The organism is Phytohabitans kaempferiae (assembly GCF_042433955.1).
Taxonomy (GTDB): Bacteria; Actinomycetota; Actinomycetes; order Mycobacteriales; family Micromonosporaceae; genus Phytohabitans; species Phytohabitans kaempferiae.
This window is the reverse complement of record NZ_JBHLUH010000012.1, coordinates 339,956-395,985: the sequence shown is the minus strand read 5'-3', so window position 1 is coordinate 395,985 and position 56,030 is coordinate 339,956. Positions and strand designations below refer to the sequence as shown.

Annotated in this window: 53 protein-coding genes and 1 pseudogene (1 of these 54 cut by a window edge); 28 read left to right on the top strand and 26 right to left on the bottom strand. The window is 71.4% G+C overall.

The window, feature by feature from the left end:
- The 3 genes and pseudogenes from ACFFIA_RS11535 to ACFFIA_RS11525 all read right to left on the bottom strand — a co-directional run.
- Positions 1–445 carry the beginning of an HAD family hydrolase gene (locus ACFFIA_RS11535; protein WP_377249606.1) on the bottom strand. 452 nt of this gene lie to the left of the window's left edge, so the window shows 445 of its 897 coding nt (coding positions 1–445); its start codon is at positions 443–445; its stop codon lies beyond the left edge, outside the window.
- A gap of 378 nt (positions 446–823) precedes the next feature.
- Positions 824–1,678 (bottom strand): annotated as a pseudogene (locus tag ACFFIA_RS11530) (DUF5667 domain-containing protein); the annotation flags it as partial.
- Between the two features lie 181 nt (positions 1,679–1,859).
- Positions 1,860–2,723 carry an ECF subfamily RNA polymerase sigma factor, BldN family gene (locus ACFFIA_RS11525; protein WP_377249758.1) on the bottom strand — a complete coding sequence of 288 codons (864 nt, stop codon included), beginning with the start codon at positions 2,721–2,723 and terminating at the stop codon, positions 1,860–1,862.
- A gap of 526 nt (positions 2,724–3,249) precedes the next feature.
- On the opposite strand from ACFFIA_RS11525, the gene ACFFIA_RS11520 reads away from it, so the two are divergent.
- The 11 genes from ACFFIA_RS11520 (at position 3,250) to ACFFIA_RS11470 (ending at position 15,222) form a co-directional block, all read left to right on the top strand.
- Positions 3,250–4,899 (top strand): AMP-binding protein, encoded by a 1,650-nt coding sequence (locus tag ACFFIA_RS11520; RefSeq protein ID WP_377249603.1) that lies wholly within the window; start codon positions 3,250–3,252, stop codon positions 4,897–4,899.
- Entirely contained in the window at positions 4,892–5,140 is a 249-nt protein-coding gene (locus ACFFIA_RS11515; protein ID WP_377249600.1) for a glutaredoxin family protein, read from the top strand. The genes ACFFIA_RS11520 and ACFFIA_RS11515 overlap by 8 nt, the downstream gene beginning before the upstream one ends.
- A 31-nt stretch (positions 5,141–5,171) precedes the next feature.
- Complete coding sequence (locus ACFFIA_RS11510; RefSeq protein ID WP_377249598.1) at positions 5,172–5,813, top strand: HAD family hydrolase; 642 nt, start codon at positions 5,172–5,174, stop codon at positions 5,811–5,813.
- A 140-nt stretch (positions 5,814–5,953) separates the two neighbouring features.
- On the top strand, positions 5,954–7,249 hold the full coding sequence (locus ACFFIA_RS11505; RefSeq protein WP_377249596.1) for a sensor histidine kinase: 1,296 nt from the start codon (positions 5,954–5,956) through the stop codon (positions 7,247–7,249).
- A gap of 23 nt (positions 7,250–7,272) precedes the next feature.
- Positions 7,273–7,917, top strand: coding sequence for a response regulator (locus ACFFIA_RS11500; protein WP_377249593.1), 645 nt, complete (start codon positions 7,273–7,275; stop codon positions 7,915–7,917).
- Between the two features lie 126 nt (positions 7,918–8,043).
- Complete coding sequence (locus ACFFIA_RS11495; protein ID WP_377249591.1) at positions 8,044–8,817, top strand: redox-sensing transcriptional repressor Rex; 774 nt, start codon at positions 8,044–8,046, stop codon at positions 8,815–8,817.
- The gene (locus ACFFIA_RS11490; protein WP_377249588.1) at positions 8,814–10,166 is read left to right on the top strand and encodes a glutamyl-tRNA reductase; all 1,353 of its coding nucleotides are present in this window, start codon (positions 8,814–8,816) and stop codon (positions 10,164–10,166) included. The genes ACFFIA_RS11495 and ACFFIA_RS11490 overlap by 4 nt, the downstream gene beginning before the upstream one ends.
- Positions 10,163–11,095: a hydroxymethylbilane synthase gene (gene hemC / locus ACFFIA_RS11485; RefSeq protein ID WP_377249585.1), complete on the top strand. Its 933-nt coding sequence runs from the start codon at positions 10,163–10,165 to the stop codon at positions 11,093–11,095. Before ACFFIA_RS11490 ends, hemC begins: the two co-directional genes overlap by 4 nt.
- Positions 11,079–12,659, top strand: a complete 1,581-nt coding sequence (locus tag ACFFIA_RS11480; protein ID WP_377249583.1) for a bifunctional uroporphyrinogen-III C-methyltransferase/uroporphyrinogen-III synthase — start codon at positions 11,079–11,081, stop codon at positions 12,657–12,659. Before hemC ends, ACFFIA_RS11480 begins: the two co-directional genes overlap by 17 nt.
- Positions 12,659–13,648, top strand: coding sequence for a porphobilinogen synthase (hemB, locus tag ACFFIA_RS11475; RefSeq protein WP_377249580.1), 990 nt, complete (start codon positions 12,659–12,661; stop codon positions 13,646–13,648). Before ACFFIA_RS11480 ends, hemB begins: the two co-directional genes overlap by 1 nt.
- Positions 13,649–13,878: 230 nt before the next feature.
- Entirely contained in the window at positions 13,879–15,222 is a 1,344-nt protein-coding gene (locus tag ACFFIA_RS11470; RefSeq protein ID WP_377249578.1) for an IS701 family transposase, read from the top strand.
- A gap of 217 nt (positions 15,223–15,439) precedes the next feature.
- Here the strand turns inward: ACFFIA_RS11470 and ACFFIA_RS11465 are convergent, their stop codons facing one another.
- From ACFFIA_RS11465 to ACFFIA_RS11455, 3 genes are all read right to left on the bottom strand, one after another.
- Positions 15,440–18,625 (bottom strand): lamin tail domain-containing protein, encoded by a 3,186-nt coding sequence (locus ACFFIA_RS11465; RefSeq protein WP_377249576.1) that lies wholly within the window; start codon positions 18,623–18,625, stop codon positions 15,440–15,442.
- Between the two features lie 83 nt (positions 18,626–18,708).
- On the bottom strand, positions 18,709–19,713 hold the full coding sequence (locus ACFFIA_RS11460; protein ID WP_377249755.1) for a GNAT family N-acetyltransferase: 1,005 nt from the start codon (positions 19,711–19,713) through the stop codon (positions 18,709–18,711).
- 72 nt (positions 19,714–19,785) lie between these two features.
- Complete coding sequence (locus tag ACFFIA_RS11455; RefSeq protein ID WP_377249574.1) at positions 19,786–21,240, bottom strand: lytic transglycosylase domain-containing protein; 1,455 nt, start codon at positions 21,238–21,240, stop codon at positions 19,786–19,788.
- Between the two features lie 54 nt (positions 21,241–21,294).
- Here ACFFIA_RS11455 and ACFFIA_RS11450 point away from each other — a divergent pair, with 54 nt between their 5' ends.
- Both ACFFIA_RS11450 and ACFFIA_RS11445 read left to right on the top strand, forming a co-directional pair.
- Entirely contained in the window at positions 21,295–21,522 is a 228-nt protein-coding gene (locus tag ACFFIA_RS11450) for an FmdB family zinc ribbon protein (protein WP_377249572.1), read from the top strand.
- Between the two features lie 231 nt (positions 21,523–21,753).
- Entirely contained in the window at positions 21,754–24,504 is a 2,751-nt protein-coding gene (locus ACFFIA_RS11445; protein ID WP_377249570.1) for a winged helix-turn-helix domain-containing protein, read from the top strand.
- Between the two features lie 52 nt (positions 24,505–24,556).
- On the opposite strand, the gene ACFFIA_RS11440 is transcribed toward ACFFIA_RS11445, so the two are convergent.
- Together ACFFIA_RS11440 and ACFFIA_RS11435 are read right to left on the bottom strand one after the other, a co-directional pair.
- Positions 24,557–25,069, bottom strand: a complete 513-nt coding sequence (locus ACFFIA_RS11440; RefSeq protein WP_377249568.1) for a phospholipase — start codon at positions 25,067–25,069, stop codon at positions 24,557–24,559.
- Between the two features lie 120 nt (positions 25,070–25,189).
- On the bottom strand, positions 25,190–26,782 hold the full coding sequence (locus ACFFIA_RS11435) for a glycoside hydrolase family 10-like protein (protein ID WP_377249566.1): 1,593 nt from the start codon (positions 26,780–26,782) through the stop codon (positions 25,190–25,192).
- A 138-nt stretch (positions 26,783–26,920) separates the two neighbouring features.
- Here ACFFIA_RS11435 and ACFFIA_RS11430 point away from each other — a divergent pair, with 138 nt between their 5' ends.
- Positions 26,921–27,160 (top strand): hypothetical protein, encoded by a 240-nt coding sequence (locus ACFFIA_RS11430; RefSeq protein ID WP_377249564.1) that lies wholly within the window; start codon positions 26,921–26,923, stop codon positions 27,158–27,160.
- A gap of 357 nt (positions 27,161–27,517) precedes the next feature.
- On the opposite strand, the gene ACFFIA_RS11425 is transcribed toward ACFFIA_RS11430, so the two are convergent.
- Together ACFFIA_RS11425 and ACFFIA_RS11420 are read right to left on the bottom strand one after the other, a co-directional pair.
- The gene (locus ACFFIA_RS11425) at positions 27,518–28,552 is read right to left on the bottom strand and encodes a 2-oxoacid:ferredoxin oxidoreductase subunit beta (RefSeq protein ID WP_377249562.1); all 1,035 of its coding nucleotides are present in this window, start codon (positions 28,550–28,552) and stop codon (positions 27,518–27,520) included.
- Positions 28,545–30,392 carry a 2-oxoacid:acceptor oxidoreductase subunit alpha gene (locus ACFFIA_RS11420; RefSeq protein WP_377249559.1) on the bottom strand — a complete coding sequence of 616 codons (1,848 nt, stop codon included), beginning with the start codon at positions 30,390–30,392 and terminating at the stop codon, positions 28,545–28,547. The genes ACFFIA_RS11425 and ACFFIA_RS11420 overlap by 8 nt, the downstream gene beginning before the upstream one ends.
- Before the next feature lie 178 nt (positions 30,393–30,570).
- Between ACFFIA_RS11420 and ndhC the strand changes: the two genes are divergently transcribed.
- Positions 30,571–30,948: an NADH-quinone oxidoreductase subunit A gene (gene ndhC, locus ACFFIA_RS11415; protein WP_377249557.1), complete on the top strand. Its 378-nt coding sequence runs from the start codon at positions 30,571–30,573 to the stop codon at positions 30,946–30,948.
- Positions 30,949–30,952: 4 nt separating this feature from the next.
- Here the strand turns inward: ndhC and folP are convergent, their stop codons facing one another.
- A complete protein-coding gene (gene folP, locus ACFFIA_RS11410) occupies positions 30,953–31,765 on the bottom strand; it encodes a dihydropteroate synthase (RefSeq protein ID WP_377249753.1) in 813 nt (270 codons plus the stop codon).
- A gap of 118 nt (positions 31,766–31,883) precedes the next feature.
- Here folP and ACFFIA_RS11405 point away from each other — a divergent pair, with 118 nt between their 5' ends.
- Genes ACFFIA_RS11405 through ACFFIA_RS11390 form a run of 4 tightly spaced genes read left to right on the top strand, consistent with a single transcriptional unit; the run spans position 31,884 to position 34,252 of the window.
- Complete coding sequence (locus ACFFIA_RS11405) at positions 31,884–32,621, top strand: DivIVA domain-containing protein (RefSeq protein WP_377249555.1); 738 nt, start codon at positions 31,884–31,886, stop codon at positions 32,619–32,621.
- Positions 32,618–33,100 carry an SRPBCC family protein gene (locus ACFFIA_RS11400; RefSeq protein WP_377249552.1) on the top strand — a complete coding sequence of 161 codons (483 nt, stop codon included), beginning with the start codon at positions 32,618–32,620 and terminating at the stop codon, positions 33,098–33,100. Before ACFFIA_RS11405 ends, ACFFIA_RS11400 begins: the two co-directional genes overlap by 4 nt.
- Entirely contained in the window at positions 33,100–33,672 is a 573-nt protein-coding gene (locus tag ACFFIA_RS11395) for a DNA-3-methyladenine glycosylase I (protein ID WP_377249549.1), read from the top strand. The genes ACFFIA_RS11400 and ACFFIA_RS11395 overlap by 1 nt, the downstream gene beginning before the upstream one ends.
- A 4-nt stretch (positions 33,673–33,676) precedes the next feature.
- Positions 33,677–34,252 carry a hypothetical protein gene (locus tag ACFFIA_RS11390; protein ID WP_377249547.1) on the top strand — a complete coding sequence of 192 codons (576 nt, stop codon included), beginning with the start codon at positions 33,677–33,679 and terminating at the stop codon, positions 34,250–34,252.
- A 60-nt stretch (positions 34,253–34,312) separates the two neighbouring features.
- On the opposite strand, the gene ACFFIA_RS11385 is transcribed toward ACFFIA_RS11390, so the two are convergent.
- Positions 34,313–35,104, bottom strand: coding sequence for an enoyl-CoA hydratase-related protein (locus tag ACFFIA_RS11385; RefSeq protein ID WP_377249544.1), 792 nt, complete (start codon positions 35,102–35,104; stop codon positions 34,313–34,315).
- Positions 35,101–35,907 (bottom strand): PaaX family transcriptional regulator, encoded by an 807-nt coding sequence (locus tag ACFFIA_RS11380; RefSeq protein ID WP_377249541.1) that lies wholly within the window; start codon positions 35,905–35,907, stop codon positions 35,101–35,103. Before ACFFIA_RS11380 ends, ACFFIA_RS11385 begins: the two co-directional genes overlap by 4 nt.
- A gap of 192 nt (positions 35,908–36,099) precedes the next feature.
- Between ACFFIA_RS11380 and ACFFIA_RS11375 the strand changes: the two genes are divergently transcribed.
- Positions 36,100–36,267, top strand: coding sequence for a DUF3117 domain-containing protein (locus ACFFIA_RS11375; protein WP_377249539.1), 168 nt, complete (start codon positions 36,100–36,102; stop codon positions 36,265–36,267).
- A gap of 123 nt (positions 36,268–36,390) precedes the next feature.
- Positions 36,391–37,863 (top strand): leucyl aminopeptidase family protein, encoded by a 1,473-nt coding sequence (locus ACFFIA_RS11370; protein WP_377249537.1) that lies wholly within the window; start codon positions 36,391–36,393, stop codon positions 37,861–37,863.
- Here the strand turns inward: ACFFIA_RS11370 and ACFFIA_RS11365 are convergent.
- Positions 37,837–38,466 carry an O-methyltransferase gene (locus ACFFIA_RS11365; protein WP_377249751.1) on the bottom strand — a complete coding sequence of 210 codons (630 nt, stop codon included), beginning with the start codon at positions 38,464–38,466 and terminating at the stop codon, positions 37,837–37,839. The two genes, ACFFIA_RS11370 and ACFFIA_RS11365, sit on opposite strands and share 27 nt — an antisense overlap.
- Before the next feature lie 171 nt (positions 38,467–38,637).
- Here ACFFIA_RS11365 and ACFFIA_RS11360 point away from each other — a divergent pair, with 171 nt between their 5' ends.
- Positions 38,638–39,969, top strand: coding sequence for a S1C family serine protease (locus ACFFIA_RS11360; RefSeq protein WP_377249535.1), 1,332 nt, complete (start codon positions 38,638–38,640; stop codon positions 39,967–39,969).
- 134 nt (positions 39,970–40,103) lie between these two features.
- On the top strand, positions 40,104–40,526 hold the full coding sequence (locus tag ACFFIA_RS11355; protein ID WP_377249533.1) for a twin-arginine translocase TatA/TatE family subunit: 423 nt from the start codon (positions 40,104–40,106) through the stop codon (positions 40,524–40,526).
- A 102-nt stretch (positions 40,527–40,628) separates the two neighbouring features.
- Here ACFFIA_RS11355 and ACFFIA_RS11350 read toward each other — a convergent pair whose 3' ends face one another.
- From ACFFIA_RS11350 to ACFFIA_RS11340, 3 genes are all read right to left on the bottom strand, one after another.
- Positions 40,629–41,771: an Mrp/NBP35 family ATP-binding protein gene (locus tag ACFFIA_RS11350; RefSeq protein ID WP_377249530.1), complete on the bottom strand. Its 1,143-nt coding sequence runs from the start codon at positions 41,769–41,771 to the stop codon at positions 40,629–40,631.
- A 336-nt stretch (positions 41,772–42,107) separates the two neighbouring features.
- Positions 42,108–42,656, bottom strand: coding sequence for a DUF1003 domain-containing protein (locus ACFFIA_RS11345; RefSeq protein ID WP_377249527.1), 549 nt, complete (start codon positions 42,654–42,656; stop codon positions 42,108–42,110).
- On the bottom strand, positions 42,649–43,908 hold the full coding sequence (locus ACFFIA_RS11340) for a magnesium transporter MgtE N-terminal domain-containing protein (RefSeq protein WP_377249525.1): 1,260 nt from the start codon (positions 43,906–43,908) through the stop codon (positions 42,649–42,651). Before ACFFIA_RS11340 ends, ACFFIA_RS11345 begins: the two co-directional genes overlap by 8 nt.
- 32 nt (positions 43,909–43,940) lie before the next feature.
- Here ACFFIA_RS11340 and ACFFIA_RS11335 point away from each other — a divergent pair, with 32 nt between their 5' ends.
- The gene (locus ACFFIA_RS11335; RefSeq protein ID WP_377249522.1) at positions 43,941–44,798 is read left to right on the top strand and encodes a PhzF family protein; all 858 of its coding nucleotides are present in this window, start codon (positions 43,941–43,943) and stop codon (positions 44,796–44,798) included.
- A 58-nt stretch (positions 44,799–44,856) separates the two neighbouring features.
- On the opposite strand, the gene ACFFIA_RS11330 is transcribed toward ACFFIA_RS11335, so the two are convergent.
- Together ACFFIA_RS11330 and ACFFIA_RS11325 are read right to left on the bottom strand one after the other, a co-directional pair.
- Positions 44,857–45,351, bottom strand: a complete 495-nt coding sequence (locus ACFFIA_RS11330; protein WP_377249520.1) for a beta/alpha barrel domain-containing protein — start codon at positions 45,349–45,351, stop codon at positions 44,857–44,859.
- 78 nt (positions 45,352–45,429) lie between these two features.
- Positions 45,430–46,131, bottom strand: coding sequence for an HAD family hydrolase (locus ACFFIA_RS11325; protein WP_377249518.1), 702 nt, complete (start codon positions 46,129–46,131; stop codon positions 45,430–45,432).
- Between the two features lie 190 nt (positions 46,132–46,321).
- Between ACFFIA_RS11325 and ACFFIA_RS11320 the strand changes: the two genes are divergently transcribed.
- Both ACFFIA_RS11320 and ACFFIA_RS11315 read left to right on the top strand, forming a co-directional pair.
- A complete protein-coding gene (locus tag ACFFIA_RS11320; protein WP_377249749.1) occupies positions 46,322–47,185 on the top strand; it encodes a DMT family transporter in 864 nt (287 codons plus the stop codon).
- Between the two features lie 99 nt (positions 47,186–47,284).
- Entirely contained in the window at positions 47,285–48,241 is a 957-nt protein-coding gene (locus ACFFIA_RS11315) for an HpcH/HpaI aldolase/citrate lyase family protein (protein WP_377249516.1), read from the top strand.
- Between the two features lie 3 nt (positions 48,242–48,244).
- Here the strand turns inward: ACFFIA_RS11315 and ACFFIA_RS11310 are convergent, their stop codons facing one another.
- On the bottom strand, positions 48,245–48,652 hold the full coding sequence (locus ACFFIA_RS11310) for a DUF4190 domain-containing protein (RefSeq protein ID WP_377249514.1): 408 nt from the start codon (positions 48,650–48,652) through the stop codon (positions 48,245–48,247).
- Between the two features lie 106 nt (positions 48,653–48,758).
- Between ACFFIA_RS11310 and ACFFIA_RS11305 the strand changes: the two genes are divergently transcribed.
- Positions 48,759–49,556: an SDR family NAD(P)-dependent oxidoreductase gene (locus ACFFIA_RS11305; protein ID WP_377249512.1), complete on the top strand. Its 798-nt coding sequence runs from the start codon at positions 48,759–48,761 to the stop codon at positions 49,554–49,556.
- Between the two features lie 27 nt (positions 49,557–49,583).
- On the opposite strand, the gene ACFFIA_RS11300 is transcribed toward ACFFIA_RS11305, so the two are convergent.
- Entirely contained in the window at positions 49,584–50,111 is a 528-nt protein-coding gene (locus tag ACFFIA_RS11300) for a DUF4190 domain-containing protein (protein WP_377249510.1), read from the bottom strand.
- Positions 50,112–50,251: 140 nt separating this feature from the next.
- Between ACFFIA_RS11300 and ACFFIA_RS11295 the strand changes: the two genes are divergently transcribed.
- Positions 50,252–51,448, top strand: coding sequence for an acyl-CoA dehydrogenase family protein (locus ACFFIA_RS11295; protein WP_377249508.1), 1,197 nt, complete (start codon positions 50,252–50,254; stop codon positions 51,446–51,448).
- Positions 51,449–51,468: 20 nt separating this feature from the next.
- On the opposite strand, the gene ACFFIA_RS11290 is transcribed toward ACFFIA_RS11295, so the two are convergent.
- The 5 genes from ACFFIA_RS11290 to ACFFIA_RS11270 all read right to left on the bottom strand — a co-directional run bounded on the left by ACFFIA_RS11290 (position 51,469) and on the right by ACFFIA_RS11270 (position 55,924).
- Positions 51,469–52,092: an excalibur calcium-binding domain-containing protein gene (locus ACFFIA_RS11290; protein ID WP_377249506.1), complete on the bottom strand. Its 624-nt coding sequence runs from the start codon at positions 52,090–52,092 to the stop codon at positions 51,469–51,471.
- A 159-nt stretch (positions 52,093–52,251) separates the two neighbouring features.
- A complete protein-coding gene (locus ACFFIA_RS11285; protein WP_377249504.1) occupies positions 52,252–53,025 on the bottom strand; it encodes a hypothetical protein in 774 nt (257 codons plus the stop codon).
- Between the two features lie 98 nt (positions 53,026–53,123).
- Positions 53,124–53,534, bottom strand: a complete 411-nt coding sequence (locus ACFFIA_RS11280; protein WP_377249502.1) for a CoA-binding protein — start codon at positions 53,532–53,534, stop codon at positions 53,124–53,126.
- Positions 53,535–53,815: 281 nt separating this feature from the next.
- On the bottom strand, positions 53,816–54,865 hold the full coding sequence (locus tag ACFFIA_RS11275; protein WP_377249500.1) for an Rv2578c family radical SAM protein: 1,050 nt from the start codon (positions 54,863–54,865) through the stop codon (positions 53,816–53,818).
- Positions 54,866–54,904: 39 nt separating this feature from the next.
- A complete protein-coding gene (locus ACFFIA_RS11270; RefSeq protein WP_377249498.1) occupies positions 54,905–55,924 on the bottom strand; it encodes a LacI family DNA-binding transcriptional regulator in 1,020 nt (339 codons plus the stop codon).
- Positions 55,925–56,030: the final 106 nt, after the last annotated feature.

Sequence of the window (56,030 nt, the reverse complement as noted above, 5' to 3'; positions counted from 1 at the left end):
CGGCGTCGAGGTGGAGCTGGGCGAGCGCCCGCGTGCCGGCCCAGATCCGCTCGGACATCAGCTCGTCGAAGATCTCTTCGCTGAGTCGTTCCATGTCTTCGACGCGCCAGCCCTCGACGAACGCCAGCGCGGTCGCCTTGGCCCGGGACATGTCGCCCGCGTGCTCCCGGGCCAGCAGCCGGAACCGGGCCTGCTGCCAGGCGAACCGGGCGAGGTCGCCGGTGGTCAGGTATTTACGGGCGGCGAGCCCGCGGGCGAACCAGTAGATCGAGGCGCCCTGCATCATCGTGTTGTCGACGTCGAAGAACGCCGCGGCCTCGCTGTCAGGCGGCAATGCGAGGGCCGCCTCCAGGTCGGTGGCGGCCCAGCCCGCGGTGTGGCCGTAGGCGTCGGTGCTGACAGTCACCTTCTTGGACTTTCCGCCGACCCTGCGGGTGCGCGCCACGCGTGGACCTCCCTCTGGCTCCTTCCTAGGGAGGGTAGCCAACAAGGCCCTGAATCACCCCTCAACGACGAGCCCGCAGGCGAGCCTGCGGGCGTCGACGAAGCCTCCGGGAGGTCAGCCGAGCAGGTCACCGAGGATGCGCCCCAGGCCGTCGAGCAGGCCGCCGCCACCGGTGCTGGACGGGGTCGGCGCGGGCTGGTCAGCCGGCTCCGAGCCGTCCGGCGACGGAGTGACGCCGGGCGACGGGGTCGCACCGGTGCCACCGGCCGGCGTGGTCGGGCTGGTGCCCTCCGTACGCTCCGGCGCCGGCTTGCTGTCCTCGCGCTGCGGGGTCTCGGTGCCCGTGCCCGGACCAGAGCGTCCCTGCGGAGCCGACCAGCAGGCGCCCGGCTTGGGGCCGAGCACGTCGGCGCCGACGGTCGCCGCGTCGCCGCAGTCGAGCGTCGTGCGGAGCGCCTTGGCACGCTGGCTCACCTGGTCGAGCGCCGTCAGGGACTCCACGGCCCGTTCGCGGTCGGCGCCCGGGAGCCGGTCGAGCATCTTGGTGATCTGCTGGCGCTGCCCGGTCACGAACGTGTCGACCGCGTCCAGCGGGGTCGCGTCGCGTCGCTGGACAGCCGCGCTGTGCAGCAGCTTCGCGCCCTCGCGGGTATCGCGGTCCATGTCGTCGAGCACGCGGGCGAAGCCGGCGCTGTCGCTGCGCACCGCGCCCGCCTCGGCGAGCCGCGTGCGGGCGAAGTCGAGGAAGAGCTGGCCGCGGGTCACGTCAGAACTGGCGAGCGCGAGCTGGGCCCGCTCGGTGGAGCGCTTGACCCCGTACAGAGCGTCGCCGGGCATCGCGTTTTCGCTGGCCGCCGACATGCCGGAGACGGCGATCGCGCCGACCGCCACACCGACGATCACGGCACCGCGGGCGCGGATTCGGCGGCCGGCGAACCGCGGGCGGGTCTGGGCGGCGAAGTCGGGCTTCGGGTCGTCGACCGCGGTCGCGCCGATCCCGTCGCGCTCGGCCTTGGCGACGAGCATCGCCCGGAGCCCGGTGCGGAAGTCAGGGTCGATCTCGACCTGTGGCTTTACGGCGATCAGGTGGTCGCTGACCGCGATGAGCTCGGCGAGCTCCTCGTCGGCGCGGTCGCGTACGTGGTGCCGGCGACCGCCGCTGGCCTCGTCGAGGAGCTGCGCGAAGCGCTCGGCGCGCCGGCGGTAGAAGACGTTAGTTGTCACCGCGGGCACCTCCCTTCGCTGGTCACGGCTGGGCGGTCAGCGTCGTCGCCAACCGGTGCGACGGCAGCGGATATCGCAGGTCGGGCCAGGGGGGATCTCTGCGCCACCGCCGGTCGCACCCATACAAACGGTGGCTGGGCACGACCGGTTACGGGTGGGCGCGAAGCACAATTACGAAGAGTGAGGATCGTCACGGTTGGAACCCGTCCGGCAGGAGCCGGGCGAGTGCGCGTACCGCGCGGTACTGGAGGGCTTTGATCGCCCCTTCGTTCTTCCCCATCGCCTGGGCGGTCTCGGCGACCGAGAAGCCTTGCAGGAAGCGGAGCACGATGCACTCCTGCTGCTCGGGGTTGAGCTGCTTGACGGCGGTGAGCAGCGCGACGTTGGTGATGTGGTCGACGACGGCGGCCTCGGGGCTCCCCTCGGGCCCGCGGTCTTCGCGGTCGGCGTCGAGCACGTCGCCGGTGGTGACCTCAAGGCGGTAGCGGCCCGACTTGAAGTGGTCGGCGACCAGGTTGCGGGCGATGGTGACCAGCCAGGCGCCGAGGTCGCGACCCTGCCAGGTGAAGCTGCCGATGCGCTTGAGCGCCCGCAGGAAGGTGTCGGAGGTGAGGTCTTCGGCGAGCTGGCGGTTGCCGACCCGGAAGTAGACGAAGCGGAAGACGGTGTCGACGTAGCGGTCGTAGATCAGCCCGAACGCCTCGGCCTCGCCAGCCTGCGCCCGCTCGACCAGCGCCCACACCTCGGCGGCCGCGTCGGTCGGGTCGGGGCGGTTGGGGAACCTGGTCGGTGGCGCGCTGCCCCCGGACGGGCCGGTCTCGACGACGGGCAGGACGGCGGTGTCGGTGTCGCCGCCGGAGCGCGTGCCCGGGTCGGCGGGGTTGTGTCCCGGAGCGGGCTGGGCCGGCATCGAGGGGCGCCCCGGAGCCACCACACGACCGCCGACCGGCTTGGCGTTGGACCCCGGTACGTGACGGCCAGGCGTCTCGTTGATGTGCGGTGTCCGGTTGCGGGAGTGCCTGGTGCCCATGTCGTTCATGGCGAGGCGCAGCATCCGCAGGCCGTCCGCGAGTGCGATCTGCGCGTACAGCTCCTGGTACGTGTAGGCCGTCACTGCCACTCCTCCGTAACCCCGCGCAGCGTCATCATCGGGCATGTGTCGGGTCTGGCGCGGTCCCCTGCCAGCGGGACAGGTAGCGCCATCAGGCGACACACACCCTTGAGGTGCTGGTGCGGTGCGTTATCGGGCACAGCGGCCTCCTCGGGGTGAGGGGTGTCGACTCACGGCAAAAGGGGTGAGCCGACCCAGAGATAATAGGGCCAACATCACCCACGTGTGCGGAGTCCGTTACACAGAGCCGAATTATTTACCGATCGTGGGCGAATCTGTCGCACACCGTGTGCGGCGTCGGAGACCCGACAGGAGTAACGGCGACCCCATTCGGGTGACGCGGGGTGCGACACGCCGTAAGGGGGTCGACGATGTCTCCAGTGGCCAGATCTGCGGCAGTCGCCCCAGGTGGGCACAAACTCAACATCAAGCGACACCGAAGTAAGCGGCGTCACACTACCCTGTGGACGTGCAGCAACCAGGCGCCGTCGATGAAACTGCCCACAACCTGACCGACTACGTGCGGCGCGCTGCGCGGGCAGGAGCCGACCGTCCGGCGCTGGTCTGGCGGGACGAGATCGTGACCTGGGGGCAGCTGGACGCCCGCGTCGACGCGGTTGCCGGCGGCCTCGCTTCGCTCGCCGGGGCAGCGGTGACGGCCCCCGGCACCGGGGCACATCCGGCCCGTGTGGCGATCGCGCTGCCCAACACTCCTGACTTCGCGGTCGCCTTCTTCGCCACGCTTCGCGCCGGGCTGGCCGCGGTGCCGGTCAATCCGGAGTACACCGCTCGCGAGCTGCGTCACGTGCTCGCCGACTCGGCCGCCACCGCGCTGGTCTGCACCGAGCAGGTGGGCGAGGCGATCGGCGAGATCCGCGGCGAGCTGCCAGCGCTCTCGTCCGTACACGTGGATCTGTCGGACCTCGATGGCCCGCCGGCGGCCGGCGGTGCCGGCGGTGACGACCTGGCCGTGCTGCTCTACACCTCGGGCACCGAGGGGAGCCCGAAGGGCGCGATGCTCTCCCACCGCGCGCTGATCGCCAACCACGTGCAGGTCGCGCGCGTGCCCTCGGTGGTCGGCCCCGACGACGTGCTGCTGCTGGCGGTGCCGCTCTTCCACGCGTACGGGCTCAACTCCGGGCTCGGCGCGGTCGCGTTCCACGGCGCGCGGGGCGTGCTGGTGGAGCGCTTCGAGCCGGCGTCCACACTCGAGATCATCGCGCGCTGTGGCGTCACCGCGGTGGTCGGCGTCCCCTCGATGTACGTGGGCTGGGCGGCCAGCCCCGACCTGGGCGGCGCGTTCCGCTCGGTGCGCCTGGCGGTGTGCGGCGCGGCGCCGCTGGGGCCGGCCACCGCGGCGCGGTTCAGCGAGGCGACGGGAGGTCAGGTCTTCGTCGGGTACGGGCTGACCGAGACCGCGCCGGTGCTGACCTCGACGCTGCTCAGTGCCGTGCCGGCGGGCGAGTTGGCGAGCGCGCCACCGGGCCCGGTGCTGACCCGCGGCACCAGCGGGCCGAAGACCGGCTCGATCGGAAAGCCGATCCCGGGCGTGGAGCTGCGGCTGGTGGCGGCAGACGGCAGTGACATCTGGCGCGACGGCACGGTCGACCCGGACACCGAAGACGAGCTGCTGGTCGAGCTGGAGTCGCCGGGCACCGACCCGGGCGAGATCGTGGTGCGCGGCGCCAACCTCTTCTCCGGATACTGGCCCGACGGGCGCGACGGCCCCGGTGCGGAGGGCTGGTGGGCCACCGGCGACGTGGCCTACGCGGACGCCGACGGCGATCTCTTCCTGGTCGACCGGCTGGGTGAGCTGATCCTGGTGAGCGGCTTCAACGTCTACCCTCACGAGGTGGAGTTGGTGATCCAGGCGTGCCCCGGCGTGGTCGAGGCGGCGGTGCTCGGCGCGCCACATCCGCAGACCGGGCAGACCGTGAAGGCGTACGTGGTGCGCGAGCCGGACAGCGATCTGACGGTGGCCGAGTTGCGGCGGCACTGCGAGCGCAACCTGGCCCGCTTCAAGTGCCCGACCGAGGTCGAGTTCGTGTCCTCGCTGCCGCACTCGCCGACCGGCAAGGTGCGCAAGACGCTGCTGCGCTCGGAGGCGATCCATGACTGACGCCCGGCTGACGCTGATCACGCGGCCCGGCTGCCACCTCTGCGACGTCGCCAAGGAGGCGATCGAGCGGATCTCGGCCGCCACCGGCGAGCGGTGGGTGGAGGTCGACGTTTCGGCCGACCGCGAGCTCGAGGCGGAGTACGGCGACCGCGTGCCGGTGACCCTGCTCGACGGCAAGGAGCACGGCTACTGGCGGGTCGAGGAGGAGCGACTTCTCCGCGACCTCACGAAACCGAAATGAGCCTGTCGGGGTCGCGAAGTACAGTCTCCGGGTGGCGAGCAAGCACCTGGTGTGGGATTGGAATGGCACACTCCTCGACGATCTGCCCCTGGTCGTCTCCTCGACCAACGTGGCGTTCGCGAGTGTCGCCGCGCCACCACTGACCGTCGAGGCGCACCGCCGCGCGTTCCGGCGCCCGGTCGCCGGCTTCTACGCCGAGGTGCTGGGGCGGGCGCTGGAGGAGGGCGAGTTCGGCCGGCTCGACAAGACCTTCCATGACGCCTACCGGCTCGGGTTGACCACCTGCGCGCTCGCGGCCGACGCGCAGATCGCCATGGCCAACTGGATCGGCACACAGTCGCTGCTCTCCATGTGGTTCCACCACGAGCTGGTGCCCGAGGTCCAGCGGCGCGGGCTCACCGCGTCGCTGGCCCGCATCGACGGGCTGCGCGGCACGCTCGGCGGCGACCTCAAGGCCGAGCACCTCGCCCGCCACCTCGCCGAGCTCGGCGTCGACGGCCCATCCACGGTGCTGATAGGCGACTCGATCGACGACGCCGACGCGGCGGCCTCGGTCGGTGCCCGTTGCGTGCTCTACACCGGCGGCTTCACCGACCCCGAGCGGCTGCGCGCGGTGGGCGTGCCGGTGGCCGACACCCTGGTCGACGCCGTGCGCCTGGCTTCGCGCGTGTAGCGGCGACGCGACGACCTCCCCCACGGGTTTCCGCTGGTCCGCGATAGTAGGGCTGGTCCGCGATAGTAGGGAAAGCCCTACCGCCAAGAGGCCAGCCGACGGGATGGGAGCCAGCCGGCCCAATGCCTAGCGTCGATGACATGACCACCACCACCGCACCCGCGAGCGTCAGCACCGAGCCGGGCGCCCGCCGTTCCATGGTCCGCCAACTGGCGGCCGACTCCGGCTATGTCCTGCTGGGCTTTCCCATCGCGGTGGCCTCATTCATCGTGTCGGTGACCGGGCTGGCCCTCGGCATCGGCCTCGGCGTCACCGTGATCGGTCTGCCCATCCTGGCCGGCGCGCTGTACGCGGCACGCGCGTTCGCCGACATGGAGCGGCTGCGCATGCCCATCGTGCTGCCGCTGGACCGGATCCGTCCGCAGTACCGCACGACGGACGAGGGCGCGAGCGTCTGGCGCCGGGTCGTCACGCCGATCGCCGACACGCAGTCCTGGCTGGATCTGGCCCACGGCATCATCAAGTTTCCGATTTCGATCTTCTCGTTCGCGGTCACGGTCGCCTGGTGGGCCGGCGCGATCGGCGGCTGCCTCTACTGGACGTACGCGTGGGTGATCCCCAACGACCCCGACGACACCGACCTGGCCGAGCTGCTGGGCCTCGGCGACTCGATCGGCGCCCGTATCGCCATGTACACCGCGTTCGGCCTCTTCTTCCTGATCACGCTGCCGGTCGTCGTCCGCGGCTGCGCGCTGCTGGAGGCGAGCTTCGGCAAGGCGCTGCTCACCGGCGTGGCCGAGATGCGCAACCGGATCACGGTGCTGGAGGAGCAGCGGCGGGCGGCCGTCTCGGCCGAGGCCACCGCGCTGCGCCGGCTGGAGCGGGACATCCACGACGGTCCGCAGCAGCGTCTGGTGCGGCTGGCGATGGACCTGGGCCGGGCCCAGCAGCAGATGGACACCGACCCCGAGGCGGCCCGGCGGACGCTCGACGAGGCGCTCACGCAGACCCGCGACACGCTGGCCGAGCTGCGCGCGCTTTCCCGGGGCATCGCGCCGCCGATCCTTGTCGACCGCGGCCTGCCGAGCGCGCTCGCGGCCCTCGCCGCCCGCGGTGTGATCCCCGTCGATCTCACGGTGGACTCCAAGCTGGGCCGGCTGGAGCCTTCGGTGGAGACCACGGCGTACTTCGTGGTGGCCGAGGCGCTCACCAACGTGGCCAAGCACAGCCGCGCCACCGAGTGCTGGGTGGTCGTCTCCCAGGAGGGGGAGCGGCTGAAGATCGACATCATCGACGATGGCGAGGGCGGTGCGCATCTCTCCAAGGGACACGGCCTGGCGGGTATCGCCGACCGGCTGCGGGCCAACGGCGGCACGCTCGACGTGACGAGCCCGCCCGGTGGCCCGACCGAGGTACGCGCCGAGTTGCCATGCTGAGCGAAGCCGAGCTACAAAGCCCCATGCGCGTGGTAATCGCCGACGACGCGGTCCTCCTCCGGGAGGGCCTCGTCCGGTTGCTGACCGAAAACGGCCACGAGGTGGTGGCCGCCGTGGGCGACGGAGACAGGCTGGTCGAGGCGATCGAGGCGCACCGGCCCGACATCTCGATCGTGGACGTGCGGATGCCGCCCACTCACACGGACGAGGGACTCCGCGCGGCGGTGACGGCCCGCGAGCGGGTCCCGCGCACGCCGATCCTGGTGCTCTCGCAGTACGTCGAGGTGTCGTACGCGGACGACCTGCTCGCCGACCGGGCCGGCGCGGTGGGCTACCTGCTCAAGGACCGGGTCGCCGCGATCGCCGAGTTCCTCGACGCGTTGGGGCGGGTCGCGGCCGGCGGCACCGTGCTCGACCCCGAGGTGGTGAGCCAGTTGCTGGTGCGCCGCCGCCGTGACGATCCGCTGCGCCAGCTCACCCCGAGAGAGCGAGAGGTGCTGTCGTTGATGGCCGAGGGGCGGTCCAATACCGCGATCGCGCGCATTCTGGTGGTCAGCGATGGTGCGGTGGAAAAGCACGTGCGCAACATCTTCACCAAGCTTCAACTCCCGCCAGACGAGGAGCAGCACCGCCGGGTATTGGCCGTTCTGGCCTACCTGGGTACGTGAGTGGCTTGATCAAGATCGCGATTTGTGCACGACTTCACAAGCGCCTAGTCTGTAAAGCCGTAGCGCCCCGCTAGCACAGCCCGCCGAGGCTGTCGACGGTGGGTTCCCCACGGAGCACGGAGTCACATGAGTCAGCAGCGCCCAGGTGGTCAGTCCGGGCAGCCCGGTGCGGTCCCGGCCCTGCCGGACCTGCCGGAGGCCACGGTGGCCCGCCTTCCGGAATACCTCCGTGCGCTGCACCATCTCGCCGAGTCCGGCCACGACACCGTCTCCAGCGAAGGGCTGGCCAGCGCCGCCGGGGTCAACTCCGCCAAGCTTCGCAAAGACCTCTCCCACCTGGGGTCCTACGGCACGCGTGGCGTCGGCTACGACGTCGCCCTGCTGATCGAGCAGATCGAGTACGTGTTGGGTCTCACCCAGCGGCGGGCGGTTGCCCTGGTCGGAGTGGGTAACCTCGGTCACGCGCTCGCCGGTTACGCGGGCTTCGCCACTCGAGGGTTCCGCATCGCCGCGCTTTTCGACGCCGATCCCTCGCGCGTGGGCGAGTTGATAAACGGGCTGGTCGTCCGGCATATCGAAGACCTCGCGGAGATCGCCGAGGCGGAGTCGATCGCCATTGGCGTGATCGCGACACCGGCATCCGCCGCGCAGCTGGTCGCCGACCAGTTGGTCGCCGTGGGTGTTACGAGCATTCTCAACTTCGCTCCTTGCGTACTCTCGGTACCCGAGGGGGTCGACGTCCGCAAGGTCGATCTCGCGATCGAGTTGCAGATCCTCTCGTTCCACGAGCACCGCAAGGCATCGCTCACCTCGTTGCCGGCCACCGGTCCCGCGGCTGGCCTCACGGCGTTGCCGGGCGGGCTCTCCGCTACCGGCACCGAGGAGGCGGTCGGCACGTGAACCTAATAGTCGTGGGCGCGTCGTACCGCACGGCACCGGTCTCGATCCTCGAGCAGATCGCGGTCGCCCCGGCCGATCTCGCGGGCGTGCTCGACCGGCTGCTCGCCCAGTCGTACGTGAGCGAGGCCGTCGTCCTCTCCACCTGCAACCGCGTGGAGGTCTACGCGGCGGTCAACGGCTTCCACGGCGGCCTCGGCGAGATCTGTGGCGTGCTCGGCGAGCGGGCCGGGCGCACCGCCGCCGACCTGGCCGACCACCTGTACGTGCACTACGACGAGGCGGCCGTGCAGCACGCCTTCCGGGTCGCCAGCGGGCTCGACTCGATGGTGGTCGGCGAGGCGCAGATCCTGGGGCAGCTCCGCGACGCGTACCAGGCGGCCATCGACCACGAGAGCGCCGGCCGCCTGCTGCACGAGCTGATGCAGCAGGCCCTGCGCGTGGGCAAGCGGGCGCACACCGAGACCGGCATCGACCGGGCCGGCCAGAGCGTGGTGACCGCCGCGCTCGGCGTGGCCGCGTCCGCGCTCGCCGGCGGGCACGAGTGCCTGCTCGGCGTCGACTGCGAGCATCCGGTGGGCGACCTGGCGGGTCGCCCCGCGCTGGTGATCGGCGCCGGTGCGATGGGCTCGCTCTCGCTGGCCACGCTCGCCCGTTCCGGCGCCGGGCCGCTGACCGTGACCAACCGGGGCGCCGACCGGGCCGAGCGCCTCGCCACGGCGTACGGCGCGACCGCCGTGCCCTTCGCCGACCTGCCGGCCGCCATTGCCGCCGTCGACGTCGTGGCCACCGCCACCGCGTCCACCGAGCACGTGCTGACCCGCGAGGCTGTGGCCCGCGCGGTCGAGGGGCGTGACCGGCCGCTGGTCATCCTCGACCTGGCCGTGCCGCGTGACGTCGAGCCGGCCGCCGCCGAGGTGCCGGGCGTCGTGGTGATCGACATCGACCGCCTCGCCGCCAGCCTGCGCACCGGGCCGGCCGCCGCCGACGAGGCCGCGGTCGACGAGATCGTGGCCACCGAGGTCGAGGCTTTCCTCGCCTGGCTGCGCGGCGCCGACGTCGCGCCCACCGTGGCGGCCCTGCGCACCCGCGCCGACGACGTGGTCACCGCCGAGTTGCGCCGGCTGGCCCAGCGTCGTCCCGATCTGACCGACGAGCAGCGCGCCGACGTGGCACACACCGTGCACCGGGTCGTGCAGCGCCTGCTGCACTCGCCGACCGTGCGCGTGCGCCAGCTCGCCGCCGAGCCGGGCGGCGACCAGTACACGGCGCTGCTGCGCGAGCTGTTCGACCTTGAGGTGCCTCGCAGCGCCCAGGCCGGCGAGGTGCCCGACCTGGAGGAAAATCAGTGACCTTGCGGCTCGGCACCCGGGGCAGCGCGCTCGCCCTGGCTCAGTCCCAGCTTGTCGCCGACAGCCTGCGCGCGGCTACCGGGCGAGACGTGGAGCTGGTCGAGATCGTGACGGCCGGCGACCGGTCGACCGCGCCGGTGCAGCAGTTGGGCGTGGGCGTCTTCGTCTCCGCGCTGCGTGACGCGCTGGCCGCCAAGGAGATCGACTTCGCTGTCCACTCGTACAAGGACCTGCCCACCGCGCAGGCCGAAGGGCTGCTTATCGCCGCCGTACCGCTGCGGGAGGACCCGCGCGACGCGCTCGTGGCCAGCGGTGGCCGCACGCTCGCGGAGCTGCCGCCCGGGTCACGCGTGGGCACCGGCGCGCTGCGGCGGATCGCCCAGTTGCACGCGCTCGGGCTGCAGCTCGAGGTCGTGCCGATCCGGGGCAACGTCGACACGCGGCTGCGCAAGGTCAGCGGGGGCGAGCTCGACGCCGTCGTGCTGGCCCGCGCCGGCATCGCCCGCCTCGGCCGCACCGACGAGATCACCGAGACCCTCGACCCGATGCTCATGCTGCCCGCCCCAGCTCAGGGTGCGCTTGCGGTGGAGTGCCGGATCGACGACGAAGACCTGGTCGAGCTGCTGGGGAGGCTCGACCACGCACCGACCCGCGCCGCGGTCACCGCGGAGCGGGCGTTGCTGGCCACGCTGGAGGCCGGGTGCAGTGCTCCGGTGGCCGCCTTCGCCGAAGTCGCCGAGGGCGACAGCGGTGAAGAGATCTACCTGCGCGGTGCTGTGATCAGCCCGGATGGCACCCGAGACATCCGGCTGTCCCGCACCGGTACGCCCGCCGCCGCGGCGGAGATCGGACGCGCTCTCGCCGCCGATCTTGTCGAGTGTGGCGCCGAGACCCTACTTGGGAGCACAGAGAATGAGCCGCACCCGTAAGCCCGCAGGCCGGATTGCCTTCGTCGGGGCCGGTCCCGGCGACCCCGGCCTGCTGACCCGCCGGGCGCACGCCGCGCTGACCGAGGCTGACCAGGTCGTCTACGACCGTGGCGTCTCCGAGCCGCTGCTCGACGCGATCCGCGCGGAAGCCAAGAGCGATGCCCAGTTCACTCCGGCCGAAGGCGCGCCGGGCGACGTGGCGAAGGTGCTCATCTCCGCGGCCCGTTCCGGGCAGCAGGCGGTGCACCTTGTCGCCGGCGACCCGTTCGGCCACGACTCGGTCGTCAAGGAGGTGCAGGCGGTCGCGCGTACCGCCGTGCACTTCGAGGTCGTGCCCGGCGTGGGGCAGGCCGAGGGCGTCGCCACGTACGCCGGCGTACCACTGCCTGGGCTCCGCGCCGCCGCCGACGTCGACGATGTGTCCACGTTGGACTTCGAAGCGCTCGCCGCGGGCATCGCCCGGGGTTCGCTCGCCCTGGCCATCGACGCGGGCGACCTCGCGGCCGTGCGCGACGGCCTGCTCGCCGCCGGGGTCGACGGCGGGACGGCGGTCGGCGTGACCGGCGACGGCACCGGCGAGACGCAGTACACCACGTCGTCCACTGTGGACAGTTTCGTGGCCGCCGCGCTCGGCTTCACCGGCCGCGTCGTGCTCACGCTGGGCGAGGGCGTCGCCCACCGCGACAAGCTGAGCTGGTGGGAAAACCGCCCGCTGTACGGCTGGAAGGTGCTCGTACCCCGCACCAAGGAGCAGGCGGGCGTGATGAGCGAGCACCTGCGCGCCTACGGTGCGATCCCCTGCGAGGTGCCGACGATCGCCGTCGAGCCGCCGCGCACGCCGGCCCAGATGGAGCGAGCGGTCAAGGGGCTGGTCGACGGCCGGTACGCGTGGGTCATCTTCACCTCCGTCAACGCCGTGCGGGCCGTGTGGGAGAAGTTCGGCGAGCACGGCCTCGACGCCCGCCACTTCGGCGGCGTGAAGATCGCCTGCATCGGTGAGGCGACGGCCGACGCGGTGCGCGCGTTCGGCATCCAGCCCGAGCTCGTACCCTCCGGTGAGCAGTCGAGCGAAGGGCTGCTGGCCGAGTTCTCGCCGCACGACGAGGTGCTCGACCCGGTGGGGCGCGTGCTGCTGCCGAGGGCCGACATCGCCACCGAGACGCTGGCCGCGGGGCTGGGCGAGCGGGGGTGGGAGGTCGACGACGTCACCGCGTATCGCACGGTCCGCGCCGCTCCGCCACCCGCGGAAATCCGGGACGCGATCAAGTCGGGCGGGTTCGACGCGGTTCTCTTCACGTCGTCCTCGACCGTGCGTAACCTGGTGGGTATCGCCGGTAAGCCACACACCCGCACCGTGGTCGCCGTGATCGGTCCGAAGACGGCCGAGACGGCGACGGAGTTCGGCCTCCGGGTCGATGTCCAGCCCGCCCACGCGTCCGTGCCAGACCTGGTCGAGGCCCTCGCCGGATACGCCGTGGAGCTGCGCGAAAAGCTGGCCGCCATGCCGGCCAAGCAGCGCCGCGGCTCGAAGGTGCAGGGGCCCACCGCGCTGAGGTTTCGCTGATGCCCTTCCCTGACGTGCGCCCGCGGCGCTTGCGCCGCACGCCAGCGCTGCGCAAGCTGGTCGAGGAGACCAAGCTGGCGCCCTCCGAGCTGATCCTGCCGGTCTTCGTCAAGGAGGGTCTCACCGAGCCGCGCCCGATCGCGTCGATGCCGGGCGTGGTGCAGCACTCCCGCGACTCGCTGCGCAAGGCTGCGGTCGCGGCGGCACAGGCCGGTCTCGGTGGCATCATGCTCTTCGGCGTGCCAGCCACCGAGTCCAAAGACGAGACCGGTTCGGCCGGCACCGACCCCGACGGCATCCTCAACGCCGCCCTGCGCGACGTGACCGCCGAGGTCGGCGACGCCACCGTGGTGATGAGCGACCTCTGCCTCGACGAGTTCACCTCGCACGGACACTGCGGCGTGCTCGCGCCTGACGGCTCGGTAGACAACGACGCCACCTTGGCCATCTACGCCGAGATGGCGGTGGCCCAGGCAGCCGCGGGCGCGGCCGTCGTCGGCCCCTCCGGGATGATGGACGGCCAGGTCGGTGTCGTGCGCAAGGCACTCGACGCGGCCGGCTACCAGCATGTCGCGATCCTGGCCTACGCCGCGAAGTACGCCTCCGCGCTCTACGGCCCCTTCCGCGACGCGGTCGAGTCCTCGCTGGTGGGCGACCGCCGCACCTACCAGCAGGATCCGCCCAACCTGCGCGAGGCCCTTCGCGAGGTCGCCCTCGATGTCGACGAGGGCGCCGACATCGTGATGGTCAAGCCCGCCCTGCCCTACCTCGACGTGATCGCCGCCGTCCACGCCTCCTTCGACGTGCCGGTGGCCGCCTACCAGATCTCCGGTGAGTACTCGATGGTCGAGGCCGCCGCCGCCAACGGCTGGCTCGACCGCGACCGCACGATGCTGGAGACGCTGACGTCCATCCGCCGGGCGGGCGCCCAGATGATCCTCACGTACTGGGCCCTCGACGCCGCTGCCGCGCTGCGCGCCCGCTACTAGGGCGTGTTTCATAAGAGCATGCCCGGCCTGCGGCGGGCCCAGACGACGACCGGCGGCACCGGACGAAAGGCCACATACAACACCGGTATGCGACCTTCCGCCCGGCACCACCGGACGCCGCCTGGACTCCGCCTCGGCTCGACCGACCCTTATGAAACACGCCCTAGTAGTGCTTTGTTAGGTCGGCGTGTCGTGGGGTCGTCGGGTGGTGCGGGTAGTTTCATGCTTCGGTGACCCCGGATGAGCTTTCGGTTGTGCGGCAACGCTTGGAAGCGTTCGCCGCGGACGTGTTCGTGCCCTTGGTCCGGTCTGATCAGCGGGCGAAAGGAAAAACGTATCTGCGTGGGCTGCTGCTGGATGGGCGGCGTAAGTCGATGCAGCCGATGGCGGCCCGGCTCGGGGTGGATCACCAAGGGCTGCAGCAGTTCGTGACAACCTCGACGTGGGACACCGCGGCGGTGCGGGCGCGGCTGGCCTGCCGGGCGGTCGAGTTCATCGACCCCGTTGCATGGGTGTTCGATGACACCGGGTTCCCGAAGGACGGCACCGGCTCGCCGGGCGTGGCCCGGCAGTACTCCGGCACCTTGGGCAAGGTCGCGAACTGCCAGATCGGGGTGAGCGTCCACGCGGTCACCGATACGGCGTCGTGTCCGCTGGACTGGCGGCTGTTCCTGCCGGAGTCGTGGGACGCCGCCAAGGCCGGACCGGCGGCGGTGAAGGCGGCAAAAGCCAAGCAGCGCAAAACCTTGAAGAACGCGCCGCGAGCCGTCGCGTCGGCCGCGCCCGCTGATGTCGATGCCGCGGCGGTGGCCGCGGCGGCGACGGAGGCGGCCCGGCAGCGGCGCCGCAAGTCCGCGATCCCGGAGGATGAGGGCCACCGCCCGAAGTGGATGCTGGCGATCGAGATGCTCGACGAACTCGCCGGGCACGGGCTGCGGCCGCCGCTGGTGGCCGCCGACTGCGGCTACGGCGACAGCGGCCCGTTCCGGGCCGCGCTCGACGAACGCGGCATCCTCTACAGCGTTCAGGTCAAAGGCGAGACCCTCGCCCACCCCGCCGACGCAGCACCCGTGCCACCCACCTGGTCCGGGCACGGCCGCCCACCGACCCGCCCGGACTACCCGCACGCCCCGGTCGCAATCACCCAACACGTCCTGGCCGCCGGCCGCGACACCGCGACCACGGTCACCTGGCGCGAGGGCAGCAAAGGCAGCCTCAGCTCACAGTTCGTGTTTCTACGGGTCCGCCCGGCCGGACACCGCATCACCCGCGACACCGACGGCACCCTGCCCGAACGGTGGCTGATCGCCGAATGGCCCGACGACGAACCCGAACCTGTCACCTACTGGCTGACCAGCCAACCCGCCGACACCAGCCCCGCCGACCTGATCCGCACCGCGAAGATCCGCTGGCGCATCGAGCACGACTACCGCGAACTCAAAACCGGCCTCGGCCTGGACCACTTCGAAGGTCGCTCCTGGACCGGCTGGCACCGCCACGTCACCCTCGTCACCGCCGCGCACCTATTCATCACCCTGCTGCGACACGACCCAAAAGCGGATGCGCCGGCCTGACCCTCTACAAGGTCATCAACGAGCTGCAATACCTGCTCGCCACCTGGACCGGCGCCTGCCCAACCTGCCACCAAACAATCAAACCCTTACGCCACAACAGATTCCGATTAACCTAACAAAGCACTACTAGGCGTCGCCAGCACAGCTTCGCGTCGCGGGTGCCGAGACGGATTGGGGCGCGCCCGGCAGCCGGACGCGCCCCATTTTGAGCCAAATCTCAGTCGTCGTTGACGATCGTGCCGTACGCGATCGGATCGCTGGACCACTGTCCGGGCAGCGAGCCGACCAGCAGCGCGAGCTTCTCGTCGCCCTCGCGCTTGCGGTCACCCTTCACCGACACCGTGAATGTCGCGGTGGTCGCGCCCGCCGGCATGACCACGCACCGCACCAGCGTGTCGTAGTCGGAGCCGGGCATCGCGGTGACGCCCAGCGTGGCGGCGCACAGGGCGATCGCGTGGGGCACCGGGCGCGACGCGGTGACGGTGAAGGTCATCGGCGTCTTGCCGCTGTCGCCCTCGACCACCGACACGTCGGCGACGGAGAGCGTCGGCTTCGAGCGGAAGCGTGCTACCTGCGGGTCGTGGTCGCTGGAGCCGCGCGAGCCGTCGCCTTCGAAGTCGGCCGCCCAGTCGGCGTTGACGTGGGCCGCCCGCATCTGCACCAGGTCGGAGCGGAGTGCCGGGCTGACGAAGAGGTGGTCGAGCGTCTGCGCCTGGCCCTCGAAGACGTACGAGTACGCCGCCTCGGGCACGTCCGCCGCCAGGTCCTCCCACAGGTTGTGCAGCCCGGCGTCGTACAGCGGCCCGAGCTGGTCGGAGGCGGGTTGCACCGGGTCGTCGGGGCGCGGGAAGACGTTGAGGTCACCGCCGTACACCACGCGGGCGCCTGCGCCCATCGCGGTCACGATCGCGGCACCGTACGCGGACTGCTCGCGCCGCTGCCCGATCCGGGCGTCCGGAGTGGACGAGTAGTGGTTGCTGACCGCCCACACCGTGAACCTGTCGGACGAGCCGGGCGCGGCCGCCACCGTGAACTTGCCCACCTGCGGCGCGCGGGTGAAGACGTCCGAGCCGTCCACGCCGGTGGAGGTGTCCACGTCGGCGGGGAGGTCGGCGTTGAGCGCCTTCGGGTTCTGCACGTCCGCGTTGTACGGCAGGCCGGGCGCCCGGTACGACACGGTGGGCGCCGAGCCGAGCACTGGGTCGTTGGCGGCCGTCGGGGCCAGCGCGACCCGGTCGGTGCGGTAGAGGAACGCCGAGGTGATGCCCCGGTCGTCGGCACCGTCCCGGTCGTACGCGGCGGCGTAGGCGGGGCCACCGGCCGACCGGATGCGCAGCGCCAGCTCCTGGAGCGTGTCGGGCGCGCCGTCGGCGTTGTCGACCGTGCCGCAGACCAGCGACGTACCCGACACCGAGCAGATGTCCTGGTCTTCGGCCTCCTGCACGAGGATCAGGTCGGGCCCGTGCAGGTCCTTGATGATCTGGTCGGCGAGGTTGCCGAGCTGGGCCTGGTACTCCTCTTCGGACGCCGGCACGTAGTCGAACGGCGGGCTCACCCCGGGGCAGCCGGAGTTGCCCACGAAGTCGCAGCCGTCGAAGGGGTCGTCGCGGAAGTCGTACAGGTTTTCCACGTTGTACGTCGCCACGGCGAACTCGCGGTCGCGGGCCGCCGGGGATGGCGGCGCGTTGCCGGCCGGCGAGGTGCCGCCGGCGATCGTGGCCGACACCGCCTGCACGCCGTACTTCTCGAAGGAGAAGTAGAGGCCGCCCACCGCGTCGGCGGTCAGCTTGTCGAACGTGTGCGCGGGCGGGAGCAGGGCCGTGTTGTCCTGCGCGGCCCACTTCACGCCCATGCTGCCGAGCATGATGCGCTCGCCGTTGCCGTCGTCGACGAGCTGGCCGGGCACGTTGTCGCTGGGGTGCGCGTCGCGGAAGACCCGCCGGCCGAACTTGTCGCTCCGGTCGAGGAGGGCCGAGTCGCGGTCGACCAGCCACACCTCGGAGTCGGCGGTGGAGGCGAAGACGTTGCGGCCGCTGACGACGCCGCTGCCGCCGCGTACCCGGATCTGCTCGCCCTCGTGCCGCTCCCAGAACCGGTCGGCGGCGGCCAGGTCGAGCGGCGGCAGCGCGTCGGTGACGGCGAAGTCGGTGACGCCGGTGTCGAGCACGCGCACGAGCGAGGCGCTGGTGAGCTGGGTCAGGTTGAAGTACTCGGCAACGCGTGCCCGGAGCACGACCTCGTCGCCGACGACCGGTTCGTATCCGCCGATGAGCGTGTCGAAGGTGCTCATGAAGACGAAGATCCCGTCGGAGGTGAGCGGGTCGCCGTCGTCGGTGCCGGTGCGGCTCTGGAGGAAGAAGCCGTACTGGTTGGCGCCGGCCGAGGTGCGGGCGAGCGTGCGCTGCGTGATCACGCCGCGCACGTCGTAGAGCGTGCTGCTCGATCCGTTGCCCGAGGCGGGCGCGAGCGGCGAGCGGTCGAATTTGCCGTCTTCGGCGTCGGTGGTCTGGCCCTGCACCTCGCCGATCGTGAGCACGGTGGTGACCTGCACGGTGAAGCCACAGGTGGCGGTCGTACCGTCGGCGTCGGTCGAGGTGACCGTCACCGGGTACGTGCCGGCGGGCAGGTCGGCGGCCGCGGTGACCTCGGCGCTCGCGGTGCCGCCGGGTCCGGTCGCCGGCGTCAGCGCCGTACGGGTGATCGAGGCGTGCGGCGCGGAGACGGCCAGGTCGACGATCGTGTCGTCCGGGTCGGTGGCGGTCACCGTGCGGGTCGCGGCCACGCCCGCGGAGGTGGTGAGCGTGCTGCCGCAGGTGAGGACGGCACCGGAGCCGTACGAGCCCAGCCCGTCGAAGGTGTCGGTCGCGAAGCCCTCCCACTGCGCGGCCGGGTCGAAGGCGTCGCTCGGGTCGGTGTCGGGGGCGGTGAGGCGGCGCAGCGTGTTGTCCGCCGTGCTGGTCAGGCCGCTGCCCCACTCCGTGCCCGGATCGACGCCCACCTGACCGATCGCGTCGACCACCTCGGCCGCCGCGCCCTTCACCAGCACCACCGCGTCATCGCCGTTGAAGAGCCCGGCGCCGGTGGTCTGGTCGGCCTGGCCGAGGATCGCGGCCGTGGCGGAGGAGTGGGCGAAGACGAACACGTCGCCGTCGGCGACCGTGCCGGTCAGCGCGAAGTTGGTCGACGTGGTGGCGCCGTTGAAGTACATCCGGAGCTGGTAGCCGCCGGCGGCCAGGTCGACCGCCGCGCCTGTGCCGTTATAGATCTCGATCGCCTTGTTGTTTGACGATCCCTCGATGTACTCGGATATGAACAGGTCGGTCGGCGCGGCCGTCGCCGCGGTCGGGAAGAGCCCGACCGCGACGAGCGTGGTCGCGAATACGGCGCACAAGGAGCGGCGCATGAAGCCTCCAGACGAGACGGGAGATCAACGCACGTTAGGACGTTGATCGGTCGCCCGTCTATCGCCTGGGTGTCAGTTGGATGTCATGTTTTTGGATCCAGGCGGTGCAGGAGCTCGGGAACATCGGCACCGTACTCGTACCACTCCCGGTCGGGCATGAAGCCCAGCTCTGCGTTGACCTTGAGGATCGGCTCGTTGTCCGCCGCGTTCCACGTCTGCACCTCGGCGAGGTCTGGCTCGGCCGAACGCAGCTCGAGCAGCATCCGCGCCTTGATCGCCCGGTCGATGCCATAGCCACGGTGGTCGGGCACGACGATCGTGTCGTACTGGTGGGCGCGGACGGGGTGCTGCGCCGGCACGATCACCTCGGTCAGCCCGGCCACCGTGCCCGTGCCCTCGTGGATCGCCAGCACGATGTGTGGCTTCATCCCTCTCCTGTGGAGACAGACGAGGGAGTCGCGCAGCCGCTGCGGGTCGTAGGAACTCGGCCGCAGGTCGAGGTCGCCGTCGTCGATGTCGCGCAGGGCCGCCTTGGCCACCGCGTAACTCTCGATCAACTCATCGGGCGGGCCGCCCGGGTAGTACTCCACCCGGTAGCCGTCGCCGATGCTGCCCGCCGTGTCGCCGATCGCCAGCCAGTCCACCGTGGACAGCTTGAGCACGCTGCGCGTCTCGACATACTCCCGGGCGAAGCCGAGCGACTCGTAGAACGCCACGGCCGGCGTGTCGCCGACCACCTCGACGCCGATCGAGGAAAAGCCCTCGTCGTAGACCCGGCGCACCACTTTGGTCAGCAGCGTGCGGGCCAGGCCGGTGCGTCGCACCGACGGGTGGACGAAGAGCTCGACCACACCGATGTCACCGAGAAGCAGGACATTGGCATGGCCCGGAAGGTGGCCGGACTCATCCTCGGCCACCCAGGAGATCCGCCGCTCACCGGGCATGGTCTCCGTTTGGTACTCCCGCAGGAACGCGTCCTGCCACTGGGGATCTTCAGGGAGGTCGGCCGCGAGCACCGCGTTGAGCGTGTCCAGCAGGGACTTGATCTCGGCGGGTGACGCGGTCCGCGGATCCCACTCGCGCACCATCACCCGTACAGCTTGCCGCCAACCGGAGGGGAGCGGAAGGGTCTTGTTCTTCAAAGTGCCTGAGAGGTGACGCTACGTGCGGCTGCGGGCCCCGTAATCGTTGGCCGTCTCGAAGACGCGCTGGGCGTAACGCTGCACGTCGTTATAGGAGAGGATGGCATTCCACCAGTCGGTGGCGACGTTGAGATCGCGGCCTCCCTGGCACAGGTAGTTACCGGCGGCCATGGCCGCGTCGTCGATGTCATTGATGTCTTTGACTCCGTCGTTGTCCGCGTCGACCTCGTGCTGCCGCCAGGTCGTCGGGATGAACTGCATCGGCCCGACCGCGCGGTCGTAGGTGGTGTCGCCGTCCAACACGCCGTCGTCGGTGTCGAGAATCCGCTGGTTGCCATTGGTGCCGTCGAGCACCGGCCCGACGATGCGGGGCGAGGACTGGCCATTGTCGCCCAGCGTGGCGTTGTAGCGGCCGTGGTTGGTCTCCACGTTTCCGATCGCCGCGAGGGTCGTCCACTTGAGATTGCACGTGGGCTTGGTCTTGGCGAGGACCAGCTCGGTGTAGCCGTACGCCTGCATCGCCACCCATGGCACGTCGAGCTTTTGGCCGGTCAGGCTGGCCCAGCTCGCCAGCACGTCGGCGGGGCGGAGGCCGACCGGCGGGCCGGTGGTGGGCGTGGCGCCCGGCAGGGGGGTGGCGCCGCCGCTGATCGGCGGACCGCTCGGCAGCCCGTCGGAGAGCGTCGGCGCGGGCGCGGCCCCGCCGCTGACCGTGGGATCTGGCGCCGCCGTGCGCGAGCCGGCCGTCATGGGGATCGCGACGGCCCCCGCGCCCACGCCGACCAGGACCAGCACCAGCAGCAGCACGGCCGGAAGCGTCAGCCGCCCGCTCGGCCGCCCGGACCAGTCGCGCACGCTGCGGGCCACATCGCTCGCCCGCGGCGTGCGCCGAAGAGCATGCGCGAAACGCACTCGCCGTCGCGGTCCAGCCGTCTTTTCGAGTACGTCGACGCGGGTCGCCGCCGCCCCGACCCCGGCCGCACCGGTGGCCTGTGCCGGGGCGGCCGCCGCCGGGGCGGCCGGCGTCACCGCGGTCACCGCGGCCGCCGGATCGTCACCTGGTCGAGGTGGTGCCCACTCCGACCTGGGGTGAGCCTCGGTCACCGCGGCGGGGCCGATCTCGGTCGCCGGCCCGGGGCCGCTCTCCGGCTCGCGTGCGGCCGGCGCCGGCCGCGACTCGTCGACCTGCGACGCGGACGCGGCGGGCTTTTCCGTGGCGCTGGATGGCTCGGAACCGCGCGGTGGCTCAGGCGTTGTGGGCGTGCCCGCCTGCGGCTCACGCTGCTCGGGCGCCGGAGCCTTTCGCTCCGAAGCCGGCTCGTCGACCTTGGCCGCGGGGGCCGTCTCTTCGGGAGGAGCCGCGCCCGAACTGCCCAGCGGACCGGCCCACTCCGGTGCCGCCGAACGCAGGGGCCGCGCTGATCCCGCCTCCCCGCCTCTCGCCTCTCCGCCTCTCGCCTCCCCGTCCACCACGCGTCGAGTATGGCGCATCGCGGCGGTCACCGCGCCGGTCGTACGCTGTCTGGCATGCCCCAGTACGAGTTCCGCTGCCGCGCCTGCGGTGACACTTTCGAGGTCAACCGCCCGATGAGCGACTCCGGCAAGCCCGCGGCCTGCCCGCAGGGTCACGCCGACACTGTCAAGCTGCTTTCGACGGTTGCCTTCACTGGTCGTGGCGGTGGATTCACGCCCAGTTCCGGTCCTGCCGCCCCGAGTGGTGGCGGTTGCTGTGGTGGCGGATGCGGCTGCGGGTAAAGCCAGAAGTTGGCTCAGAACTGACCCGTCGTGCCACAACCGGCTCCCCCTCTCGTCGTTACGTCAGCCGTAACACCCCCGACACACCCCTCTCGTTGGCTGCTGCTTGGTTGTGATCGCCCCCTGGCTACGACCATGGGGTAGGTCCGCACCGGCCGTTCCTACGATGTGCCAGGTTGCGGGGGTACGGGAGCATAAACCGCGACTTCCAGGGGGGCGGAGGTTCCACGCGTGCCGGCACACAATTTGCCGAGTGGCCTGGTGACTTTTATGTTCACCGACATCGAGGGTTCGACCAGGTTGGCCCGGATGCTCGGCGCTGGTTACCGTCCGGTCTTGAGCGAGCACAGACGGTTGCTCCGCCGTACGCTGTCCGAAAGCGACGGTACGGAGCTGTTCACCGAGGGTGACTCGTTCTTCGTCGCGTTCTCCGACGCGACCGCGGCAATCGAGGCTTGTGCGACCGCCCAGCGGGCGCTCGCCGCGCACGAGTGGCCCTCGCCCGAGTCCACGCCCAAGGTGCGGATGGGCCTGCACACCGGGCACGCCGAGGCGCACAACGGTGAGTACGCGAGCCCCGAGGTGCACCGCGCGGCCCGGATCGCGGCCGCGGCGCACGGCGGGCAGGTGCTCTGCTCGGCGGCGACCGCGCACTACGCCGCACCGCTGCCGGCCGAGACTTCCCTGCTCGACCTTGGCCTGCACCGGCTGCGCGGCTTCGACGACCGGGAGCGGCTCTTCCAGTTGGTGGCGCCCGGCCTGGAGCGGCAGTTTCCCCGCCCGCGTACGGCCGACGCGCTCGCGCACAACCTGCCGACCCAGGTGACCTCGTTCGTGGGGCGGCACGCCGAGCGGGCCGAGCTGTCCAGCCTGATGGCCGACCACCGGCTCGTGACGCTGGTGGGCGCCGGCGGGGCGGGCAAGACCCGGCTCGCGGTGGAGATGGCCGGCGGGCTCGTCGAGACGTACCAGGACGGGGTCTGGTTTGTCGATCTCGCTTCGGTGACCGACCCGGGGCTGGTGGCGTTCGCGGTCGCCGCGGTGCTGGGGCTGCGGCCCGAGCCGGGCCGTCCGGTGGTCGACACGCTGGTCGAGTTCGCCGCGTCCCGGCGGATGCTGCTGGTGCTCGACACGTGCGACGCGCAGCTCACCGCGGCGGCCGAGGTGATCTCGCGGCTGCTGACCGGCGGCAGCGGCATCCGCGTGCTGGCGACCAGCCGCGAGCCGTTCAACCTGCCGGGCGAGACGGTGTGGCGGATCCCGCCGCTGTCGGTCGCGCCCGGTCCCGGCGGCGGGCCGAGCGAGGCGGTGTCGCTGCTGCTCGACCGCACGACCGCTGCCCGCGGCGGGCGGCGTTCGGATCCGGCGGAGGCCGCTGACCTGCGCCGCGTGGTGGCCCGCCTCGACGGGCTGCCGCTGGCGATCGAGCTGGCCGCGGCCCGGCTGCGTGTGCTCTCGGCCACGCAGCTCGCCGAGCGCCTCGACGACGTGCTCGGCGCGCTCGACGCGGGGCGGGAAGATCCGGAGGGCACGTACGCCGGCGACGGCCGGTGGGTCGCGAGCCAGTTGGCGACGGTCGACCTGGCCCAGGCCGGCGCTCGCCGGAGCGAGGCGGCGGCCCGCGCGGCGACCCAGCGCCACGCCACCATCCAGGCGACGGTCACCTGGTCCTACCGCACGCTGGGGCCGCGCGCGGCCCGGCTGCTGCGGTGGCTGTCGGTCTTCGCCGGGCCGGTCGACCTGCCCACGGTGGAGTGGCTGCTCGACGACGACCCGCTCGACCCGCTGTCCGTGCTGGTCGACAAGTCGATGATCCAGGCCGAGCCGCACGCCTCCGGCACGACGTACCGCATGCTCGATCCCATCCGGGCCTACGCGGCCCGCCGGCTGGTCGACGCGGGCGAGGAGCGGGCCGCCCGCGACCGGCACGTTGCCTGGTCGCTGCACGCGTTGGAGAAGGCGCACCTGGGGCCGGACCACCGTCCGGTGACCCTCTCGCTGTACGCGCTCGACTCGCTCGCCGACGAGATGCGCGCGGCGCTGCGCTGGTCGGCGACGGGCGGCAGCGCGCGGGGCGGCCTGCGCCTGGCCGGTGGCCTCGACCAGTGGTGGCGCGAGCGCGGTCTGGCCCGCGAAGGGCGGCTGTGGCTCTTCCGGCTGTACGGGCGGATCGCCGAGACCGGCGAGCCGATTCCCGAGGCGGAGCTCGCGGCGGCGTACCACATGCACTCGCTGCACGCCGGCGCCGACGGTGAGGTGGCCGAGGAGCTGCGCTTCTCGCAACGGGCCGAGGCAGTGGCGCGGCAGGCCGGCGACGCCGGTCTGCTGGCCCGCGTGCTGACCGGGCGGGGCGACTCGCTGGTCGACATGGGGCAGCACGACGACGCCGAGCGGGTCTGCCGCGAGGTGATCGCATGGGCCGAGGCGAGCGGGGTCGCCAGCGACGCGCTGCTGGCCGTCTACACGCTCGCCGAGCTGCTGTGGCGCCGCGGCGCGCTCGACCAGGCCGCCGACGTGCTGGCCTCGGCCCGCCCGCTGGAGGCGGCGCGTCCGGCCGAGCGGGGCCGGCGCAGCGTCGACTTCCTGCTCGGCATGGTGGCGCTGGGCCGCCGTGACCTGGTCGCCGCCCACGACCACCTGGTGGTGGCGCTGCGGTCCCGGATGACGTATGGCTTCCACAGCCGAGCCTGCGACGCGATCTGTGGCATCGCGGTCCGCTGCGCGCTGGGCGGCGACGCGGTGATCGCGGCTCGCCTCTTCGGCGCGGCGCAGGCCACGCGCGCGGCGCTGCGCAGCACGCCCGGCCGGTTCGGCATGTACTGGGCCGAGCAGCAGGCGGTGGTCCGCGCGACGCTCGGCGACGCCGCGTTCGACGCCGCGTACGCCGAGGGAGGCGCGCTCACGGTCGAGGAGGCGGCGGCGCTGGCGCTGGCCGTCGACCACCCCGACCTCGCGGTCGGCTCCCGCCGCTTCGCGGCCTGACCTCGACGGAACGCCCGGCCGCCGATCGCGGCCGGGCGTCCAGGGGTTACTCCTAACGGGCCGATCCCGCGGGCAGCAGCTGCGCCGCGCGGTCGATGTCCGCCGGGCTCACCGAGCCGAAGACCGACACCGCCTGGTAGTACGTCCAGGCGAGCGCCAGGCAGGCCGGCCGCACCGCCGCGTTGTACGTGGCGCACTTGCGCTTGAGGTCCTCGTAGAAGGCGCTGTCCAGCCGCGACTTGTTGGCGGGGAACTGGCCGATCGCCTTGTAGTTGCGGTAGCCGAAGTCGTGCCGCCAGCAGGAGAGGGTGAAGTCGAACCCGAGGGGGTTGTCCGGGCTCGACGAGCAGTAGTCGGTCGACCAGTTGAAGCCGTACGCGGCCCAGGCGCCCTGGTTCTGCCGGGCGGAGTTCCACGTGTTGTAGCTGGACGCGCTGGTCTGCGTCCAACTGGACAGGACGGCCGGCTTGTCGGCGGGGGCAGCCGCCGCCGGACCCGCCAGCCCGAGCAGGGTGAGCAGGGCGGCGGGTACGGCGACGAGCAGGGTTGCGACCCGACGGGACACATTGCCTCCATGGGATGGAAGGGGAACGGCCCTTGGTTACTGGTGAGTCAACCAGGGGTGTCCTCAGTGTCGGGCCATCGTCTTGCATAAATCAATAAATGTTATTGAGGGCGAAAAACCTCAGCGCAACACTGGCCACGGCAGGCTGGGCAGGCTCTCGTTCCACAGCCGGTCGAGCGCGGTGACGAAGTACGTGTACCGCGCGCCGCGCACTGCCGAGGTGTCCACGTAGGACGTACCGCGGGTCGTGCCGACCAGGTGGGCCGCGTCGGCGAGGTCGCACCGACCGGGGAGGGTCAGCCCGTCGAAGCGGTACACCGCGTACGAGGTGGCCTTGCCCAGCGGCTGCTTCCAGCGCAGCGTGACCGCGCCGTCGGTCGCCCGGGACGCCCCTGTCACCAGCGGAAACAGCGGTGGCTTGCGGTCCAGGTGCGGCATCTCGGGCACCAGCGAGAGGCGCGAGTAGTGCTCGGCGGCGTACAGGTCGGTGGCGCCGAGCTTGTTCGCCCGCACCTGTACCGCGCTGAAGTGCACGTTGCCGTCGACCTCGGGATGGTCGCGGTTGAAGGTCAGGTGGCGGGACATCTCCGCCGGGTCCTGCCAGGGCGCCGGCTGCGCCGGGTCACCGATCTTGTAGTCGGCCTGCCCGATGTAGAGGTGGACCCGCGTGCCGGCGACCACCTCCGACCACCACGGCACCAGCTTGGCGTAGTCGGCGACGGCCAGCCCGATGTTCCAGTACACCTGCGGAAGGATGTAGTCGATCCACTCCTCCTTGACCCATTTACGGGTATCGGCATAGATCGCGTCGTACGACTGGAGGCCGTTGGTGTCCGAGCCGAGCGGGTCGGTCGCCTTGTTGCGCCAGATGCCAAACGGGCTGATGCCGAACTTCACCCACGGCTTGGCCGCCTTGACCTTGGCGCCGAACTCCCGCACCAGCAGGTCGATGTTGTGCCGCCGCCAGTCCGCCTTGTTGGCGAAGCCGGCGCCGTGCTGGGCGAACGTGGCGTCGTCGGCGAAGTCCTGCCCCGCCGCCGGGTACGGGTAGAAGTAGTCGTCGAAGTGCACGCCGTCGATGTCGTACTTGACCACCGCGTCGAGCATCGCGCGCTGCACGAACTGCCGTACCTCGGGGATGCCGGGGTCGTAGTAGAGCCGCGAACCGGCCGCGTTGACCGGGTAGGGGACTGCCCACTCCGGATGCTGCCGTACGGGGTGGTTGGGCGCGAGCTTGTCGATGTCCGGACCGGCGCCCTGCGGCATGGAGATCCGGTACGGGTTGAACCACGCGTGGAACTCCAGGTTGCGCGCGTGCGACTCGGCGACCAGGAACGCCAGCGGGTCCCAGCCGGGCGAGGCGCCGTCGCGGGCTCCGGTGAGCCACTCCGACCACGGCTCGTACGGCGACGGCCAGAACGCGTCCGCCGTGGGGCGCACCTGCACGATCACCGCGTTGTGGTTGAGCCGCTGGGCGAGGTCGAGCCAGGCGCGGTACTCCGCCTTGATCTTCTCCTCGCTCTGCCCGGGGGCGCTGGGCCAGTCGATGTTGGTCACGCTGGCGATCCACATCGCCCGGAACTGTCGCTTGGGGGTGGCCGGGTTTGTCGTGCAGGTGGGGGTGGTGGTCGCGGCGCTCGCGGGTGCCGCCGGTGCGATGAGGCCACCGGCGAGGACCAGCGCCGCTATCAGCGCGGCAGAGGTTCTCCTCATGATCCGTCCCTTCGACAACATCCGCCGTCGTGGCGCATGCAGTAGAAGGAAATTTTCACAACGGCGTGCCCGGCGCAAGAGCGGATGCTGGGGGTTTTCCCCGATGCGGCGGTTGCCAGGGAGGAGGACCCTGGATCTATGGGACGTTTCTTGGCCTGGACCGCAGTGGGCGTCGTCGCCGTGGTGGCGGTGGGCTGGCTCGCGATCGCGCTGCTCAAGGCGCTGCTGGGCGTAGCCGTGTATCTGATCGTGGGCGCGGCCGTGGTCGGCGGCGGTGTCTACCTCTACCGCAAGGGCAAGCGGGCGATCTCCCGCGACCAGCGGATGCGTAACCGCATCGAAGCGGCGACCGTCACCTACCGCCAGCGCAACCGCTGACAGTGGTCGGCTTCGCTCTCGCCCTGGGAGCGGAGCCGATATAACCCGATTTGGGCTACCGCGATGTCCGTCGTGGTGCGGATCGCTGCTCCCGCAGCCTCACCCTCCGCGATTCACGACCTCGCGAGCGTGGCCCGGGCACGGCCGCCGATCTCGCGGCGCCGCGCGCTGGCGACTCCTCTCACCGCACGGACGGGCGCTGCGCGTCCGTCCGTTGCCACGCCCGCACTCGAACTTTCGGTGTCGCGGGCGAGGACAGGCGGGCTTGTGGATCGCGGAGGATGCGGCTGCGGGAGCAGCGGCCTCGACCGCGACGGAGATCGCGGTAGCTCGAATCTCTGTCTCGAAATAGGCCCGCTAGACGATCGTCCAGGTGTCGCCGCTGGTCAGCAGGCCGGCGAGCTGCTCCTCGGGCGTGCCGGTGGCCTTCGCCTTGGCCCGGTCGAGCTGGCTCTGCACGAGGCTGTCGTAGGACGGCCGAGTGACGTTGCGGAAGACCCCGATCGGGGTGTTGCGCAGGTCGAGCCCGGGCAGCCGGGAGAGGGCGAAGGCGTAGGCCGGCTCGGCGACGCCGGCGTCGTGCACCACGATCTCCTCGGGCGAGACCGACGCCGTCTCCCGCACCTCCAGGCCGAAGCCGCCGGGCGGGTGCACGACGCAAAACTGCCCGTCTTTGCCAAACGTGATCGGCTGGCCGTGCTCCAGGCGGATCAGGTAGTCGTCGCGCGTGCTGGCGTCTTTGAGCTCTTCGAACGCCCCGTCGTTGAAGATGTTGCAGTTTTGGTAGATCTCCACGAACGCCGACCCTTCGTGCTCGGCGGCCGCCCGCAGCACCGACTGGAGGTGCTTGCGGTCGGAGTCGATCGTGCGACCCACGAACGTCGCCTCGGCGCCAAGCGCCAGCGAGAGCGGGTTGAACGGCGAGTCCGCGGAGCCGGCGGGCGTCGACTTGGTGATCTTGCCGATCTCCGACGTCGGGGAGTATTGCCCCTTGGTCAGCCCGTAGATCCGGTTGTTGAAGAGCAGGATCTTGAGGTTGACGTTGCGCCGGAGGGCGTGGATCAGGTGGTTGCCGCCGATCGAGAGCGCGTCGCCGTCGCCGGTGACGACCCAGACCGACAGGTCGGGGCGGCTCACCGAGAGGCCGGTGGCGATCGCCGGCGCGCGGCCGTGGATCGAGTGCATGCCGTACGTGTTCATGTAGTACGGGAAGCGGGACGAGCAGCCGATGCCGGAGACGAAGACGATCCGCTCGCGCGGGATGTTGAGCTCGGGCATGAACGACTGCACGGCGGCGAGGATCGCGTAGTCACCGCAGCCGGGGCACCACCGCACCTCCTGGTCGGACTTGAAGTCCTTCGCGGTGAGCTTCAGGGCGACGGGCTCAGGCATTTTTAACCACTTCTTCCAGCATGGTCTCCAGTTCGGCGGCGGTGAACGGCAGGCCGCGGACCTGGTTGTAGGGGATCGCGTCGACGAGGAAGCGGGCCCGGATGACGTGGGCGAGCTGGCCGAGGTTCATCTCCGGGATGACCACGCGGTCGTAGCGGGCAAGCACCTCACCCAGGTTGCGCGGCATCGGGGCGAGGTGACGCAGGTGCGCCTGGGCCACCGACTGACCCCGCTGCCGGAGCGCCCGGCAGGCGGCTCCGATCGGCCCGTACGTCGAGCCCCAGCCGAGCACCAGCACGCGCGCGTCGCCGTCGGGGTCTTCCACCTCCAGGTCGGGCACCTCGATCGCCTCGATGCGGGCGGCGCGGGTGCGGACCATGAAGTCGTGGTTGGCCGGGTCGTACGAGATGTCGCCGGTCTTGTCTGCCTTTTCCAGGCCGCCGATCCGGTGCTCCAGCCCTGGCGTGCCCGGGATCGCCCACGGCCGGGCGAGCGTCTGCGGGTCGCGCAGGTAGGGCAGGAACGTGCCGCCGTCTTCGCTGTTGGGCTGCGTGGCGAACTCGACCCGCAGGTCGGGCAGCGTCTCGACGTCGGGCAGCAGCCACGGCTCGGAGCCGTTGGCGACGTAGTTGTCGGAGAGCAGGATCACCGGCGTGCGGTGGGTCAGCGCGATCCGGGCCGCCTCGATCGCGGCGTGGAAGCAGTCGGAGGGCGAGCGCGGCGCGATGACCGCCACCGGTGCCTCGCCGTGCCGGCCGAAGAGCGCCATGTTGAGGTCGGCCTGCTCGGTCTTGGTCGGCATGCCGGTGGACGGGCCGGCCCGCTGCACGTCGACGATGACCAGCGGCAGCTCCAGCGCCACCGCCAGCGAGATCGTCTCGCCCTTGAGCGCGACGCCCGGCCCGCTGGTCGTGGTGATGCCGAGCGCGCCGCCGTACGCCGCGCCGAGGGCGGCACCGATCGCCGCGATCTCGTCTTCGGCCTGCATCGTCGTGATGCCGAAGCGCTTGTGCTTGCTCAGCTCGTGCAGGATGTCGGAGGCCGGGGTGATCGGGTAGGCGCCGAGGAAGACCGGCAGCTTGGAGCGGACGCCGGCGGCGATGATGCCGAGCGCGAGCGCCGCGTTACCGGTGATGTTGCGGTAGGTGCCCGGCGGCATCTGGGCCGGCTTCACCTCGTACCGGACGGAGAAGTCTTCGGTCGTCTCGCCGAAGTTCCACCCCGCTTTGAACGCCGCGATGTTGGCCGCGACCAGCTCGGGACGGGCGGCGAACTTGCGCTCCAGGAAGCGGATGGTCGACTCGTACGGCCGGGAGTACATCCACGAGAGCAGGCCCAGCGCGAACATGTTCTTGGCGCGCTCGGCGTCCTTCTTCGACACGTCCTGCTCGGCCAGCGCGCCGATGGTCATGCTCGTCAGCGCCACGGGGTGCACCGCGTAGCCGTCGAGCGAGCCGTCCTCCAGCGGGCTGGCCTCGTAGCCGACCTTGGCCAGATTGCGCTTGGTGAACTCGTCGGTGTTGACGATGATGTCGGCGCCCCGGGGCAGGTCGCCCAGGTTGGCCTTCAGGGCCGCCGGGTTCATCGCCACCAGCACGTTGGGCGCGTCGCCCGGGGTGAGGATGTCGTAGTCGGCGAAGTGCACCTGGAAGCTCGACACACCAGGCAGCGTGCCGGCGGGCGCGCGGATCTCGGCCGGGAAGTTGGGCAGCGTGGAGATGTCGTTGCCCAACTGGGCGGTCTCCGAGGTGAACCGGTCACCGGTGAGCTGCATGCCGTCGCCTGAGTCACCAGCGAATCGGATGACCACCCGATCCAGCTGGCGGACCTGTTTGGTCACTGACCCCTGACCTCCTTGCGAGCCGGCAGCGGCGGGCGCACCGCGCGTGCCTTCCCGCCCAACTTCTGTCCAACACTGAGCGTACGTCGAACCACTGATGTCATCCTTACGCAGTCCGCCGGATGAGACCCCTATTCGTGTCCCGTAATCAAGGTCACCCCGGGGTACGCTGCGAGCTGTGGAAGGCTATCTCGGCTCGTACGCGACGCTGGGGTTGCTACTGCTCGCCGCGGTCCTGGTGTTCGTCGGCGCGTTCTCGGCCAATCGCCTGCTCAGCCCGGCCAGTCCGGCGGAGCCGGCCGGCAAGCGGGAGGCGTACGAGTGCGGCGTCGACCCGGTCGGGGGTGACTGGGCACAAGCCCAGATCCGGTATTACGTTTATGCGTATCTTTATGTGCTCTTCGCGGTCGAGAGCGTGTTCCTCTTCCCATGGGCTGTGGTGTTCGACCGGCCCGGCTTCGGCATGGTCACCGTCGCGGAGATGGCGATCTTCGTCGCTGTGCTCGCGCTCGGCATCCTGTACGCGTGGCGCAAGCGGATCTTGCGCTGGACCTGACCGGTCAGGCGAGCGCCCGGCGAGACACCGCGGGCGGGCGGTCCCCCTTGATCGACGCGACCATGTCGAGCACCTGGCGGGTCGGGCGCACCTGATGGGCTCGGAAGACCCGGGCGCCGAGCCATGCCGACACCGCGGTCGCCGCGAGCGTGCCGGAGAGCCGCTCGGGTACGGGCAGGTCGAGCGTCTCCCCGACGAAGTCCTTGTTCGAGAGCGCGACCAGCACCGGCCACCCGGTGTCGACGAGCTCGCCCAGCCGGCGGGTCAGCTCGAGTGAGTGCCGCGTGTTCTTGCCGAAGTCGTGGGCCGGGTCGATCAGGATGCCGTCGGGGCGTACTCCCAGCTCACGGGCGCGCTCGGCGAGGCCGGTGACGGTCCGCACGGCGTCCGCCACCACGTCGTCGAACGCCGCCCGGTGCGGCCGGGTGCGCGGCCGCAGCCCACCGGCGTGCGCGCAGACCAGCCCGGCGCCGGTCTCCGCGGCCACCCCGGCCAGCGTGGGGTCGGCGCCCGCCCAGGTGTCGTTGAGCAGGTCGGCGCCGGCCGCGACCGCCTCCCGGGCCACCTCGGCGCGCCAGGTGTCGATCGAGATCACGATGTCGGGGTGCTCGGCCCGTACGGCGGTGATCGTGCCGACCGTACGGCGGATCTCCTCGGTCACGTCGACCTCGTCGCCCGGTCCCGCCTTCACCCCGCCGATGTCGATGATCCCGGCGCCCTCCTCGACCGCCTGGGCGACCGCACGGAGCGCCGCGTCCGAGGTAAAGGTCGAGCCTCGGTCGAAGAACGAATCGGGCGTGCGATTGACGATCGCCATCACGACCAGGTCACTTGGCCTGAACACGCGTCCACCAAGGCGGAGATCCTTCACGTGAAGAAACCTAGACCGGGGTGGCGGGGTCGCCCGCTCCGGCTGGGCGTGCCACGATCGGTCCATGGGTCAGGTACTCCTCCTCGTGGTGGTCGCGTTGACGGTCGCCGCTGTCGTCTTCGGGGTCACCGTGCTGGTGACCGGCGGTGACTCGGGTCTTGGCACAGCCGAGCCCGATGGTCAGGCGGTGCCACTGCCAGGCACACGCCCACTCATGGAGGCCGATGTCACGGCGGTCCGGTTCGACACGACCGTCCGGGGCTACCGGATGGCCCAGGTCGACCAGGTGCTGCGCCGCGCGGCCTACGACATCGGCTACAAGGACGAGCTGATCGGCGTGCTGGAGGCGGAGGTCACCGCGCTGCGCGAGGGCCGCACCACCGACGCCGACACGCTGCGCCGGGCCCGCGAGGCGGCCCTGGTGCCGGCCGGCGCGACCGCGACCGCGGCCGGTGGCGGTGGCGGTGGCGGCTACGGCAGCCCGACCCCCGGCCTGGTCGATCTCGGTGACATATCGGCCCCGCGCGAAGACCGCGACGACGCCGCCCTCGGCGAGGAGTCCGCCGGCGTGGCGACGGCGACCGCCGTGGCGGCCCCCGCGGCGGTGGCCGTGGGCGCGGCGGTGACGGCCACCGCGTTGGTCGCCGACGACACCGACGACGAGGTCGACACCGACGCCGACGAGTCCACCGACGCACCGGGCGCCGAGGCGGCCGATGCCGAGCAGCCCGCTGACGAGCCCGACGACGCCTCCGACACCGACGCCCGGCGCACCCTCCCCGACCGGGACGAGAGGGCATGAGCGAAGAGGACCTACGGTCGGCGGCACAGCCCGGATCGGGTGAGGTGACCGCCACAGTGATCGTCAACGCGCCGGCGGAGGTCGTCTTCAAGGCGTTCACGGCGTGGGAGCGGCAGTCCGACTGGATTCCGTTCACCAAGGTGCGCGTGGTCGAGGGCGACGGCGGTGAGGGCAGCCTGGTCGAGGCGGTGACTGCGGTCGGCCCGGCGATGCTGCGCGACGAGATGCGCGTGGTCCGGCTCGACCCGCCGTACGAGGTGCGCGTCGTGCACTGTGGTCGCCTCCTGCGCGGCCCGGGCGTCCTGCGCTGCACCCCGATGGGCGAGGGGCGCACGCAGGTGGTCTGGCACGAGTGGTTTCACCTGCCGGGCGGGGTCGCGGGTCGCGTGGCGTGGCCGGTGCTGTGGCCCGGTTCCAAGGTGAGCCTGACCCAGGCGCTGAAGAAGTTCGCCCGGCTGGTCGAGGCGGGAAAGATCTAGTGTCCGACCTGGTGATCGGGGCAGACGGGCTGGCCCGGTGCGGTTGGGGTGGCGGCACGCCCGAATACATCGCCTACCACGACGAAGAGTGGGGCCGGCCGGTTCGCACCGACGACGGGCTGTACGAGAAGGTCACGCTCGAGGCGTTCCAGTCGGGGCTGTCGTGGTTGATCATCTTGCGCAAGCGGGAGGCGTTTCGCGCCGCGTTCGACCAGTTCCACATCGAGACCGTCGCCAAGTACGGTGAGGCCGAGGTGACCCGGCTGCTCGCCGACGCCGGCATCGTGCGCAACCGGGCGAAGGTGGAGGCGGCCATCCACAACGCCCGGGCCGCGCTCGATCTGCCCGACGGGCTGTCGGCGCTGCTGTGGTCGTTCGCGCCGCCGCCGCGGGCCCGCCGTCCCCGGTCGTTCGCCGAAGTGCCCTCGCTCACGCCGGAGTCCACCGCGATGGCCAAGGCGCTGAAGAAGGCGGGCTTCCGCTTCGTGGGGCCGACCACGGCGTACGCGCTGATGCAGGCGACCGGCATGGTCGACGACCACCTTGACGGATGTCACGTCAAGCTTCCGTGATGGGATGGCCCTCATGGGGCACTGGGCGGTGGTCATCTCCGATGAGCGACACGAGGCGGAGCGGCTCTTCCATCACGACACGCTGGAGCTGACCGGCCTCGGCCGGCCGCGCCCCGAGCCTGGCGACGAGGTGCTGGTGGTGGCCGGGCACGGGTCGCCCGCGGTGGTGGCGCTGGGCCGGGTACACCAGGTGGTGGCCGAGCACGACCCGGACGACCCGTCGCCCGGCGAAGACGAGCCGGTCGTGGTGACGTACACGCGGAGGGCCTTCGACGAGCCCGTGCCGGCCGCGCGGCTCGTGCTCGACGGGCCGGTGGCCCCGGTCGACCCGGAGACGTTCCGGGCGATCACGGGCAGCCTCCGGCCGGCGGCCGACCGCAGCACCTGGATGGTGAGCCTCGACCTGCCGATCGAGGCGTCCTCGCCGGCGGAGGCGGTCCGCGTCTTCTGGTCGTACGTGATGGAGCTGGGCCCGCGCGAGCTGCCCACCTTCGTCTCGCCCACCGGTGACGAGCTGGCGATGCAGGCGTTCGTGCTGGGCGAGGAGGCCAACCTCGACCCCGAGGAGGACGAGGACTAGCTAGCCGCTGCCCCGCCCGGCGGAGGTCCACCGGGCGAGCCCAGGACGCTAGGCCCTAGCTCAGCGGCCCTCGAAGGCCGGCTTCTCCTTCGCCACGAAGGCGGCCGTCGCGTTGCGGTGGTCGGCGGTGGCGCCGCAGATCGCCTGGGCCTGCGCCTCGGCCGCGAGCGCCTCGGAGAGCGTGCCCGCGTCGCCGACCGAGAGCTGCCGCTTGATCGCCCCGTAGGCGACCGTGGGGCCCGAGGCCAGCCGGGCGGCGAACTCCTGAGCGGTGGGCAGCACCAGGTCGTCGTCGTCGAGCAGGCGGGTGAGCAGGCCAAGGCGCTGGGCCTCGGGCGCGGGCACCGGCTCGGCGAGCATCAGCAGCTCGATCGCCTTGGCGTGGCCGACCAGCCGGGGCAGCGACCAGGAGACGCCCGTGTCGCCGGCGAGGCCCACATTGGCGAACGCCATCAGGAACGTCGTCTTCGGCCCGCCGATCCGGAAGTCGGCGAGGAGGGCGAGGGAGGCACCGGCTCCGGCGGCCGTCCCGCGTACGGCGGCGACCACTGGCTTGGGCATGTTGGCCAGGCGGGCGGCGATCGGGTTGTAGTGGGCGCGCACGGTGCCCAGCGGGTCGGGAGTGCCGCTCTCCAGCGTGCCCACGTGCTCGCGCAGGTCCTGCCCGACGCAGAAGGCCCGCCCCGCGCCGGCGAGCACCACCGCGCGGCAGGACCGGTCGGCCTCGAGCTCGCCGAGCGCGTCGCGCAGGGCCTCCTTGAGCGCGGTGTCCAGCGAGTTGAGCGAGTCGGGCCGGTTGAGCGTGAGCGTGGCGACGGCGCCGTCGCGCTCCAGGAGAAGTGGTCCGGTCAAGGTTGTGCGCCCTTCTTCTGGTCCAAGCAGAGATCCACGTACCGGTCGGCCGCCGGCCGCAGCCGGGCGGCGTGACGGTCGAAGAAGGCCGCCGCGCTGGTGCCGGCCCACCGCTCGGGGAGCAGGGCCGGTGGCAGCTGCGGGTCCCGGAACAGAAAGGTACGCCAGGCGTGCACCAGCCGGAACCGTGCCGCGTACGCCTCTTCGTCACTCGTGCGGCTGGAGACCTGGCTCAGAGCGTCGCGCTGCTCGGCGACGAAGCGCTCGTACGCCGCGCCGATCTCGCCGAGGTCCCACGCCCGGCGCACCACGCCCATCGCGCCCGGCCCGCCCAACGCGTGGCTGGCACTGAAGCGCTCGAAGCGGATGCCGGACTCGGCGAGGTGCCCGTCGACGTCTTCGCCCGGGCGCGCCGCGACCCAGGTGCGCTCGTCGAGCGCGCCGTAGCCGAGGAACGAGAGGTTTGCCGCGAGCCGCTGCCGGTCGCGCCGGGACGGCGGCGGGTCGAGCACGATCAGGTCGAAGCGGCCGTCCCAGCTGATCTTGCCGGTGCGGTAGATCCGTGAGGCCGCCTCGTCCAGACGGCGGGCGGCTTTGGGTGTCAACAGGTAGCCGGGACCGGCCGAAAGTCGTAGCGGATGAAGCCACCCTTGACGGACCATACGGGACACGGCGGTGCGCACCGCCGGCGGCGCGATCCCGAGTGGGGAAAGCAGCCTGACCAGGGCAGCGACAGGTGCCCGCCCACCCCGGGGGCGGAGGTAGTCGCCGTAGAGGTCGAAGAGCGCCGACCGTGCCTGCATGACGGGACATTGTGACAGCCATCTTCAAGATAAGCTAGATGCTGTCACATCAATCCGGCTTCAGTTTGGGCTCGGCGGGTTTCATCAGGGAAAATCGTTGGTCGGCACCGCGGGCCGTGAGCGCGGTGACGCTGACGGAGTGGCCGTGGGGAGACCCACCGACCCAGGTGTAGAGGTCTGAGGGGAGACAAGATGGCGGCGATGAAGCCGCGGACGGGCGATGGTCCGCTGGAGGTCACCAAGGAGGGCCGGGGCATCGTGATGCGGGTTCCGCTGGAGGGTGGTGGCCGGCTCGTCGTCGAGATGACTCCCGACGAGGCGAACGCGCTCGGTGACGCGTTGAAGGCCGTCGCCGGATAGCTGTCCATAGGGCCGGTCCGGTGGAATCCCTCTAAGTACCACCGGATTTGTCCCTCAGAGGCCCGCCGGCGCGGCGATGCGGCCGTGCCGGCGGGTTTCTCTGTCGTAAAACCTGGAGGTCGTGTGCTGGCCATCCGCGTCGCGGCTGAGCCGGGCGCCCCGGGCGCCGTTGTCCTGCCCGTGCTCATCGTCGATGGCGAGCCCGGGCTCCCCCCGATCGCGTACGACCTGCCGGACGAGGCCCGTGCCGAGGCGGCTGAGTTGCTCGGCGACCTCGACGGCGAGGCGGGCGCCACTCGGCTGCTCCGCCGGCCTCTGCGGGAGCCGGGTCAGCTCCTCCTCTCGCACGCCGGGAGCGGCGACGAGGCTGGCTGGCGGGCCGCCGGAGCCGCCGCGAGCAGGGCGTTCGCGGATGAGATGTCGATCACGGTAGCGATGCCGTTGGATGTCTCGGTGGATGCCGTACGCGGGCTGGCCGAAGGGCTGTGGCTGGCCGCGTACCGCTTCTCGCTGAGCGACGAGCCCGCCCCCGAGCGCGCGGTGACGGTGGTGGTCGAGCAGCCCGAGCGGTACGCGGACGCGCTCGCCGCCGCGCGGGCCGTCGCCGACGCCACGCGCCTGGCCCGCGACCTCACCAACACGCCTTCCTCGCTGAAGAACCCGGCCTGGTTCGCCGAGCAGGTGAGTGCGGCCGCCGAGGGGCACGCCGGCCTGACCCTGAGCGTGCGCGAGCCGGAGCAACTCGCGGCCGAGGGCTTCGGGGGCATCCTCGCGGTGGGCGCGGGCTCGGCCAGCCCGCCCCGGCTCCTGGAGCTGTCGTGGCGGCCGGCCGGGGCGCGCACGCACGTGGTGCTGGTGGGCAAGGGCATCACGTTCGACACCGGCGGCATCTCGATCAAGCCGGTCGACGCGATGAAGCTCATGCGCAAGGACATGGGCGGCGCCGCGTCCGTCGTCGCGGCCACGGTCGGGGCCGCGGCCCTCGATCTGCCGGTACGGGTCACCGCGCTCGCCCCGCTCGCGGAAAACCTGCTCAGCGGCTCGGCGTTCCGCCCCGGCGACGTGGTGCGCCACTACGGCGGGCTGACCAGCGAGACCACCAACTCCGACGCCGAGGGGCGGCTGGTGCTGGCCGACGCGCTCGCGTACGCGGTGGAGCGCCTCGCGCCCGACCTGCTGGTCGACTTCGCGACACTCACCGGCGCCAACGCGGTCGCGCTCGGCAAGCGCACCGCGGCGCTGTACAGCGAAAACGACGACCTCGCCGCCGTCTTCATCGGGGCCGCGGAGGAGGCGGGCGAGCGGGCCTGGCGGATGCCGCTCCCGTCCGACTACGTCGAATACCTCGGCAGCGAGGTCGCCGACCTCTTCAGCGCGCCCGACCGCGGCGCCGGCTCAGTGGTGGCGGCGCTGTACCTGCGCGAGTTCGTGGGCGACCGGCGCGACCGGTGGGTACACCTGGACATGTCGGCGCCCTCGTGGTCGGAGAGCGCCGACGGGGTGCTGCCCAAGGGCGCGACCGGCTGGGGCGTGCGGGCGCTGCTGCGGTGGCTCGCCGCACTGCCCCCGTCAGATGCGCTTGACGGCGGCCAGTAGCCCGTCGCCGGCCGGCAGGAGGGCGGGGATCCACTCCTCGCTCTCCCGCATCGCCTTGATCACCTCGCGGATGGTCACCGTCTCGAGGTCGCGTGCCGCCGGGTCGGCGATCCGCCCGCCGGCCAGCGCGCCGTTGAGCGCGAGGATGCCGGCGGGGCGGAGCAGGCGGAGGGCGGCGTCGACGCAGGCGCCGTACTCGGTGGGGTCGGCATCCACGAAGATCATGTCGTAGGCGCCGTCGGCCAGCCGGGGCAGCACGTCGAGCGCCCGGCCGGTGATGATCCGGGTCCGCGACGCGGCGAATCCCGCCTCCTGGAAGAGCCGCCGGGCGATGCGCTGGTGCTCGTTTTCCAGATCGATCGTGGTCAGCACCCCGTCGGGCCGCATCCCGCGCAACAGCCACACGCCACTCACGCCCGTGCCGGTGCCGATCTCGACCACCGCGCGGGCCCCGCCAGAGGCCGCGAGCAGGCGTAATGCGGCCCCGGCGCTCGGCGCGACCGGCTCCAGCCCCACCTCTCGGGCGAGCGTGCGCGCCGTCTGGAGGACGATATCCTCGGCGACGTACCCCTCGGCGAACTGGAGTGCCTGGGCGGTCGTCAGACCACCGAAGCGAGCGACCGTGGCGATGGTGGACCTCCTGCTGCGGGGTACCGGTCGGAGTATCAGCCTAAGGGTGCGGGTACTCGGAACGGGAGCCGGCGCATCCACTGAATGCTTCCACCGGCATCCTCCCCGCCCCGCCCACCAATTCAGTTATCCGTGCCATCCTGGATGAACCGAAGTACCGACTGGGAGGCTGCGAACGTGACGGACGGCTGGCACTGGCACCAGCCCGACGGCACCGCGACGCCGGCGACTTCGCCGCCGTCGGCGAGGCCGCCGGTGACCCCTCCGGCTGCGGGTTCACCCTGGTGGTCCGACGCGCTCGGCGACCCGTGGCGAGACCCGCGGGCACCGGCGGCGGTGGTGCTGCCGCCGCCACGGGGCATGGGCGCCGCTCCCGAGCCGGTCACCGACCCCGACGCCACCTCGCGCCGCGGGATGACATCGGTGCTGGCCATCGCGGTCTTCTCGGCTCTGCTGGCCGGCATGTTGGGCGGGGCGCTCGGATACGCCTTCGCGGTGCACGAGGGGGTGGGCGGCGGCACGATCCTCGGCGGCAACACGGGCGAGGCGCCCTCGGTGGCCCAGCGGCCGCCCGACTCGCTCGCCGGCGTGGCGGAGCGCGTGGCGCCCAGCGTCGTGACCGTACGCGCGGCTACCAGTGGCGGGGCGAGCATCGGCTCGGGTTTCGTGGCGACCGCCGACGGATACGTGATCACCAACGACCACGTGGTCGAGGGTGCGACCGGCGGGGCCACCGTGGTCTTCAACGACGGCTCGACCGCCAACGGGTCGATCGTCGGGCACGATGCCGAATCGGACATCGCGGTCATCAAGGTCTCCCGACCCAATCTCGTACCGGTCGAGTTCGGCGACTCGGAGGCGATCGCGGTCGGCGACCCGGTGCTCGCGTTCGGCTCGCCGCTCGCGCTCGCCAACACGGTCACCGCCGGCATCGTGAGCGCGCTCGACCGCACGATCCAGTCCGGCGAGCCGGGCGGTCAGGTGCGCTACTACGCGGCGATCCAGACCGACGCCGCAGTCAACCAGGGCAACTCCGGCGGCCCGCTGGTCGACGGCGCCGGGCGCGTGGTGGGCGTCAACTCGGTGATCAAGTCGCTCGCCGCCGACGCGGACCAGGCGGGCAACATCGGGCTCGCGTTCGCCATCCCGATCAACCAGGCAAAGCGGGTAGCGCAGGACATCATCGACACCGGCAAGGCCCGCCGTACGATCATCGGCGCCACCGTCGCCAACACGGCCCGCAACCCGGGCGGCGGCGTACGCCTTTCCGCCGTCGACGCGGCCGGACCCGCCGCCGCCGCTGGGCTGCGCGCTGGCGACGTGATCACCAAGCTCGACGGGCGGCTGCTGGAGGAGGGCACCGACCTGATCGCACTCGTCCGCAAGTACGCGCCGGGCTCGGTGGTAACGGTCGAGTACAACCGGGGTAGCTCCAAGCAGACCGCGTCGGTGACACTGGCGGCGGACGCGAAGTGAGCGAGCCCACGCGCGAGCCGTCGGGCTCAGTGGTGGACAAACGGCGCTGGTCGCAGGACCGGGCAGCCCAGTAGGGTTCTCCTTGGGCCGGCGTGAGGTCTGCGCTCGCCGGCACGCGGAGAGGGGTCCATCCCGTGTTCGACAACCTCAACTGGTGGGAGATCGGCGCGCTGCTGCTGCTCGCGCTATTGATCTTCGGGGACAAGCTGCCCAACGTGATCTCCGATGGTCTTCGCATGGTGCGCAACCTGCGCAACATGGCGCGAAATGCGACCGGCGACCTCAGTCGTGAGCTGGGCACCGACATCCAGCTCGAAGACCTGCACCCGAAGGCGTTCATCCGCAAGCACCTGCTCAGTGAGGAAGACGAGGAGGCGCTGCGCAAGCCGCTGCGGGGCATGTACGACACGGTCAAGGCCGACCTCGACGGGGTCAAGGACGAGATCAAGGATGTGGCCTCGTCGGCAGACATCCGCACGCCCGCGACCTCGGCGATCACCCCTTCGGCGGCCACTCCGGCGACCCGGCCCCACAAGTTCGACCTCGACGCCACCTGACCCTGCGGACTCCGGCCGCGCGCTGGTGCCGCAGTCGAGTCGGAGGCCCGATGGCTCGCCGGGCTCAGTGTGGGCTTGCCAGCCCGGAGGGCTCGCGCCGTCTCAGCGGGACGGGCGGAGCCCCAGCGGCTTGCCGACCAGCGACTCGCGGCGCAGGGCCAAGCGGTCTGCTACCTGGCGCAGCGCGATCGAAGCCGGCGCCTCCGGTGCGTCCAGCACGATCGGTCGCCCGGCGTCGCCCGCCTCCCGCACGCGAGTGTCGAGCGGGACCTGACCCAGCAGCGGCACCTCGGCGCCGACCACGCGGGTGAGCGACTCGGCGACCGTGGCACCGCCGCCAGCGCCGAAGATCTCCATGCGCTCGCCGGTGGGCAGCTCCAGCCAGGACATGTTTTCCACCACGCCGACCAGGCGCTGGTGGGTCTGGAGGGCGATCGCCCCGGCCCGCTCGGCGACCTCGGCGGCCGCGGTCTGCGGGGTCGTCACGACCAGGATCTCGGCATTGGGCAGCAACTGGGCCAGCGAGATCGCTACGTCGCCGGTGCCCGGGGGGAGGTCGAGGAGCAGCACGTCGAGTTCGCCCCAGTAGACGTCGGCCAGGAACTGCTGCAACGCCCGGTGCAGCATCGGACCGCGCCAGACGACCGCCGCGTTGCCCGCCGTGAACATGCCGATCGAGATCACCTTCACCCCGTGCGCCTGGGGCGGCATGATCATGTCTTCCACGCGCGTGGGCTTGCCGTCCGCGCCGAGCATCCGAGGCACCGAGTGCCCGTAGATGTCCGCGTCGACCACGCCGACCGAGAGCCCGCGCGCGGCGAGCGCGGCCGCCAGGTTGACCGTCACGCTGGACTTGCCGACCCCGCCCTTGCCGCTGGCCACCGCGTAGACGCGCGTGCGCGAGCCGGGCTGGGCGAACGGGATCACCGGCTCGGGCGTGGCGCCGCCGCGCAGTCGGGTCTGGAGCTCCTGCCGCTGCTCCGGGCTCATCACACCGAAGTCGATCTCGACGGACGTGACGCCCGGGACCGCGCCGACCGCGGTCGTGATGTCCGTGCGGAGCTTGTCGCGCAGCGGGCAGCCGGCGACCGTGAGCAGCAGCTCGACCTTCACCGCGCCGGATTGGTCGACGGTGGCGGAGCGGACCATGCCGAGGTCGGTGATCGGCCGGCGGATCTCCGGGTCGTCGACGGTGGCGAGAGCGGCCTGCACCGCTTCCTCGATGGTGCTTACCGGTGCGGACATGTACGCCATGCTACGTCGGCCGTTACCTCCGGATCTCGGGCAACGCCCAGGCAGGCGTGCATTTTAGGTCACTCGTCGGCACTGTGTGGTCTTTTTGGATATTGTCGGTTTCCGGCTGGACTCCGTACCCCCCGAGGTGCGACGATCGTTGTAGAACGCCGCGCGCCTGGCCCCTTGGGGCGCGCGGCGCCACCCTTTCCAGGTGAAGTGCGATAGAACGCCGCGCGCCTGGCCACAGCGCTCCCAGTGCGGGCGCGCGGCGCCACCCTTTCCAGGCGAAGTGCGATAGAACGCCGCGCGCCTGGCCACAGCGCTCCCAGTGCGGGCGCGTCAGCTTCAGGCGCCGTCGCTGTCGACTTCGTCATACGGCTCGGACGGGACCTTCTTCTTGCCTTTGCGGGCGTTCTTCTGCGACTCCGCGATCTCCTCGGTCAGCCGCTGCAACTCGGAGCGGACGAAGTCGCGGGTCGCCACCTCGCCGAGTGCGATCCGGAGCGCCGCGATCTCCCGGGCCAGGTACTCCGTATCGGCCTTCTGCATCGACGCCCGCCGCCGATCCTCATCCAGGCCCAAGCGGTCGCGGTCGGTCTGCCGGTTTTGCGCGAGCAGGATCAGCGGGGCCGCGTACGACGCCTGGAGCGAGAGCATCAGCGTCAGGAACGTGAACGTGTACGGGTCGAAGCGCAGGTCCGCAGGCGCCAGCGTGTTCCAGCCGATCCACAGCAGGATCACGACGGTCATGTAGACCAGGAAGTTCGCCGTGCCCATGTAGCGGGCGATCCCCTCCGACCACTGACCGAAGGCCTCGGGGTTGAAGCGCGGCAGGCGGACCCGGCGTGGCTCGCGGGGCTGATCCAGCCGGCCGGGGCGGCGTGCGTCAGCCACTGGCACCTCCCGAAGCGGTGTCCCGGTCGCGCCAGTCCGGCGGCAGGGAGTGGTCGAGGACGTCGTCGACGGTGACCGCGCCGACGAGCCGGTTGGCACCGTCGACGACCGGCAGGGCGACAAGATCGTACGTGGCCATCTGCCGGGTCACCTCCACCAGCGGCGTCTCCGGCCGGAGCGGGTCGATGCCGCTGTCGAGCACCCCGCCGAGGATCTCGGCCGGCGGCTCCCGCAGCAGCCGCTGGAAGTGCACGATGCCGAGGTAGCGGCCGGTGGGCGTGGCCATCGGCGCGCGGGCGACGAAGACCTGCGCGGCCACCGCGGGCGGTAGCTGTGGCTCGCGGATGCGGGCGAGCGCCTCGGCCACGGTCGCGTCGGGCGTGAGGATCACCGGTTCCGAGGTCATCACGCTGCCGGCGGTGCCCTTCTGGTACTTCATCAGCTGCCGGACCGGATCGGCCTCCTCCGGCTCCATCAGCTCGAAGAGCACCTCCTGCTCCGAGCGGGGCAGCTCGGCGAGCAGGTCGGCCGCGTCGTCCGGGTCCATCTCCTCGAGTACGTCCGCCGCCCGCTCCCGGTCCAGCGCGGCGAGGATCTCCACCTGGTCGTGCTCGGGCAACTCGCTCAGCACGTCGGCGAGGCGTTCGTCGTCGAGGGCGGCGGCCACCTCGTTGCGCCGGGCGTCGGTCATGTCCTGGAGGGCGTTGGCCAGGTCGGCGGGGCGCATGCCTTCGAGGAGCGCGAGCAGGTTGGCGGTGCCCCGCGTGTCCGGTACCCCGATCAGCCCGCGCGCCCGTGCCCAGTCGACCTCGCGGAGGTGGCCGCGGCGGGGGAGGCGGCCGGTCTGCTCGCGTACGGCGACGCGGACCAGCGACCACTCGCCGAGCCGGTTGGCCTCCATCGCGACGTCGACCACGGCGCCCGGCACCTCGTCGGGCTCGACCGTGACCCGCCGGTCGAGCAGGTCTTCGAGGACCAGCAGCTCGTTGGGGCGCTTTTCGAAGCGGCGCAGGTTGAGCGTGCCGGTGCCGAGCACCACCGCGTCCGCGTCGATCGAGGTGATGCGCCCCATCGGCAGGAAGATCCGCCGCCGCATGGGCATCTCCGCGACCAGCCCTACCACCTGGGGCGGCCGGTTGGTGGTGCGCAGCCGCACGACCGCGTCCCGGACTCGGCCGACCTGATCGCCGTTCGGGTCGAACACGGGGAGCCCGGCGAGCCGAGCGACGTACACCCTGGTCGCCGTGGTCACCAGCTCAGCGTAGTGCCATAGGCTGCGGAGGCATGTCGACCTTGGACTACCAGATCGTGGACGTGTTCACCGACCGGGCGTTCGCCGGCAACCCGCTCGCGGTGGTGTTCGGCGCGCAGGACCTGGCAACGGAGCAGCTTCAGGCGATCGCGCGGGAGTTCAACCTCTCGGAGACCGTCTTCATCCTGCCGCCGAGTGACCCGGCGGCGGCGACGTACCGTGCCCGGATCTTCACCCCGCAGGTGGAGCTGCCGTTCGCCGGTCACCCCAGCGTGGGCGCGGCGGTGGTACAGGCCGGCGGTCCGGGCCGGGTGATCCAGGAGTGCGGCGCCGGGCTGCTGCCGATCGAGGTGACCGGGGACGGCCGGGCCACGCTCACCGGCGGTACCCCCACGCTCGGCCCCGAGCTGGACCCCGCACCGCTGCTCGCCACCGCGGGGCTGGCCGCGGCTGACTTCGCCGGCCCGGCCCCGCGTACGGCGGGCTGCGGCATCGACTTCCCGTACCTGTCGGTGCGCCCCGACGCCGTGTCCCGCGCGATGCTCGACCATGCCGCGGCGGCCCGGGACGGCGTCGGTGAGGTCATCATCGTGGCCTGGGACGCGGCCACGAGTGGCGCGCACGTACGGATGTTCGGCCCCGGCGTGGGCGTCGCCGAAGATCCGGCCACCGGCTCCGCTGCGCTGGGGCTGGGCGTGTGGCTGGTGGCGAGCGGGCTGCTGCCCGGCGAGGGCGAGTCGGCGTACACCGTCCGGCAGGGCGCCGAGATCCACCGGCCGTCCACACTGGAGTGCACGGTGACGGCCGCCGGTGGCGCGGTGGTCAAGGCCACGGTGAGCGGCCAGGTTGTCCCGGTCGCCGAGGGGCGGATCAACATACCGTCCGCATGAGACGCCAGCCGGTGGGCGGGAGGCTCAGGCTTGACCACGCCCCCCCCGCGACCGCGCGTCATCGGGAGGAGGGGCGGGCGCCGCGCACGCGGTGCAGGCGAAACGGGCGCTTGGCGGGCCGGGCGGCCGGCGACTCGCGGGGCGGGGTGGCCTCGGAGCCGTCGCTCCGCGCCTCCGGCTCGCCCGCCGGCGCCAGCCGGTTGACCGCGCACTCGGCCGCCCACCGCTCGGCGAGGGCGGTGGCCGAGCCGGGCGCGTTGAGGCGCTTCGCGGCGAGTTGGGGGGCCACGGTGGCCCACTCCTCGCTGCCCGGATCGACCCGGGTCACCTCCGCCGGCCAGGTCACGATCCGCCCGCCGTGGTCGCCGCGGAGGCTGACCCGGGCCGCGCCGGCGTCGGCGAGACCGGGCGCCGACTGCTCGCCGGGGCCGCTCACCACGTACAGCGCGTCGTCGATCGGCAGGCACCACAGCGCGAGTGCCGGGCCGTCGCCGACCGACACCCACGCGACGGCCGCCTTCTTCATCGCCTCCGTCACCAGTGGATCCGCCATGAAGGCATCATGCCTCAGCGCGCCCGGCTCCGGCCCCGCCAGAGCCGAGCGGACTGAGGTCCCGGCCTCAGCCGGCGTTCACCCCACCGGTACCGGCGTCCGGTCGACGAGGAGGGGCAGCTCGGTGAGGGCGGTCACGGTCAGGCCGGTCCAGTCGGTCTCCGCGTTGAAGATCAGGTGGTGGGCCAGGTCCGGGGCGGCCAGCCGGACCGGGGTCATGCCGAGCATGGCGGCGCCGGTCAGCTCTTGGCTGCCGCCGTCGCCGACGTAGAGGCAGTCGCTCGGCTGGACGCCCAGCCGCTCGCACGCCTCCAGGTAGATCACCGGGTCTGGTTTGCACCGTCCGATCTCGACGGAGTACGCGCGGGCGTCGAGCAGTCCGGCCACCGGCAGCGTGGGCAGCAACGCCGGTAGCTCGTGTGTGCAGTCGCTCACTACAGCCGTAGCGAGGCCGCGGCGGCGCAGGGCGCGCAGCGTGGGCACCGCGTCCAGGCGCAGTGTCGTGTCCGCCCGCATCGCCTGGTTTCGGGCGGCCAGCGCGGCGCGCAGCGTCCTCGGCGAGGGGTGCACGCCGAGCTGCTCGGCGATCCAGCGCATGGTCTCCTCGGCCGAGCCGTACAGGCCGCGGGCCCGCTCGTAGTACGACCTGTCGAGTACGGCGAACAGCGCCTCCGTAGTGCAGCCGAGGGCCTGGGCGACGGCGGCGTGCGCGGGCCCACGCCGGGTCGAAAGGGTCAAAGTGCCATAAAAATCGAAAAGTACCGCATGGTACGCGGACACGGCGAATCAGCCTCCGAGGGTTCTGAGGGGTATCCCGAGGCACGGATCGGGCGAGCGTATCTGGATCACGGCAGCAGAAAAGCCGGCAACTGTTAGTAAGGAATTAACTGCAAGAAGTTACGTGTGAGGATAAATCACCGTGCATCACCGCCCGGATCTCCTGACGCTGGCGGCGATCGGGCTGGCGGTGATGTCCGTTTCGTCCTCGGCGCCCCTGATCGCGTACGCGTCCGCCCCCGCCCTGGCCATCGCGTTCTGGCGCAACTTCCTCGCGGCTGGAGTGCTCGCTCCGGCCGCGCTCGTACACCGTCGCGGCGAGCTGCGGGCGATGGTGGCCGGTGACCGCCGCACCGAGGCCCGGTACAGCGTGCTGGCCGGTGTTGCCCTCGCCGTCCACTTCGGCACCTGGATGCCGAGCGCCCAGCTCACCTCGGTGGCCACCGCGACCGCGCTGGTCGCCACGCAGCCGGTGTGGCAGGGTCTGCTCGCGCTCGGCCAGGGGCGCCGCCTGCGCCCGGTGATGTGGGTCGGCATCGGCATCGCGGTCGCCGGTGCCGTACTGGCGACCGGCGCCGACTTCGGCACGTCCGGCCGGGCCCTCCTCGGCGACGTACTGGCACTGGTCGGCGCGATGGCGGGCGCGGTGTACACCGCGTTCGGCGAGCGGGCCCGCGTGTCGCTCAGCACCACCACGTACACGCTGGTCTGCTACTCGGTCTGCGCTGCCGGGCTGCTCGTGGTGTGCCTGGTGGCCGGGGTGCGGCTGGGCGGGTACGCGCACACCACCTGGCTGGCCATCGTCGGCCTCGTGGTCGGCGCACAACTGCTGGGGCACTCGATGTTCAACTACGCGCTGCGCAGGGTCTCCGCGACCACCGTCAGCATGTTGATCCTGCTGGAGGTGCCCGGCGCGGCGCTGATCGCCTGGCTCTGGCTGGGGCAGGTGCCGCGCGCCGCGTCGCTACCTGGGCTGGCGCTGCTGGTGGCGGGCGTGGCGGTGGTCGTACTCGGTAGCACGCGGGCGCTCCGCCGGCCGCCGGAACCGATGGTCTGACCTCGCCAGTGAGATCTTCCACAGGTTGGTTCTCGGCGGTCGGCGCCCGAGGTTACCGTTTCGTGGTCTGCGCCTTACCGATCGCTAAGGAGCCAATCGATGGTCGCTCTTGGACGTCCGCGCCGCTCCTGCCTGGCGGTGCCGGGGTCGAGCCTGAAGATGCTGGAGAAGGCGCGCGGGCTGCCGGCTGACCAGGTGTTTCTGGATCTTGAGGATGCGGTGGCGCCGTTGGCCAAGCCGGACGCGCGTAAGAACGTCGTGGCGGCGCTCAACGAGGGTGACTGGGGTGGTAAGACGCGGGCGGTGCGGGTCAACGACCTGACGACGTCGTGGACGTATCGGGATGTGGTCGAGGTGGTCGAGGGTGCTGGTGCCAACCTCGACTGTGTGATGTTGCCGAAGGTGCAGTCGGCGTCGCATGTGCAGTGGCTGGATCTCACGTTGACCCAGATCGAGAAGTCGCTGGGCTTGGAGGTTGGGCGGATCGGGATCGAGGCGCAGATCGAGAACGCGGCGGGTCTGGTGAATGTGGACGCGATCGCGGCGGCTTCGCCTCGGGTCGAGACGATCATCTTCGGGCCGGCGGATTTCATGGCGAGTATCAACATGCGGTCGCTGGTGGTCGGTGGGTTGATGCCGCAGTATCCGGGGGATCCGTATCACTACATTTTGATGCGGTTGCTGATGGCCGCGCGGATGCATGACAAGCAGGCGATCGATGGGCCGTTCCTGCAGATCCGGGATGTGGATGGGTTCCGGGAGGTGGCGCAGCGGTCGGCGGCGTTGGGTTTCGATGGCAAGTGGGTGTTGCATCCGGGGCAGATCGAGGTGGCCAACGAGGTGTACTCGCCGGCTCAGGATGACTACGACCACGCGGAGTTGATCCTGGACGCGTACGAGTACTACACCTCGGAAGCGGGCGGGAAGCTGGGCGCGGCGATGCTCGGTGACGAGATGATCGACGAGGCGTCGCGGAAGATGGCCCTCGTGGTCGCGGCCAAGGGGCGAGCCGCCGGCATGACCCGCACCAGCACCTTCACTCCGCCGGAGGGCTGAGCCTCAGTAGGTGGAGCTGCCGGTCTCGCTGTTGATCGCGATCACGATGATCACCACGTAGAAGGCGAGCAACAGGAGCAGCAGGCCGGTGAGGATCCAGCCGACGATGATGCCGGCCAGCGCCAGGCCGTCGCCACCTTCGCCGCGCTCGCGGATCTGCCGCCGGGCGACGTGGCCGAGGATCGCGCCCACGGGCGCGCTGATGCAGGTGGCGAGGCCGGCGAGCGAGCAGACCAGCGCCGCGATCGCCAGCCCGTTGGTGGGCGGCGAGGGCGGGTACGGGTATCCCGGGTACATCGGTGCGGCATAACCCTGCGGGATCGGCTGGCCGCTCACCGGGTAGCCCGGATCCTGCTGGCCGGCCTGAGACGGCCAGGAAGGATCGCTCCAGTTGCCGGGCTGCTGCGTCATAACGATCTCCGTCGTAGGGGGTGGCCGCCAGGGTAGCGTTCGGCAGCCACCCGTTGGTGACCCCCGGCCGTTGCCCATGCTGGGCCGACCGGGCAGGATCGCGGGCATGGACGACGACGCGACCACCTCCGCGCCCGACTACGGCACGCTCCGCCTCGACGGTCGAGTGGCGCTGGTCACCGGCGCCGGCAGCGCGGACGGCATCGGATACGCGACCGCCCGGCGCCTGGTCGACCTTGGCGCCCGCGTGGCGATCGTGTCCACCACGCGCCGCATCCACGAGCGCGCGTCGGAGCTGGGCGCCACCGGATTCGTGGCTGACCTGACCGACGAGTCCGAGGTCGGCGCGCTGGCCGACGCGATCGCCGAGCAGCTTGGCGACGTGGAGGTGCTGGTCAACAACGCCGGTCTGGCGAGCCGCACCAGCCCCGAGGTGCTGCGGCCGGTCGCGCAGCTCACGTTCGACGAGTGGCGGGCGGAGATCGACCGCAACCTGACCACGGCGTTCCTGTGTAGCCGGGCGTTCATCGGCGGCATGGCCGAGCGCGGCTGGGGACGCATCGTCAACCTCGCCGCCACCGCGGGTCCGATCAACGCGCTCCCCACCGAGGCGGCGTACGCGGCGGCGAAGGCCGGCGTCGTCGGGCTCACCCGCGCGCTGGCGATGGAGATGGTCGCCGACGGCGTGACGGTCAACGCGGTCGCGCCGGGCACGATCTACACCGCGGCGTCCACTGTGGCCGAGCTCAAGCAGGGCCTTGGTACGCCGATCGGCCGCCCGGGCACGCCCGACGAGGTGGCCGCAGCGATCACGTTCCTCTGCTCACCGGCGGCGTCGTACATCACCGGGCAGATGCTCGTGGTCGACGGCGGTAACAGCGTGCGGGAGGCGCAGTTTCGGTAGGCCGCTCCGACTGCGCCCCGCCCGCGTTCAGTAGGAGGAGCCGGAGCCGCTGCTGGCGATGGCGCCGATCACACCGATGCAGCAGAAGAGCAGCGTCAGGCTCGTGAAGATGTAGCTGAGCACGAGGCCGGCGGTGGCCAGACCGCCGCCCTGCTCGCCCCGCTCCTTGATCTGCTTCTTCGCCAGGTGGCCGAGCACGATGCCGACCGGGGCGAAGACGAACGCGAAGACCAGCGACAGGATCGCCATCACGTTCGTGCTGCCCGACTGGGGCGGGGGGTAGCCGCCGGCGGGGTACTGTGGCGCGCCGTAGCCCTGCGCGCCGTACTGCGGCGTGCTGTACTGCCCGCCGTAGGGCTGCTGGCTTCCGTACTCCTGCCCCGTGTAGGGCTGGCCGGTGTAGGGCTGACCACTGTACGGCGCGGCGGGCGAACCGGGCTGGCTGCCGTACGGCGCGGCCGGCGACCCGGGCTGCGGCTGACCGTACGGGTCCGAGTACGGCTGCTGCGGCTGGTTGGGGTCGTACGGCTGCTGCGGCTGGTACGGGTCGGTCATTTCTGATTGCCTCCTTGTCCCCCGGCACGCTACTAGGCCCGGTGAACCTTTTCACACACGTACCATGCGACCGGCCATGGGAGCATACTGAGCGAACATTTAGTTACCTGCTGGTAATGTGCGCGACCTTGGAGGCACGCATGGCCCGCCTCGCTCAGACGCCCGGTCTGACCGACATCCAGCGCTCGATCCTGGAGACCGTGCGGGAGTTCGCCGACAAGGAAATCATCCCGCACGCGCAGCGGCTGGAGCACGCCGACGAATATCCGGCCGACATCGTCGACGGCATGCGCGAGATGGGGCTCTTCGGGCTCACGATCGCCGAGGAACACGGCGGGCTCGGCCAGTCGCTGCTCACCTACGCCCTCGTGGTCGAGGAACTGTCCCGTGGCTGGATGTCGATCTCCGGGATCGTCAACACGCACTTCATCGTGGCGTACCTGATCTCGCAATACGGCACCGCCGAGCAGAAGGCCAGCCTGCTACCTCGCATGGCCAGCGGCGAGGCACGCGGCGCGTTCTCCATGTCAGAACCCGGCTGCGGCTCCGACGTGGCCGCCATCCGCTCCAAAGGCGTCCGCGACGGCACCGACTACGTCCTCAACGGACAGAAGATGTGGCTGACCAACGGCGCCTACTCCTCCGTCGTGGCCACACTGGTCAAGACCGACACCGGCGCCGACTCCGTCTACGCCAACATGACCACCTTCCTCCTGGAAAAACAGCCCGGCATCGGCGAAACCGCGCCCGGCCTCACCATCCCCGGCAAGATCGAAAAAATGGGGTACAAAGGCGTCGAGACCACCGAGATGATCCTCGACAACATGCGCGTACCAGCGTCCACTGTGCTCGGTGGCGAGGCCGGCGTGGGGCGCGGCTTCTACCAGATGATGGACGGCATCGAGGTCGGCCGCGTCAACGTCGCCGCCCGCGCCTGCGGCATCTCCATCCGCGCCTTCGAACTTGCCATCGCGTACGCCCAACAACGCCAGACCTTCGGCACACCACTGACCGGCCACCAAGCGATCGCGTTCAAACTCGCCGAGATGGGCACGAAGATCGAGGCCGCGCACGCGCTGATGGTCAACGCCGCTCGTCTGAAGGACTCCGGCGCCCGCAACGACGTCGAGGCCGGCATGGCCAAGCTGCTCGCCTCCGAATACTGCGCCGAGGTGGTGCAGGAGTCATTCCGCATACACGGCGGCTACGGCTACTCCAAGGAGTACGAGATCGAGCGCCTCATGCGCGAAGCGCCGTTCCTCCTGATCGGCGAAGGCACCTCAGAAATCCAGAAAACCATCATCTCGCGGGGCCTCCTCAAGGAGTACCGCGCCTAGGATCGGCCCCGCCGAGCCCGTCACTTCTCCGGTTTCTCGTCGCAGGCGATGCCGTTGCCGTCCTTGTCGAGCTTGGCTGAATAGCCCGGATCGCCGGGGTAGAGCGGCGCCGCGGACGCTCGCCATGCCTTGTTGCAGTTCTGGTACGTGAAGGTGCCCCCTGCCGGAGGCGTGGTGGTCGGGTCGGCGTCGCCGCCCTCGCCCGGCACGGGCCCTGGCGTGGGCGACTTGCGCGGCGAGGGGTCGCCGCCGGTCGTGGCGGCCCGGCCCTTGGTCGGCGGCGGTGGAGGTGGTGGTGGCGCCTGCTCGGCCGGCGATCCCCTGCCCGTTGGCGGCAGCGGCTGGACGGCCGGTTCGGGCGCCACGGGCTGGCGTGGCGGATTCGCCATCGGTGCCGGTGCGGCGAACACCACGCCGAAGAGCGCCGTGCCGAACGCGATCGCCACCAGCAGCGCCACCGCGAAGAGCACGAAGCGCCGCCGGTTGGCCGTCTTCGCCGTCTGGTTGGTCTGGGCGGCAGCCGAGGGATCGTTGCGCGGCCGCCCCTTGCGGAGTGGGCGGTAGTGCGCGGTCGCCTGGTTGGCCCGCCCGTAGACGGACGCCCGCCGCTGCTGCGACGGCTCGTCGAGTGGCGGGTACGACACCTGAAGAGTTTTACACGGTTTGACGGCACCGTTGGGGCCCGATACTGCCGTGCATCGCGGGAAGCGGCCCAAGAGCTGTTTCGCAAGGGCAATGGCCGTCCCGCGGCGGGCCCGGACGACGACCGGCGGGCACCGGACGCCGCCTCGGCTGTGAGGGCCCTAGATGTCGAGCGCGGCGGTGAGGCGGTCGAGTTCGCCGCGCGTGCCGATCTCCGCGCGGTGCTCCGGATTGTCGACGTAGTAACGGATCGCGCTGGCGAGGAAGGCGGCGTCCACCGCGAGCCAGCGGTGCAGGATGCGCACCACGTACGCCCCGTAGTCGGGCGGCTGGCGGCGCACCAGAAGCGAGATCTGGCGCGGCTTTTCCATCGGCGCCGGCGGCCCGCTCGCGAGCACCGACTCCCAGCGCACCAGATGCGTGCGTACGCTCCGCACCAGCAGGCCGCCCGGCCGCAGCTCGACCCGCGGCCCGCGGAAGAGCGTCCAGCCCGCCACCGTGAAGATGATCGCCACCGTCACCAGTGTCTGGGCCCAGCCGGCGGCGGAGATGCTCACCTCGCCGTCGGGCGCACGCTCGGTCGCGAGACCGTTGCCGGCCAGAAACATCAGCATGATGACGAACGGGCCCACCATCCACGGCGAAGTCGGCGTGACGAACGCGGGGCGGCCGCGATCGCCGAACAGCAGCGTCCGTGGGGCCGGTCGCGGCCGGGGACAGAGGCGGGCAAAAGCCAGCAAGGGTACGGCCAGCGCCGTCACCGCGCCGGCCGCGTAGACCGCGAACGCGGGCACGAAGCTGAGCCGCCACGACATCGGCTCGATACCGAACTCGACCACCACGCGCAGCGCGAACGCGCCGAGGCCCAGGAGCAACGCCGTCGCCTGGACGTTGCTCACGCTGGTGGTCAGATCCTCCCGGACATGGCGGGTCACAAGAGCTCCGGGCCGGGGGAGGGGGTGGCCGGGACGGTCATGCTACGCAGGGTAGGAAAACCTCTCGTCCAGCGCGAGCCCGGTTTTGTGCGACGGCGTCACGCGGGGCGGCGGGTGAGCTTGCCAACCGCCCGCTCGACGGCGAGGCAGCGGTCTTCCACGTAGTCGATTCCCGCCTCGGTGGCGATGCGCCGCGCCTCGGGGGAAACGATGTCGAGCTGGAGCCACACCGCCGGCGCCCCGATCGCCACCGCCTCGCGTACCACCTCGACCGCGTCCTCGGCCGGGCGGAACACGTCGACGAGGTCGACCTTCTCCGGGATGTCGGCGAGTGATCGATAGACCCGCTCGCCGAACAGCTCATCCGCGTACGGGTTGACCGGGATGATCCGCCAGCCGTGACGCTGCATCTGGAGCGGCACTGTGTGGGCCGGCTTCTCGGGGTCGCGGGAGGCGCCGACGACCGCGATGACCGCTGACTCCGCCAGGATCTGCTGAGCGCTTCGCACGGTCCGACGATAGCTCGGTTTCGATCACGGCTTCCGGCGCCCGCGGGCGCGCTGGCGCAGCTCGCTGGCGACCGCGTACTTCCTGCGCTCGTGTCGCCACTACCTCACGAAATCCCTAGGGCGTGTCTGGTGGATCTTGTGGGTGCGAGGCGAGGTCCAGGCGGCGGTCCGGTGGTGCCGGGCGGAAGGTCGCATACCGGTGTTGTATGTGGCCTTTCGTCCGGTGCCGCCGGGCGCCGTCTGGGCCCGCCGCAGCCCCGCAAAGATCCACCAGACACGCCCTAGAGGAGGGTCAGCTGCTCCGGCTCGACCCGGAGCGGCTCCGGCGTCTCGGGCTGGCGGGCCTCGCCCGGCTCGGCGCGGTCGAGCCCGTGCCGGCGCGCGGCCATGCGGACCCGGGCGGTCACCTCGCGCTGGTACTCCTTCGGCAGGTAGGAACCGCGCCCGTAGAGCCGGCGGTAGTGCGGGGCCAGCGCCGGAAACTCGCGGGTGAGCCACGACGCGTACCACTCCCGGGCGCCGGGGCGCAGGTGCAGCGGGATCGGCGTGATGCCGCTGGCGCCGGAGGCCGCGATGGCCGCGACGGTCGCCTCGATCGCGTCGTCGGTGTCGGTGAGGCCGGGCAGGATCGGCGCCATCAGCACGCTGACCCGGAAGCCGGCGTCGGTGAGGGCGCGCACCGTGTCGAGCCGGCGTCGCGGGCTGGGCGTGCCCGACTCGACCGACCGCCACATCCGCTCGTCGACGAAGCCGACCGACATCGCGACGCCCACCTGGGTCACCTCGGCCGCCTGCCGCAGCGGCGGGAGGTCGCGCAGGATCAGCGTGCCCTTGGTGAGGATCGAGAACGGATTGGCGAAGTCGCGCAGCGCCGAGAGGATCTGCGGCATCAGCCGGTAGCGCCCCTCGGCGCGCTGGTAGGGGTCGACGTTGGTGCCCATCGCGACGTGCTCGCCCCGCCACCGGGGCGCGGCCAGCTCGCGCCGCACCAGCTCGCCCGCGTTGATCTTCACCACGACCTTGGTGTCGAAGTCACGCCCCGCGTCGAGGTCGAGATAGGTGTGCGTGCCCCGGGCGAAGCAGTAGCTGCACGCGTGGCTGCAACCGCGGTAAGGGTTGATCGTCCAGGTGAAGGCCATGCGGGACGAACCCGGCACGCGATTGATGATGCTCTTGGCGCGCACCTCGTAGAAGGTCATGCCGGCGAAGCCCGGAGTGTCGAACGTGCGCGCCACCGCGCCGGGCAGCGCCAGCGGCAGGGGTGGAGCCGCTGGCGCCGGCCCGTCTGGGACTCCACCGTCGGGGGGAGCCGACAGGTTGTCCCAGCGCATGCAGCATATTCGAACATGCGTACGAGAAGAGTGCAAGCACTACGCGGGCGGCGCGCCGGTGCTGTCGCGGAGCACCAGCTCGGCACCGACCTGCTCGATCCGGGGCGCGACCGTCTCGCCCGGCTCGAGCGCCAGCGTCATCGCGCGGGCGCCCATGTCGACCAGCGGCAGCCGCACGGTGGTGAGCGCGGGCGTCACGTCGCGGGCGATCGGCATGTCGTCGAAGCCGATCACGCTGACCCGCTCCGGCACCGCGATGTCACGGGAGCGGAGCAGCGACAGCACGCCGATCGCCATCGAGTCGTTGAGCGCCGCGAACGCGGTGAGGTCGGGCTCGGCGTCGAGGAGGGCGGCGGCCGCCTCGGCTCCGCTGGTGCGGTCGAAGTCGGCGTACGCGATGCGGCGCGCGGGCAGTTTGTGGCCGTGCTCCCGGGTCGCCCGCCGGAACCCGGCCAGCCGGTCGGTCGTGGTGGTGAGCGGCTTGGGGCCGGCGATCACGCCGATCCGCTCGTGGCCCAGCTCGTAGAGGTGGCTGGCGAGCAGGTAGCCGCCCATCTCGTTGTCGGGCACCACCGCGTCGCCGGCGTGCTCGTGGCGACCGATGACGGCGACCCGCCCGCCGGTGCTCTCGTACACGCGCAGCTTGCCGTCGAGCGCCTTGGTGAAGTCTTCGTCGTGGTAGCCCGAGCCGGCCAGCACGATCGCGGCGACCTGGTGGGCCCGGAGCAGCTCGACGTACTCCAGCTCCTTGACCGGGTCACGGTAGCTGTTGCAGATGATGACGAGCCGCCCGTGCGTGGTGGCGACCCGCTGGAGCCCGCGAGTGATCTCCGCGAAGTACGGGTCGGAGACGTCGTGCACGATCACGCCGATCGCGGTGCGGTGGGAGCGGGCCAGGAGCTGGGCGTGCGCGTTCGGCACGTACTGCAACTCCTCGACGGCGGCGAGGACCCGCTCGCGCAGGGCGTCGGTGACCGGCTTCGAACTGCCGTTGATGATCCGGGACGCGGTGGCCGGCGATACGCCCGCACGCCGCGCGACATCGGCCAGCGTCGCCATCGCAACCTCCACCTACGCGCACATGACCTGCGGCGGAGCAGCGCGCCCGGCCTCTGCCCGTGGCGCTCGCCTCGCTCGCGTGCGGCCCGGAAAGCCGGTGCGGTCC

Excerpts from the sequence above, each read along its gene's own strand:
- ACFFIA_RS11525 (WP_377249758.1), bottom strand. The coding sequence starts at position 2,723 with ATGCTGCGCCTCGCCATGAACGACATGGGCACCAGGCACTCCCGCAAC.
- ACFFIA_RS11515 (WP_377249600.1), top strand. The coding sequence starts at position 4,892 with ATGACTGACGCCCGGCTGACGCTGATCACGCGGCCCGGCTGCCACCTC.
- ACFFIA_RS11505 (WP_377249596.1), top strand. The coding sequence starts at position 5,954 with ATGACCACCACCACCGCACCCGCGAGCGTCAGCACCGAGCCGGGCGCC.
- ACFFIA_RS11500 (WP_377249593.1), top strand. The coding sequence starts at position 7,273 with ATGCGCGTGGTAATCGCCGACGACGCGGTCCTCCTCCGGGAGGGCCTC.
- ACFFIA_RS11495 (WP_377249591.1), top strand. The coding sequence starts at position 8,044 with ATGAGTCAGCAGCGCCCAGGTGGTCAGTCCGGGCAGCCCGGTGCGGTC.
- ACFFIA_RS11480 (WP_377249583.1), top strand. The coding sequence starts at position 11,079 with ATGAGCCGCACCCGTAAGCCCGCAGGCCGGATTGCCTTCGTCGGGGCC.
- hemB (WP_377249580.1), top strand. The coding sequence starts at position 12,659 with ATGCCCTTCCCTGACGTGCGCCCGCGGCGCTTGCGCCGCACGCCAGCG.
- ACFFIA_RS11465 (WP_377249576.1), bottom strand. The coding sequence starts at position 18,625 with ATGCGCCGCTCCTTGTGCGCCGTATTCGCGACCACGCTCGTCGCGGTC.
- ACFFIA_RS11460 (WP_377249755.1), bottom strand. The coding sequence starts at position 19,713 with ATGGTGCGCGAGTGGGATCCGCGGACCGCGTCACCCGCCGAGATCAAG.
- ACFFIA_RS11450 (WP_377249572.1), top strand. The coding sequence starts at position 21,295 with ATGCCCCAGTACGAGTTCCGCTGCCGCGCCTGCGGTGACACTTTCGAG.
- ACFFIA_RS11435 (WP_377249566.1), bottom strand. The coding sequence starts at position 26,782 with ATGAGGAGAACCTCTGCCGCGCTGATAGCGGCGCTGGTCCTCGCCGGT.
- ACFFIA_RS11430 (WP_377249564.1), top strand. The coding sequence starts at position 26,921 with ATGGGACGTTTCTTGGCCTGGACCGCAGTGGGCGTCGTCGCCGTGGTG.
- ACFFIA_RS11425 (WP_377249562.1), bottom strand. The coding sequence starts at position 28,552 with ATGCCTGAGCCCGTCGCCCTGAAGCTCACCGCGAAGGACTTCAAGTCC.
- folP (WP_377249753.1), bottom strand. The coding sequence starts at position 31,765 with ATGGCGATCGTCAATCGCACGCCCGATTCGTTCTTCGACCGAGGCTCG.
- ACFFIA_RS11405 (WP_377249555.1), top strand. The coding sequence starts at position 31,884 with ATGGGTCAGGTACTCCTCCTCGTGGTGGTCGCGTTGACGGTCGCCGCT.
- ACFFIA_RS11400 (WP_377249552.1), top strand. The coding sequence starts at position 32,618 with ATGAGCGAAGAGGACCTACGGTCGGCGGCACAGCCCGGATCGGGTGAG.
- ACFFIA_RS11390 (WP_377249547.1), top strand. The coding sequence starts at position 33,677 with ATGGCCCTCATGGGGCACTGGGCGGTGGTCATCTCCGATGAGCGACAC.
- ACFFIA_RS11380 (WP_377249541.1), bottom strand. The coding sequence starts at position 35,907 with ATGCAGGCACGGTCGGCGCTCTTCGACCTCTACGGCGACTACCTCCGC.
- ACFFIA_RS11375 (WP_377249539.1), top strand. The coding sequence starts at position 36,100 with ATGGCGGCGATGAAGCCGCGGACGGGCGATGGTCCGCTGGAGGTCACC.
- ACFFIA_RS11360 (WP_377249535.1), top strand. The coding sequence starts at position 38,638 with ATGAACCGAAGTACCGACTGGGAGGCTGCGAACGTGACGGACGGCTGG.
- ACFFIA_RS11350 (WP_377249530.1), bottom strand. The coding sequence starts at position 41,771 with ATGTCCGCACCGGTAAGCACCATCGAGGAAGCGGTGCAGGCCGCTCTC.
- ACFFIA_RS11335 (WP_377249522.1), top strand. The coding sequence starts at position 43,941 with ATGTCGACCTTGGACTACCAGATCGTGGACGTGTTCACCGACCGGGCG.
- ACFFIA_RS11330 (WP_377249520.1), bottom strand. The coding sequence starts at position 45,351 with ATGGCGGATCCACTGGTGACGGAGGCGATGAAGAAGGCGGCCGTCGCG.
- ACFFIA_RS11320 (WP_377249749.1), top strand. The coding sequence starts at position 46,322 with ATGTCCGTTTCGTCCTCGGCGCCCCTGATCGCGTACGCGTCCGCCCCC.
- ACFFIA_RS11315 (WP_377249516.1), top strand. The coding sequence starts at position 47,285 with ATGGTCGCTCTTGGACGTCCGCGCCGCTCCTGCCTGGCGGTGCCGGGG.
- ACFFIA_RS11310 (WP_377249514.1), bottom strand. The coding sequence starts at position 48,652 with ATGACGCAGCAGCCCGGCAACTGGAGCGATCCTTCCTGGCCGTCTCAG.
- ACFFIA_RS11305 (WP_377249512.1), top strand. The coding sequence starts at position 48,759 with ATGGACGACGACGCGACCACCTCCGCGCCCGACTACGGCACGCTCCGC.
- ACFFIA_RS11300 (WP_377249510.1), bottom strand. The coding sequence starts at position 50,111 with ATGACCGACCCGTACCAGCCGCAGCAGCCGTACGACCCCAACCAGCCG.
- ACFFIA_RS11295 (WP_377249508.1), top strand. The coding sequence starts at position 50,252 with ATGGCCCGCCTCGCTCAGACGCCCGGTCTGACCGACATCCAGCGCTCG.
- ACFFIA_RS11275 (WP_377249500.1), bottom strand. The coding sequence starts at position 54,865 with ATGCGCTGGGACAACCTGTCGGCTCCCCCCGACGGTGGAGTCCCAGAC.
- ACFFIA_RS11270 (WP_377249498.1), bottom strand. The coding sequence starts at position 55,924 with ATGGCGACGCTGGCCGATGTCGCGCGGCGTGCGGGCGTATCGCCGGCC.